Raw genomic sequence first — 43630 nt, 5'->3', positions numbered from 1 at the left:
TTGTTGTACATCGCAATGTATTGCGCGGTTGCATCCAAGTACTTTTGCGCCAGCGGTTGATCGGTGCTACGCAAATACACCAGCGCATTCACCGCGCCGGCGGATTGTGTGTAACGTTGGTACCGCCCCGCGACGAGATAGATATCATCCTGTGGTTGTTTTTCCTCCCAAACCACGTGTTGCATCGTGTCGGTTCTGTTTTCGTGCAACAACGTGCCCTGACTCACCACATCCCAATCGGGCGGCACTTGAATATCGAGCTGGAACGATACCAACGCATTGCCAAACTGCGGGTACCACACACTGGAATTAGCCAAGAACACGCCTTCCGGTGAAATCGTCCCCGGCGTTGAACCAAAGCTGCGCGAATACTCTTGACCCGGTCCCTGTACTGCGTGATGGATCTTGCCACTGAATTGCAGCGTGATTGCTTGCTGGTCGGGCGGCAACGTCACCGTGTAGCGCCGGATCGAAATCGGCCTGGATTTTAACCCAACTTCATTCTCATCGCTCTGGATTGTGGCGCCTTCCACATGCGTAATCGCTAAACCGGCGTGCAGAAAGAACTCAAGTTGCACGGGCTCTTTTGCATTACGTACCCAATCAGGAACTTGAATCCGATCCTTGACTTGGATCTCTGAGGTATCCGGTGATAGCTGAATTTGCATCTGGTGATGGAAAGTTGCGGTGCTGGCGGATGCATTCGTACTGTAAAGTATGTGAGCGACAATAAATATACATGTCACACCGAGGTTAACTAATTTTTGCATTCTTTATTAAAATCTATTGGATAGGTTATAAATTTGGCCATTCGGATAAAGACGTTGCGTGATCGCCTGCTGCATTCTATAACATTGAGTGTTTACTTTCCTTTTGTGCCTATGTTTAAATGTTTTTTATTTAATCGGTAACAAGGTATTTTTAATTCTATGAGAAATTTTATACAAATAACATCGTGTGGTTTCTTGCTGCCACTGGTGTTTCTGGCCACAGCCAATGCCAGCACAATTGACTTTATCTCCGACGAACATCAATTGTCCGTCAAAGAAAAAAGAGCCGGAGAGGCATATTACCGTGCAGATGCGAAATGGATGATTTATCAGGCGGAAGTAGCGGACGATAATCCGTTCTATCAGATTTTCCTGAAGAATATTAACAGTGGTGCGGTGCAACAAGTATCACCGGGTACTGGTAAAACCACGTGCGCGTGGGTGCATCCGGCACAGGAAAAAGTCCTGTTTTCGTCGACCCATGAAGATGCGCAAGCCAAAGCCAAGATGGTTGCAGAGATTGAGCGTCGTAAATCCGGTGAGCAGAAATCCTATGCGTGGGATTATGATGAATTTTATGATATTTACGAGACCGATTTTTCCGGTGGGAATATTAAGAATCTGACTAAAACATTGGGGTATGACGCCGAAGCTTCATGGTCTCCTGATGGCAAATTGATCGCATTTGCATCCAATCGTCGTGCGTATAGCGATCAATTATCCGATGAAGAAGCTGCATTGTTCAAAACCAATCCGGCTTCGATGATCGATATTTATATCATGAACGCCGATGGCTCCAATGTCAAAAGGCTGACGCGCACACAAAGCTACGATGGCGGCCCATTCTTCAGTCCTGACGGGAAACGGATCGTATGGCGGCGTTTTTCGGATAGTGGTCGCGAAGCGGAAATATTCACCATGAACATTGATGGCAGCGATCAAATGCAAATCACGCGTCTGAACGTCATGTCGTGGGCGCCTTTTTATCATCCTTCCGGCAAGTACATTATTTTTGCGACCAATTTACAAGGGCATCGCAATTTTGAATTGTATATTGTCGATGTCGACGGACAAAAAGAACCGGTTCGTGTGACCGATAAAGAAGGTTTTGACGGCTTGCCGGTATTTACGCCGAATGGCAACCATATTACCTGGACCAGTGATCGCACCCCGGAGAAGAAGGGGCTGTTGTTTCATGGCAACTGGAATCACGCAAAAGCACTGGAAAGTCTTTCGTTGAAATAGTCAGCGTAAAAAAGACATTGACGGCTTCGAATACAGTGAGAAGTCTATGGAATGGTTATCATAGGTCTTCTCATTGTGTCTTTTACCTGTTTTTGCTTTAATCAACTGCTTCGCGTTTTTCAATGACTTATTAAAATACAGTCATTCAGAAGCTTGTTAACTGGCTTCTGATGTGTCAGAAAAGAACTTTTCTCTGCGTTTTTGCGCATCAAAATAAAGCGATTCATTGGGTTCAAGCCGATATCCTAGGCTTTGAATTTGCCGCCATATATCAGGAAACGTTTTCATTCGTTTAAAACGCCGAGCATTCTTTTTGAAATCCCGCTTATTGTTTGATTTGTATAGTAATTCGAATAGCATCAACCATGTGGGTATATGATGTTGATGAGTCGCTAATTGTTTTTGGAGTAATTCAATAGCGGCATCAGGTTTTTCCTGTTCGATTAATGCACGTGCTGCGGACGTTGTCTGTTCAGGTGGTGTAAAGGGATTTTCTTCGGTATGGGCGATTTTTTCAGTGTGTTGCAGTAAAACTGCAGCATAGCGATGCCGCGCAGTCGTGAATGATTCATCCGAGGATGGCATAAGTTTTTGTTTCATCTTTTTATGGTTGCGTAGCATCATAAAGATGATCAGTAAAGTCAGTAAAATTCCAATTAGAAAAGTAGTATCCGACAATAAATCCAAGTCTATTGGAACAGCATTGAACTCATCCGGATTTGCTGAATTCTCAATCGGCTGTACGATGTTGTTCGAGATGGCAATAACGTCATCTAGCGGCTGTGTATTGTCTTCGGGTTGTATCATTGGATCGACGTGAGACTCGATCTCAGTGTCCATAGTAAACGCAATGCTCTCAATTTGTTGTTCTTGCGCCTTCGCGGCTTCGGATAACAATAATGATTGTATTGTGGCAATTTGTGTTTCCATCGACTCTATGTGCTGGGTGAGCAGATTGAGTTGATTAGCTTCGCTATCAGCAGTTTGTTCTAATTGTGCAATCAGATTGAGTGTCAGTTGATGATTTTCTGATTCGGATTTAGCTGATTCTATGGCTGTTTCTTGCGTTTTGTATTCAGATGGGTTTTTTGTAGGTTTGCTTTGTCGTGATTGAGCCGCAGGTTTTGCATAGGCACTAATTGTTCTTAAATCCGGAATATGGAGCGTTGTGCCAACGGGTATGGGTTGATAAATGCCACTCGGAAAATGTTTCGAGTTAATTTGAATAATGGCACGGACGAGATTATCCCGTGCAGCAGCATTTTCAGGATATATCAGACGTGCAATCTGCAATATATCTTCGCCAGGTCGAATTTCCCATGGCATTCCAGGTCTTGAACTTTCTTGCTTGGAAGCACCTGTCTGGCTGGACGAATGACTATCCAGTTCAGAATATGAAACAGGTACTTCAGCCAGAACTGAAGTACCTGTTAGAAAGAAAAGAAAAAGGGTAATTAATTTACCAGTAATTGCAACCATTTAATTTAAGAAAATTGATTATTTACAGAATTTTGCTATTGCTTTATTCGCGTCATCAATTCTTCTTTGCCGCAGATCATCGTCTACATAGACCATTCCACCAGCACCGTCGGGAATCGTTAAACGGGGCGAATCGGAGTACATTCTGAGCTGAGTTTGAGCCTCGGTACATTTTTTTTGGTTTGTTTCAGCTTGTGCCTGATCTTTGGCTTCGTTTTCTTGCCGTTGTTTTCTGCGTTTTTCAAATTCATCCCGTGCATCTGATGGATTGTTTGCTGGACTGCCTTGGTGACTGCCGGTAGTCGGCGCTGCGTTGATATTTAACTGTTGTCCTTGTGTATTTACATCAGGAGGGGGTGGTTGATCGGTGTAGTGTATTTTGCCGGTTTCATCCACCCATTTGTAAATTTGCGCACTGACGGAAGTGCTAAACAGCAAGGCGATTACAGTCAATACAAAAATTCTCATTGCATGCTCCAGAAAAATGATCGATCTGAAATACATCGGTCTCGTATTTAGGCAACCTAAAGATTTCGTGCATTAAAACATATTAACTGGAAATATGCTGTATTCTTGGTTGAATTGGCACGAAAATTGTTGGATTTTAGCTATAATGTCGCTTTGCAAAGGATTGTCATTATGCAATTGACTCAAAAAGCGCTCACCTTTGATGATGTTCTCTTGATTCCGGCCCATTCGACGGTTTTGCCGCGCGATGTCAGTTTGGCGACACAATTGACACGCACCATTAGCTTGAATATCCCACTCATATCGGCAGCCATGGATACCGTGACGGAGGCACCACTGGCCATTGCTCTGGCGCAAGAGGGCGGTATCGGTATCATCCACAAAAATATGACCATTGAAGCCCAGGCTGCGCATGTGGCTCAAGTCAAGCGGTTTGAAAGCGGTGTAGTCAAAGACCCTGTCACGATCCATCAGAACATGACCGTGCGCGAAGTGCTTGAACTGATACGCCGGCACAAAATATCCGGATTGCCGGTAGTGAATGGCAAGAAAGTCGTCGGTATTGTTACCAATCGGGATCTGCGCTTTGAAACCAATCTCGATCAAGCCATCAAACACATTATGACACCGAAAGGCCGCCTGGTGACCGTCAAGGAAGATACGACGCGCGAAGCCGTGCTGGAATTGCTGCATAAACACCGCCTGGAACGCGTTTTAGTCGTCAATGACAAATTTGAATTATGCGGGCTGATTACGGTTAAGGATATTATTAAAACTTCGGAGTATCCTCTTGCCAGCAAGGATGAGGATGAGCAGTTGCGTGTTGGCGCTGCCATAGGGGTAGGAGAAGGCAGTGAAGAACGTGCATTGGCCTTAGCGGAAGCTGGTGTCGATGTAATTGTCGTTGATACCGCGCATGGCCATTCGCAAAGTGTTCTGGATCGCATTGCCTGGGTTAAAAAGAATTTGCCGTCGATTCAGGTGATTGGTGGAAATGTAGCGACAGCAGAGGCTGCCAGAGCGATGGTCGATCATGGTGCGGATGCGGTGAAAGTGGGTATCGGTCCTGGTTCTATTTGTACCACGCGTATCGTCGCGGGGGTTGGCATTCCGCAAATAACCGCTATTCATGACGTATCCGAAGCTTTGAGGGGATGTGGTGTGCCGATGATTGCCGATGGGGGTATTCGCTATTCGGGCGATATTGCCAAGGCGCTGGCAGCCGGAGCAAATTCAGTGATGCTCGGCGGATTGTTTGCCGGAACTGCGGAGGCACCGGGCGAAATTGAATTGTTTCAAGGTCGCTCTTATAAAAGCTATCGTGGCATGGGTTCACTTTCGGCGATGCAACAGGGCTCCAGTGATCGTTACTTCCAGGATCAGGAACATAAAAATAACGACAAACTGGTTCCTGAAGGCGTGGAAGGGCGCGTTCCATTTAAAGGAAGTATTTCTGCGGTTATCCACCAGTTAATGGGAGGGGTGCGCTCGAGCATGGGGTATCTGGGGTGTGAAACGATCGCGGTGATGCACGACAAGGCGGAATTTGTTGAAATTACCTCAGCCGGTATCCATGAATCGCATGTGCACGATGTCCAGATTACCAAAGAAGCACCCAATTATCACGTCAAATAACGACACACCATAATGCATCAAAAAATCCTGATTCTGGACTTTGGTTCTCAATACACACAACTGATTGCTCGTCGTGTTCGCGAAACAAATGTGTATTGCGAATTGCATCCGTATGACGTTGATGCGAAATTTATCAAGGCTTTTGCACCCAACGGCATTATTCTTTCCGGCGGCCCCGCTTCGGTTATCGAAGACGAAACACCGCGTGCGCCGCAAATCGTATTTGAATTGGGCGTTCCGGTACTGGGTATCTGTTATGGCATGCAAGCCATGGCGGCACAGTTAGGTGGTTCGGTAGAAAATGTCCCAGTTCGTGAATTTGGTTATGCGGAAATTCAAACGACGCAAAGTGGCGCATTGTTTCAGGAGATTAAAGACCGCGCTAGTGTGGGTGGAAGTAACATTCTGGATGTCTGGATGAGTCATGGCGATGCCGTGATTGCATTACCGCAAGGATTTGAGGTTATGGCGTATAACGCCGCTACGCCTATTGCCGCCATGGCGGACGACAGGCGCCGATTCTACGGTATCCAATTTCATCCCGAAGTTACGCATACGCTGCAAGGAAAAGCGATAATCGACCGATTTGTGCACGATATTTGCGGCCTGGGGCGCGATTGGAACATGCCGGACTATGTCGAGGAAGTGATTAGCAGAATACGTGCTGCCGTTGGCAGTGATCAGGTCATTTTGGGGTTGTCCGGTGGTGTCGATTCATCGGTGGCAGCAGCGTTGATTCATCGCGCCATTGGCGATCAATTGACCTGTGTATTCGTCGACAATGGCTTGTTGCGTGCCAATGAAGCCAGGCAGGTGAAGGATACTTTCGCGGTTAATCTGGCGGTTAAAGTGATTCATGTTGATGCCAGTCGTGACTTCTATCGCAGCCTCATTGGTATTAGTGATCCGGAAGCCAAGCGCAAGATTATCGGGCGCGAATTTGTCGAGGTATTTCAACGTGAATCGGAAAAAATCAACGATGCCAAGTGGCTCGCACAAGGCACGATTTATCCCGATGTGATCGAATCTGCCGGTGGTAAAACCAAGAAAGCGCACACGATCAAATCACATCATAATGTCGGCGGATTGCCGGAAACATTGCATCTCAAACTGCTCGAACCATTACGGGAATTGTTTAAAGACGAAGTGCGCGAGCTCGGATTGGTATTGGGTTTGCCGCGCGAAATGGTATTTCGTCATCCGTTCCCAGGTCCTGGATTGGGCGTGCGGATTTTGGGTGAAGTCAAATATGAGTATGCTGAACTGCTCAGACACGCTGATCAAATTTTTATCGAAGAATTGCAACGCTCCGGTTGGTATGAGAAAACCTCGCAAGCCTTTGCGGTCTTTCTGCCGGTCAAATCTGTTGGTGTGATGGGGGATGGGCGCACTTACGAATATGTTATTGCGCTTCGAGCTGTACAAACCTTGGATTTTATGACCGCCAACTGGGCCGAGCTTCCGTATTCGTTACTCAGTAAGGTTTCTAACCGTATCATCAATGAAATTCGCGGCATCAACCGCGTCGTTTATGATATTTCCGGGAAGCCACCGGCGACGATTGAATGGGAGTGATGTTAAGTATTTAACCTGTTGATTTATAGTTAATATAAGGTTGCAAATAGTTTGCGATCTTATTCTGAATTGTGTAAACTTAGCTGCTTATATCAGTTTAGTTACTCAATTTAGAAATCATTCTGTAGAATAGTTTGATTGCGAAAGAGCTGCTCACCTAGCGGTAAATACTACGATGTATACCGGCTTTTAAAGCCTGAATAGCATCTTCTGTGCTAGTTACAATTTGCCGATGTGGACAAAAAATATTTTTAGCCAGTTCGCGCTGTGCGTTAAATTGCTGCACCAATTCAATTTTTTGCCATTCCGATGTACGAGGTTGTATCCAGGTTTTATCATCTCTTCCGAGCGCATACAGTTTTCGTTCACTGGTGGCGCAGCGGATACCTTCGTAGCTGACATTGAGAGCGTCTGTGGAAGATTTGACGACTAAAGTAAAGCGGATAACGCCATCTTCACCAATATTAATGGAAGTTGTATCAATCAAATAATGATTACTGGAGACAACACCCGCATCGAATTCCATCAAGTTTGTGGTATCCGGATAAGCGGGGAGTTGTGTTAATTGCTCGATCCATGGCTTGTCGCTTTCGAATTGATCCTTGAAAGGTGGTTTGGCACAGGCAAAAAACAAAATACAGAGTAAAACGCAAATTCGTTTCATGCGCCGGATAAGTCTTGCAACAATGAGGTGCGGATATTGCTGTCGACGGGATCAATCGCTGCTTGATAAGCGGGATGATCAACACCGATACTTAAGGCTGCGCCTTGATGAAGTGATTGAATCATTTCAGGGGTGAGCTCAAAGCGAAGAAAATGAACCGCTGAAGTTTTTTCGCTATTTTCCCGTTCCAAATCTTCGTCAGCAATAGCATATACGGGTGGATGCGCTGCGATTCTGACCCATACTTTATCTTCTACGCCGATCAAACCGGCCAGTTTAACGGCGCGTATCGCAGGGTCTGGGTATTCAATCAACATCGTAGCTTTCCAGTTATGTCCATCCGGAATCAACGGTGTATATGTTTCAAGTTCGTGCATGATTTCATCTTCGTGAAAGATGCGTTCGACATACAACATTTCCTGAATTTGATAGCGAATGGTAATAGCGTCTTCGAAAATAAGTGTGATATTTTCTCCCAAGGGAATTTTGCGCGTTTTTTTATGCGCCATCACTTGGGTGCGAAAATCCTTGCGGATTTTGGCATAGGCTTCCAGTGTCAACAAATTATCACGAGTAATTTTAACCATGTGTTTCTCATTATAGATGGACTTAGGCAATTGGTTTAACGTCGTCAATCGGTTGATGCTCGGCGTCAACATCGTACGCCATGCGCAATAGAGTAAGTGGGTGCAGCTTTTGCGCCTTACTTGCACCGATACCTTGTTCTATATGTCGCGCAGCAATGGCGCAATCCGAACTGATGTAATCCGGATCGGAAGCAGCCATTTGTTTGAAAACGGGACGACCTATTTTCATGGAATCTGTAAAGTGCTCGCTTTTCACACCCCAAGTTCCGTCATGACCTGAGCATCGCTCGACAGTATTAATGGTCGTTTCTGGAATAAGCTGCAGTATATCGCGCGTCTTTTTTCCAATGTTCTGCACACGTTGATGGCAGGGGACATGATAAGCCACAGTGCCAAGGGGTTTCTTGAAATCTGTTTTAAGTAATTTATCCTGATTTCTTAATGCCAAGTACTCAAATGGATCAAACATCGCAGCAGCGACGGCTTGAACTGCTTCATCCTGTGGAAATAATAGTGGCAATTCCTGCTTGTACATTAACGTGCAAGAAGGCACTGCGGTGAGAAGCGCATATCCCTCTTGTGCTAATTTTAGTAAATGCGGGATATTCTCGTTTTTAAGTTTTTCTACCGTCTCCAAATCGCCCAATTCCAGTTTGGGCATTCCGCAACATACTTCTTTTTCTGCCAGGCAAGTCGGGATTTCATTATGCTGCAAGATTTTTAACAAATCGTGCCCAATGCCAGGCTCGTTATAGTTGATGTAACAAGTTGCGTAAATAGCAACTTTTCCAGGCGTACGCGCACCGTTAATAACGGGGAAAGTGCTACTGGGCTCAGCATTTGAGCGGAATGTTTGGGTTGCATATTCGGGCAATTTTCTATCGGCATGAATGCCCAACATGCCATCCATTAACTTGCGAGTAATGGGTGTTTTGTTCACGGCATTGACGGTTTGAACCACGACAGGAATCGTGGCCAACTTACCCATCAAATCGGTATTTGAGAGCAATCTGTCACGAAACCCTGCGCCTTGGTATTTATATTTGACTGCTTTTGCACGCAGCATTAAATGCGGGAAATCAATGTTCCATTCATGTGGCGGCACATAAGGACATTTGGTCATAAAACACATGTCGCACAGATAACAGCGCTCAACCACTTCCCAGAACTGGTTTTTATTGACGCTATCCAATTCGCCTGTGGTGCTTTCATCAATCAAATCAAACAGGCGTGGAAAGGCCGTGCATAAATTAACGCAGCGCCGACATCCGTGGCAAATATCGAAAACCCGTTCCAGTTCCTGGTTCAAGCTGGCTTCATTATAAAAATCGGGATTCTTCCAATCGATTGGATGACGCTTAGGTGCTTCGAGACTTCCTTCGCTGATGGTCATGATGAATTTGGCGTATCAAAAAATTCGAATAAAGCAACACAGGGGCTTATTCAGATCGAGCTTGATTAAACCCCTGTTGACTCAAACTAAAGCAACGAATTAGTCAGCTAAGCTATCTAATGCGCGTTGAAAGCGATTCGCATGAGAACGCTCAGCCTTGGCTAGTGTTTCAAACCAGTCGGCGACTTCATCAAATCCTTCATCACGTGCTGTTTTGGCCATGCCGGGATACATGTCCGTGTATTCATGTGTTTCACCTGCAATGGCCGTTTTCAGATTGTCACGAGAAGCGCCGAATGGCATGCCAGTAGCTGGATCACCGCAATTTTCCAGATATTCCAAATGACCATGGGCATGACCGGTTTCGCCTTCCGCAGTAGAACGAAATACAGCAGCCACATCATTTTGCCCTTCTACATCCGCTTTAGCTGCGAAATATAAGTAGCGTCGATTGGCTTGAGATTCTCCGGCAAAAGCGGCTTTCAGATTGCCTTCAGTTTTAGATCCTTTAAGTTCCATCATTTTCTCCTTTTTAAATTAACATGTAGTTATATTTGATCTCGATGAAAAGAATGTATTTATGTAATGCACAAAACCGAGACTAGCTGATAAAGGAAGGTATGAGGTAATAATTGTGGCACCCTGCCAACACTTCTTTAAATTTATTCAGAACATGGTGAGTGTGCATAAATACAAAATCCGATCCGTTCACGGAGACTATCGAAGGGCTTGTGGATTGTCAACTATCTACTAACAGATCGGTTGTGAACAAATGAATTATCCAGCCGACTCTTGATTCAAATTTATGTTACGCATAATTTGCCTTCTTGAGTAAAAGCGCTGCAACAAAGTTTGCTGAATTTTTTTGCAGCGCTGTATTGTTGTAGAATCATTTGAAATTAATTGCAGCTCTTATTTAGCTGTTATTCTTATTCACTGGTTCAGTGAGTTTCACATTTTCACTTTTGCCGACAATTCCTTGTTTAATCACTGCATCAATTAATCTAGAGCATGCCATCATTTCCTTATTGGCGCCTTTCCGGCTTTTATTTTTTCTATTTTGCTTTTATTGGTGCTTTTGCGCCGTATTGGAGTTTGTATCTCCAGTCACTGTCATTTAGCGCATTGCAAATTGGTATTTTGATGTCCTTATTGTTAGTTACGCGTATTTTTTCTCCAGCTGTCTGGGGATGGTTGGCGGATCATACAGGTAAGCGAGTTTGGGTCGTGCAGATCGCAGCAATAAGCGGTTTTGTGAGTTTCTGCGGTTTCTTTGCAGGAGAGTCATTTGCTTGGATTTTTGTTGTCATGCTGATGATGAGTTTCTTCTGGAGTGCTTCATTGCCGTTGATGGAAGCGATTACATTGTCTCATCTGGGAGATTATACCGATAAGTATGGACGGATTCGTTCCTGGGGATCGGTTGGGTTCGTTGTGGCAGTGGTTGGCATTGGTCATCTATTGGAAATAATAGAGATTATTTGGCTACTTTGGATTCTATTGGGACTTAAATTGGGTATTGTCATTTTTTCTTATCAAATTCCTGAGAAAGAAATCATGCACTATGCCACAGGATTACTTTCGATACGACAGATATGTCTGCGTCCGGAGGTTATGGCATTTTTGATATCCAGTTTATTGATGCTGCTTGCACATGGTGCTTATTATACGTTTTTCTCCATTTATCTGGTTGAGCATGGCTATGACAAAGGGTTTGTCGGATGGTTATGGGCGATTGGCGTGATTTGTGAAATTGGAATTTTCTTTATCATGCCGTGGTTAATGCAACGATTTCGATTGAAGCATATCCTGATTTTCAGTTTTGCTTGTGCCATACTACGCTTTGTGTTGATAGGTCAATATGTCGAATGGCCGGTGATTATTGTCATAGCGCAAGTTTTACATGCAGCGACCTATGGAACGCATCATGTTGCAGCTATGATGGTGATCCATCAATTTTTTCGGGGGCGTCATCAAGCCAAAGGTCAAGCGATTTATACCAGTGTCGCCTACGGAGTGGGTGGAGCTTTGGGAGCGGTATTCAGCGGTTATACCTGGGATTGGCTGGGTGCAGGTAACACTTTCTTTATGAGTGCAGCAGCAGCGCTAGCGGGCTTGATGCTAATTGCATGGAAAATGAAGTCATTTGATCATTAATAAGCGATGGTGTGGTTAGTTTGTTGAATTGGTAAACTTTATGGGATAATTGTACGTTACGTTCGATTTTATTTTTTACTGATGCAAACATTATACGACAAACTTTGGAATCAACATCTGGTACATACTGAATCTGATGATCCGGGTAGTATGGCATTGATTTATATTGATCGTCATTTAGTGCATGAAGTGACTAGTCCGCAAGCGTTTGAAAGTCTGAAACTGGCTGGGCGGAGACCTTGGCGTCTTAATTCTATACTTGCGGTTGCAGACCACAATGTTCCGACTACCGACCGCAGTCAAGGTATTCAGGATCCCATTTCTCGCTTGCAAGTCGATACACTAGATCAGAATTGCGATGAACTGGGAATTACTGAGTTCAAGATGAATGACTTGCGTCAAGGTATTGTGCATGTGATTGGTCCTGAGCAAGGCGCTACGTTGCCAGGCATGACAGTAGTTTGTGGTGACTCGCATACCAGCACGCATGGTGCATTTGGGTGTTTGGCTTTTGGGATTGGCACCTCAGAGGTTGAGCATGTATTAGCTACACAATGTCTGTTGATGAAGAAATCTAAAACCATGCGCGTCTCGGTGGAAGGCAATTTGGGCCCAGGCATTACTGCCAAAGATATTGCTTTAGCGATTATCGGTGATATTGGTACTGCAGGTGGAACTGGTTATGCAATTGAATTTACTGGCAGTGCTATCCGCGCGTTATCGATGGAAGGAAGAATGACGCTGTGCAATATGGCGATTGAAGCGGGTGCACGTGCGGGGATGGTAGCTGTGGATGATACAACCATTGATTACATCAAAGGACGACCGTTTGCACCAAAAAACGAATTATGGGATAGCGCTGTTGCATTCTGGCGCACACTGCGTAGCGATGCTGATGCGGTGTTTGATCGAACAGTGACATTAGACGCTGCGCAGATCAAACCTCAGGTGACTTGGGGCACATCTCCCGAAATGGTGACAACAATCGATGGAATCGTGCCTGATCCTGCCCGTGTTGCCGATGAAGTGAAGCGACACGATATGCAACAAGCACTAAACTACATGGGGCTAAATGCCAATACTCCGATTCAGCAAATTAACCTGGACAAGATTTTTATCGGTTCCTGCACCAATTCACGTATTGAAGATCTGCGCGCGGCGGCTCAGATTGTCAAAGGGAAGCATATTGCGGCTAATATTAAGCTGGCGCTGGTAGTTCCAGGATCAGGTTTGGTCAAGAAACAAGCAGAGCAGGAGGGGCTGGATCAAATTTTTCGCTCAGCCGGGTTCGAATGGCGTGAACCAGGTTGTTCTATGTGTTTAGCAATGAATGACGACCGATTGATCGCTGGTGAACGCTGTGCTTCAACCTCAAATCGAAATTTCGAAGGCCGTCAAGGCCCGGGTGGCAGAACGCATTTGGTTAGTCCTGCAATGGCTGCTGCTGCAGCAATTGCAGGACATTTTGTTGATGTACGTAAACTGACTAACTAATAATGAAAAGCAGTTTTTTGCTGTGCATGAACAGCAAGTACACTTGGTCAGATAAGATATAAATTAATGGAAAAATTTGAAACAATTACAGCGCTAGTGGCACCTATGGATCGAGCTAATATTGATACTGATGCCATCATCCCGAAGCAGTTTCTCAAATCAATTAAACGCACCGGTTTTGGTCAAAACCTATTTGATGAATGGCGATATCTGGATCATGGCGAGCCAGGCATGGATTCATCGCAACGTAAACTGAATCCGGCGTTTGTGTTAAACCTACCCCGTTACCAAGGTGTGCAGATATTGCTGGCACGTGCAAATTTTGGCTGCGGATCAAGTCGTGAACACGCTCCTTGGTCGCTCCAAGATTACGGTTTTCGCGTCATTGTCGCCCCTAGTTTTGCGGACATCTTCTTTAATAATTGTTATAAGATTGGTTTGTTGCCAGTTGTTCTGGACGCGGCGATATTGGACTACCTATTTGAGGAAGTAAAATCAACAGAAGGGTACCGATTGACGGTAGACCTTCAGAATCAAAAGGTCATTTCTCCAAAAAGAGAAGAATTTACATTCGAGATTGATATTTTCCGTAAACAGTGCTTGCTCAATGGCTTGGATGATATTGGCTTAACCCTGCAGCACGCTGAAAAGATTAATCAATTTGAGCAGAAACGACGCAATGAACAGCCTTGGTTGTTTATGTAAGTGACCGTGTGAAAGTGGGATAAAATGAAAATTGCTGTATTAGGGGGCGATGGTATCGGGCCGGAAATTGTTGCTCAGGCCGTGCGTGTATTAGATGCTTTGAAAACTGATGGTCTGGGTATTGAATTGGAATACGGATTGATCGGAGGCTGTGCAGTTGACGCCATTGGAGAGCCGTACCCTGATGCGACCCATCAATTAGCCAGTCAGGCAGATGCAGTTCTCTTGGGCGCTGTTGGAGGCCCGCAATATGATGCTTTGCCGCGCGAGCAACGTCCTGAGCGTGGTTTACTTGCGATTCGCAAGAAGCTTAATTTATTTGCTAATTTGCGTCCCGCGATGCTTTATCCGGAACTCGCCAATGCCTCTAGTTTAAAGTACGATGTGGTTGCCGGTCTCGATATCATGATCGTGCGTGAATTGACCGGCGATATTTATTTTGGTGAGCCGCGCGGGATTGAGACCCGTCATGGAGAGCGTGTCGGTTTTAATACCATGATCTACAGTGAAGCGGAAATACGACGCATCGCACATGTTGCGTTCCAAACGGCTGCTAAGCGTCAAGGTAAATTGTGTTCCGTAGATAAAATGAATGTGTTGGAATGTACACAATTATGGCGTGACGTTGTCACTGAGGTTGCTAAGGAATACCCGCAAGTGACTTTGTCGCATATGTTGGTTGATAATGCTGCTATGCAATTGGTTCGTAATCCAAAACAATTTGACGTCATGGTCACCGGGAATATGTTTGGTGACATATTGTCTGACGAAGCCTCCATGTTAACAGGATCCATTGGCATGTTGCCTTCAGCTTCCTTAGATGAGAATAACAAAGGATTATATGAACCCATTCACGGTTCAGCACCCGATATCGCTGGAAAGGATATCGCTAATCCACTTGCGACAATATTGTCAGTAGCCATGATGCTGCGCTACACATTCAATCAGGAAGAGGCGGCAAAGCGCATAGAAAATGCGGTTAAAAAAGTTTTAGCGGCGAGCTACAGGACAAAAGATATTGATGAGGCCGGCATGAAATCTGTAGGCACAAAAGTCATGGGGGATATGGTTTTGGCAATGCTGTAATTATATTTAATGACAAATTAATGCATGATTAGGAAATAAAGGTGTAATTAATGTATTAATCATTTTGTATCATTTTATAAAGTAAGTTAATATTTATGCAGTTTTTTTATTTGATTAACGGATTGTCAATTTTAGAAAAAGAGATAAGCAATGAAGCAAGTTGGTTTTGTGGGTTGGCGTGGGATGGTTGGATCTGTGCTAATGCAGAGAATGCGAGAAGAAGAAGATTTTTCTCTGATTGATCCTGTTTTTTTTACAACTTCACAAAAAGGTGGCGTAAGTCCTGAAATTGGCAAGGAGACGCCTCCGTTAAAAGATGCCTTTGATATTGGTCAACTGAGCGCGATGGATATCATCATTTCATGTCAAGGTGGGGATTATACGCATCAGATTTTTAAACTGTTGCGTCAATCGGGTTGGCAAGGATATTGGGTTGATGCCGCTTCAGCATTGCGCATGGAAAAAGATGCCGTGATCATATTGGATCCGGTCAATAAACCTGTGATTGAGCAGGCTCTTCATAACGGAGTAAAAAATTATATTGGTGGCAATTGTACAGTTAGCTTGATGTTAATGGCGGTTGGCGGTCTTTTTGAAAAAGGCATGGTGGACTGGATGAGCGCCATGACTTATCAAGCAGCATCGGGTGCTGGAGCCAAAAATATGCGTGAACTGTTGCAGCAAATGGGTGAGGCACATCGAGTGGCGAAAGATTTGTTGGATAATCCTGCTTCCAGTATTTTGGATATTGATCGCGAAGTTGCTGGCACATTACGTGATAAAAAATTTCCAACTGAAAATTTTGGCGTTCCGTTAGCGGGCAGTTTGATTCCCTGGATTGACAAAGAAGTTGCTAATGGACAAAGTCGAGAAGAATGGAAGGGACAAGCCGAAACCAATAAAATTCTTGGAACAAGCGACCGGGAAATTCCTGTTGATGGTATTTGTGTACGTGTTGGTGCAATGAGGTGCCATAGTCAAGCGTTAACCATTAAGCTAAAACAAGATGTGCCATTAGATGAAATTGAAGAAATTGTTGCAAATTCAAATGATTGGGTTAAAGTTGTTCCCAATGAGAGAGAGGCAACTACCTCACAACTAACGCCAACGGCAGTAACGGGTACTTTATCAATACCGGTAGGGCGATTACGCAAACTGACAATGGGCGGAGAATACTTATCTGTTTTTACCGTAGGCGATCAATTACTTTGGGGTGCCGCAGAGCCATTGCGTAGAATGCTGCGCATACTGATTGCACACTAAATATCTTTATATCGATATCCTGAATACAATAGTCGAATGTAGTATTTTAAATTTCGAGTTTAATCTTTCGTTACATTAGCGAATATTGGTAGATAGAACCAGCAACTTGAAGAGCATATATTTCACACCTTACATGTATTGTGAGGTGCTTTAATTGATTATGGGTTTGTTTAATTCGCTTGTAATTTGAGGCGTAATCGCAACTAACTAGTGTGATTATGTTGCAATACTAGCCTTTCGATATTTATTTCCAAAAAACTAGAGAGGGTACTTCGGTGTATAAAACATCTTTTAAAGTAAGCTTGTTTGCAATTATTCTGATGTTGCCATGGGTTGCTGTTCAAGCAGCTGGACTCGGTAAATTGACGCTTAACTCTGCGCTGGGGCAGCCTTTTAGCGCTGAAATCGATATCGTATCGACCGATACTGATGAAATACCATCTCTAAATGCTAGTGTGGCTACTCGTGAAGCATTCGCACAAGCCGGCATAAGCTATGAATCTGTTTTGTCAGCTTTCAAAGTTTCAATCGAAACGAGAGCAAATGGTAACCCTTTCATCAAATTGACTTCGCCGCAAGCGGTTAATGATCCGTTTTTAATGTTATTGATGGAGTTAAATTGGTCTTCAGGGCGCATTTTACGGGAATATACCGTTCTGCTCGATCCTGTTGAGTCGCCAGCACAAAATCTGGTAGCAGCCAATACAAACCCTCCACCTATAGTTGGTGCATCAGGATTTGATGTAGAAAGATCACCGCGCATCGAAAATGATAATCCAATTACAAATTCGGTTCCATCAACTGCTGATACATCCAGTCTATCCAATAAGACCTATGGCCCAGTTAACCGAGGTGATACCTTATCATCGATTGCGAGTCAGGTATTGCCCGCTGGTGTCGATCTTAATCAAATGCTGGTGGCGCTTTATCGCGCTAATCGCGAGGCTTTTATCGCGAATAACATGAATTTACTCAGGACAGGCGTGATTTTGAAAGTGCCTGAGATGAATGAAGTAACAGCAATTGATTCATCAGCCGCGAGAACCGAAATAAAAACACAAATAGCAGATTGGCGTAATTATAGGGAGCGGTTGGCAGCAATTAGCCAGGAATCTGTAGCACCTCATACAATCAGTCAATCAGATCAAGGTCAGATTACAACCAGCATTGATAAAAAGTCGACATCAACTCCCGATGCACCCAAAGAGGTTCTGAAACTATCCAGCGGAGCACAGTTACTTGACACAGATGGTCAGATTGCTGAATCTACATTGGTTGATCGTCTTCGTATGATGGAAGAGGATGCGATTGCGCGAAATCTTGCATTAAAGGAAGCGAATGAACGTGTAGCTATGCTGGAAAAGAGTGTTGAGAACTTGAAACAATTACTAGAGCTGAAGGATTCGGTGTTAGCGCAGGCACAAATTAAGGCGGAATCAGTTCCAACATCAATTAATAAACCGGAATCACAAGTTCCGGCAGACGAGGTTTCGGTTACCGAGAACGCAGCTTTGGATTCTGTGTCTGTACAAGAGGAGACACCGATAATTCAACCAGTTACAGAAGCGCCGGAAGTCAATGCGCCTTCTGCAATATCTGATGAAGAAGCTGGTCAATCACTGCTTGATCAGGCATATGATTATATCGAATACATCGGTGCTGCTTTAATTCTGCTGTTGTTACTTATCTTACTGATTCTTAAAAGACGCAAAAATCAATCATACGACGATGACGAAGTAGAAGAAAATAATGAAGAAGATTATTCTTCAGCAATGCGTTCCCGAATAGCCTCAATGGCTGCTGCTAAAGCTGCGTCTGTTACGGCGGAAGATCAATCATCATCTGAGAATTTGGATCATAACCAATCTTTTCAAGATGCAGACCCTTATTCTCAAGCCGATGAGTCAGAGGAATTTAATAGAGATCCTGATTTGTCTTACGAAGACAATGCCGAACATGCTTTGCAATCTGAGCCTGAAACTGAGTCGATTACAGAGTCTCAGGTTGGCGATGAGACATTCCCGGAAGATTCACAGATTATCAATAGAAACTTAAAAAAGGATTCTGAAGAAGAATTTATTCAATCAATTGATTCTACTGAAGATAAGGATCCTGTTGAATTTGCAAATCAAATTGATTTTAATTTGAATGATGAAGCAGATGAAATTGCAACGAAAGGAAAAACTGAATTAAAGGATGCCGAGCAAATAAAAGAAGCTGAAAATGTTTCTGATTCTGATTATGCGGTCGAGATTGACTTTGATGAGCCAGAACAACCGCCTGCTGTTGTCAATTCAAGTGATAAAACTGCAGAAAAGAATAAGGACGATTTTGAGTTTTCTCCTTCAGAAATTGATTTGACAGATAAACAAAACCTAAACGAAATTGAGATTCCAACACTCAGTGAAGGTAGCAGCACTGATTCAGGAAAGCCTGCACTCGATAATGATCCTCTGGAGTTCGATCAATCTCCAGATATTACACAAAATGATAAAGAATCAAATTCTTCAGCGATAGTTCCTGAGATTGATTTGGCAGCTATTAATTTGGATCTAGAAGATTCTGGCGCAAGCGATGACAAAGTTAAAAAGGAAGATTTAAGCACTCAAAGTGAAGCATGGCAAGAAGTTGAGACAAAATTAGATTTGGCAAAAGCATATCAAGAGATGGATGATAAAGAGGGTGCCAAAGAAATGCTTGAAGAAGTCATCCGAGACGGTGATGCAAAGCAAAAAAGAGCTGCAAAGAAAATGTTAAAAGATCTGTAATGATTTTTATCTAGTTTGTTACAGCTTATTTAGAAAGGCAGCTTCTATTTGTGCGAATAATTTTGATTCTAGAATATGACGGCAGTCGTTATTGTGGCTGGCAAAGTCAACCGGAAAATTGTTCAATACAGGATGCACTGGAAACTGCCTTATCCCAAATAGCTCAGGAGAAAATACGCGTAATCACTGCTGGGAGGACTGATACAGGTGTTCACGCACTCTATCAGGTCGTGCATTTTGATACTTCCGTGCAACGTCCTGTCACTGCATGGGTGCGCGGTGTAAACGCGTTTTTGCCTGACGATATTGCTGTTTTGTGGGCATCTGAAACGTCCGACAAGTTTCATGCGAGATATAGTGCAGTTGAGCGACGTTATTTATATTTATTACTAAATCAGCCTGTGCGCCCAGGAATTAATCATAAAAAAATTGGATGGTTTCATCAACCGCTGCGATTGGACATAATGCAGCGTGCCGCTAATATCCTGATTGGAGAACATGATTTTTCTTCGTTTAGAGCAACTGGGTGTCAAGCAAAATCTCCCATACGCACAATGACACAGTTGAAGATTCTTCGTCATGGAAATTTGTTTGTTTTTGATTTACGTGCTAATGCATTCTTGCAGCATATGGTAAGAAATATCGTTGGTTGCCTGGTTTATGTTGGTAAAGGCAAATATTCTTCCGAATGGATGCTTGAGTTGCTGGAAGGTTGCGATCGTGCATACGCTGCCCCCACTTTTTCTGCTGCGGGCTTATATTTAGCGGACGTGAAATATGATTCCTGCTGGTGCATGCCAAGATTAGCTGAAACGCCTCTTATCCCCAGCATGTTCTTATATAATTAAGCATTCAAAGTTTATTATTTATATGTCAGTGCGTGTAAAAGTGTGTGGAATTACTCGATGCGAAGATGCTGCGGTAGCAATTCGCTCAGGCGTTGATGCTATTGGTTTTGTTTTTTGGCCCCAGAGCGCACGTTATATTGATCCAAATGTTGCACGCTTCATTTCCGCCAATATCCCACCTTTCATTTGCACGGTAGGTGTTTATGTTGATCCTGACATTGCTTGGGTTGAAGAAACTGCTCGAGTAGCTAAGTTAAATCTGCTTCAATTTCATGGTAATGAGACACCTGAGTTCTGTAATCAATTTTCCCAGCCTTATATCAAAGCAATTAGAGTCAAACAAGACACAGATTTGCTACAATATGCTGAGCGATATAGCACCGCAAAAGGCTTATTGCTTGATACTTATGTGGCCGATATGCCAGGAGGTACTGGGCATGTGTTTGAGTGGGATCTTATACCTAAATTTTTGTCTCTGCCACTTATTCTGTCTGGTGGTTTAAATCCGGCCAATGTGTCTATGGCAATTCAGAGAACTCAGCCATGGGCAGTCGATGTTTCGAGTGGTGTAGAAGCCTCGAAAGGAATTAAAGATGAAAAAAAGATTTTTGCCTTTATGCAAGGAGTAAAACAATTGTGAGTGCCTATGATCTTCCAAATAAAAACGGTCACTTCGGACCGTACGGAGGTATTTTTGTTGCTGAAACATTAATTTCGGCGCTGGAGGATTTGCGTGAGCAATATGAATTTTATCGTCACGATGCGAATTTTCAGTCAGAATTTGCTGAAGAATTAAAACATTACGTAGGACGCCCTAGCCCCATCTACCATGCTAAAAGATGGTCTGAACATTTAGGAGGTGCACAGATACTGTTAAAACGTGAAGACCTGAATCATACCGGCGCACATAAAATAAACAATACGATTGGACAAGCTTTATTGGCCCGGCGTATGGGAAAGAAACGCGTTATTGCTGAAACCGGTGCTGGTCAGCATGGTGTGGCCAGTGCTACGGTTGCAGCACGTTATGGCATGGAATGTGTCGTTTATATGGGGTCTGAAGATGTTAAACGTCAGGCAACCAATGTTTATCGTATGAAGCTCCTGGGAGCAACGGTGGTGCCGGTCGAGTCGGGGTCGCGAACATTGAAAGATGCATTAAACGAGGCGATGCGTGACTGGGTTACTAATGTCGAAAATACTTTTTATATTATTGGTACAGTAGCCGGGCCTCATCCGTATCCGATGATGGTGAGGGATTTTCAAGTAGTAATAGGGAATGAAGCTAAAATACAAATGCAAGAGGATTTTACGCGGCAACCGGATGCACTAATTGCATGCGTTGGCGGAGGATCGAATGCCATTGGTTTATTTTATCCCTATATTGATGATGTCAATGTTCAACTGATAGGTGTTGAAGCTGCAGGGAAAGGAATTGATACCGATCAACACGCGGCGACTTTATCAATGGGCCGGCCTGGGGTGCTGCATGGCAATCGCACTTATCTGATTCAAGATGAAAATGGTCAAATTGTTGAAACACACTCAATTTCTGCCGGTCTCGATTATCCTGGTGTAGGTCCAGAACATGCCTGGCTTAAAGATTGCGGACGTGCTGAATATGTCGCGATTACCGACGATGAAGCGCTGGAAGCGTTCCATACACTGTGCCGATACGAAGGTATTATGCCAGCACTGGAATCAAGCCATGCGCTGGCTTACGCGGCCAAATATGCGCCTACCCTACCTAAAGACAAATTGTTGCTGGTTAATTTATCGGGTCGTGGCGACAAGGATATGGCAACAGTTGCGCAAATGTCCGGTTTAACACTGTAGTAAACTTATAATCAGTGCTGTTTTGTTGAATTTCTGATAAGAATCGAGAGCGAATTGAGCCGATGAACCTAGATAGCATTAAAAATTTACTCAGCTTTTTTAGCGGGCAAAGTGATATTAACAGAACCCATCGCATTGCTAAAACATTTGCCGAATTAAAAGAACAAAATCGGAAAGCCTTGATTCCCTTTATTACGGCAGGTGATCCTCATCCTAAATATACCGTTCAATTAATGCATCAACTGGTTCAGTCAGGTGCTGATATTATTGAACTGGGCGTTCCTTTTTCCGATCCCATGGCGGATGGGCCTACCATCCAAAGATCCTCAGAACGTGCGTTAAAATATCATGTCAGCCTAGATGATGTTTTGAAGTTAGTGGCTGAATTCAGAAAAACAAATACAAATACACCGATTGTTTTGATGGGGTATGCAAATCCTGTTGAGGCCTTGGGTCATGTGTCATTTGCTGCCAAAGCGAGAGATTGCGGGGTTGATGGTGTTCTTATTGTTGATTATCCTCCGGAAGAGTCGAGTGAATGGGTGCAGTGCTTGGAGCAGCATCAAATTGATGCAATTTTTCTATTATCCCCCACTACGCATCAACAACGCATCGAGCAAGTAGCAAAGATGGCGAAAGGCTATATTTATTATGTTTCTCTTAAAGGGGTTACCGGCGCATCGCACCTGGATCTGCAAGATGTCAGTACTATGCTGAAACAATTGCGTCAGTATATTTCGTTGCCGATCGGTGTTGGGTTTGGCATACGCGATGGCGTAACAGCTAAGGCGGTGGCAGAACTATCAGATGCCGTGGTGGTAGGTAGTAGAATAATCGAGGAAATTGAGAAGTCTTCGGAATCGGACTTATTCAGTAATGTAGGAAGTCTGGTAAAAGCATTACGTGATGCTATCGATAAGAATTAGAGTAATGCTAACAATACATTCTAGGGAACAGTTTTCATGAGTTGGTTTCAGAATATAATTCCACCTAAAATTAAACGCAAAGAAGCCGGCGAAAAGAAAATAGTGCCAGAAGGTTTGTGGAGTAAATGTATCACTTGCGAAGCGGTCTTGTATTATACCGATCTAGCCAGAAATCTAAGTGTTTGCCCAAAATGTGATTTTCATAATCGCATTTCTGCCAGAGACCGTATTGATCAATTACTGGATCCCGAAGGTCGATTTGAAATTGGTGTGGAAGTGGTTGCGACCGATGCGTTGAAATTCAAGGATAGTAAACGTTATGTTGATCGACTGGCGCAGGCCAAGGAAAATACTGACGAAGATGACTCTCTAGTGGTCATGCAAGGGACTATCAAAACGATACCCGTTGTTGTCGCTGTGTTTGAGTTTGGTTTTATGGGCGGGTCGATGGGCTCTGTGGTGGGCGAACGATTTGTTCGTGGTGTCAAAGCTTGTATTGATAACCATGTCCCGTTTATTTGCTTCAGTGCGAGTGGTGGGGCACGCATGCAAGAAGGTTTATTTTCTCTAATGCAAATGGCTAAAACTACAGCCGCATTAACGCGGCTGAGTCGTAATAAACTCCCCTATATTTCTGTTTTGACAGATCCTACCATGGGCGGTGTATCTGCAAGCTTTGCTTTTATTGGCGATGTTGTAATTGCGGAACCAGGAGCACTTATCGGCTTTGCTGGTCCACGAGTAATTGAGCAAACTGTGCGCCAGACACTGCCAGAAGGTTTTCAGCGCGCTGAGTTCTTATTGCAACATGGTGCGATTGATATGATTATCGATCGGAGGCAAATGCGTGACAAAATTGTAAATATTTGTACACAATTGATGCATGTTTCTATGCCGATAGCTTAAATTCTGGATTGATAAAGGGCAATGAATGTGCCGGATAAGCTTCCTGTTTCAGTTGCAGATTGGTTAAGTTATCTCGAGGCGTTTCATCCTCAAACGATTGAACTGGGACTGGAGCGAGTCAATCACATTCGAGCAGAGCTTGCGTTGCAGCCTCAGTTCCCTATCATCATTGTTGGTGGAACAAATGGTAAAGGATCTGTCTGTGCAATGCTTGAATCCATATTGCATTGTGCGGGCTATGCAGTGGGCTGTTACACTTCTCCTCATTTGCTGCACTATAATGAACGGATCCGCATCGGTAAAAAAGACATTGATGATAAGAGTCTTTGCAACGCCTTTACGCAAATATATTCAGCTTGTAGGGTTCGAGGCATTTCATTAACTTATTTTGAATTTGGTACATTGGCCGCTATGTATTGTTTTGTCCAGGCAAACGTCAATGCAGCGATCCTGGAAGTTGGCTTAGGAGGGCGTCTTGACGCAGTTAATATCTTTGATGCTGATTGTTCAATTCTAACCAGTATCGATCTTGATCATGTCGAATACCTTGGCGATACGCGAGAAAAAATAGGTTTTGAAAAAGCTGCTATCTTTAGAAAAAACAAACCGGCAATTTGTGCGGAAATTGGTGTGCCACAGTCAGTCATCCAGCAAGCTGAAAAGAGCGGCGCAATCTTATATCAGATTAATAAGCAATTCGGATTCTCAAAGCAAGATATGCATTGGGATTTTTGGGGTCCGGAAAGTAGACGCTATTCTCTTCCATTTCCAGCTTTAAGAGGAGAAAAACAGCTACAAAATGCAAGCACCTGTCTGGCTGCTTTGGATGCGCTGAGCGAAGTGCTGCCCGTCAGTATGAATAATGTGCGTCAGGGTTTAATGGAGGCGATTATTCCGGGACGATTTCAAGTGATTTCAACACAACCGCTGATTATTCTGGATGTCGCGCATAATCCCAGTGCTGCGATGGTGCTGTCACAAAACCTACGTGCAACAAGACCGACAGGACAAACCTATGCAATTGTAGCTATGTTACAAGATAAGGATATTTGTGGCGTTATTCAAGCTTTAAAAAATGATATTGATTATTGGCTCGTATCTTCTGTCGATTCTTCCCGCGCTGTGACTGCGGATAATTTGATTAATGAAATCCATGAAGCTGAAGCCTCCGATGATGATCATATTCGGAAATTTTCCGATACTGCTTCTGCTTTTGTTTTTGCCTGTGAACAAGCAAGTAAAAATGATAGAATCTGCGTATTTGGATCTTTCTATACGGTGAGTGACGTGTTGCAATACTTAAACACACATCGGAGCAAGTAATCATTGGGTCTGCTTATGACTAAAAATATCACTGAAGAAGAATTATTACTTCGGAAACGTGCCAGGAGGCGCTTGGTCGGTGCGATAATTCTGGTTCTTGTTTCCATCATTGTTTTGCCAGCCATATTCGATGAACCTAAAACAGATGATGAAACGCATGAAATTGCTATTAATTTACCAGGAATTGATAAAAATACTATTGTTTCGAGTGCAGAACAAATGACTCCGGTACCTTTCAGTGAAATGAATGCAGCTAATGAATTACAGAATGAACCTGAAATTTATAGTCAGAATATAGAAGAGATCATTGAAGCGCATACGTATAAACAAAACGGTATTCCGATTCCCGGTATTAAACCAAAGTTTGATAAGCGATCCACTGAAATATTAAGTGCAAACAATGCAAATTCTATGCATACTGCTACAAATGCACCTGCTGCAGCGATTAGCGCGACTGGAACAACCAAAGCTCCCCAAACCTCATCTGATGTAGCAAAAGGATTTGTTATACAGTTAGGAGCATTTTCAGATCAATCAAAAGCTAAGCAACAACATACAAATTTAGAGTCAAGTGGTTTTAATGCTTATACCGAAACACTTAGAGTTGGTAATAATGAAGTAACGCGTGTGCGAGTTGGGCCTTTTATGACGCAAGGCGCAGCTGACAATGAATTAAAAAAATTAAAAAATATTGGGTTGGACGGAGTGATAATTCCCAGGTAGCACAGTAGTCCAATCAAATAAGATGATTCAGGAAAAATTTATTAATTTTGATCAATGACTGTTTTTGACTATGTTGTTCTCAGCATTTTTCTTGTATCTATAGTTTTAAGTGTTTTTCGTGGATTTGTTCGAGAATCATTAGCTATTGCGGGTTGGGTGGTTGCGTTTATAGTGGCTAGTGCGTATACGACCTTCTTTGAGCAATTTTTGCCGGTTGAAATAACTGGAGTCACGTTAAGATTTTCCATTACATTTGTTTTGACTTTTCTGGCTGTTTTGCTAGTTACGGCATTGATAACCATGTTATTGGCCGCTTTTATTAAAGGTATTGGGCTAGGATTTATTGACCGATTTTTGGGTTCAGTATTTGGTTTTTTGCGTGCTTTAATTATTGTCATGCTTTTGGTTCTGATCGCCGGATTAACGACGATTCCTAACCAGGTTTTTTGGCAGCAGGCTGTTTTGAGTAAGCCGTTGGAAGCAATAGCATTACAAATATTGCCTTGGTTACCCAATGACGTATCTAAGCATATCAATTATGAAAGGCAGGAAAATTCTTAAAATGATCCTGCATCAGTAAAATTTACTATGCTTCAAATGATTGCTTCATTAAGCAAATTTATATCTATTTTTTAAGCCGATTAAAGCAAAGTTTACGGAGTGTTTCTATGTGCGGAATTCTCGGCATTGTTGCAAAGTCACCAGCTAATCAATTACTTTATGATGGCCTGTTAATGTTGCAGCATCGTGGACAAGATGCGAGTGGTATTGTAACAGCGCAGGGTAATACCTTTCACATGCATAAAGGGCTTGGTCTGGTAAGGGATGTATTTCGCACCAGAAACATGAGAGCTCTGACTGGGAATATGGGCATCGGCCATGCGCGTTATCCTACTGCAGGGTCTGCACGCTCTCCAGCTGAGGCTCAACCTTTTTATGTGAATTCACCGTTTGGTATCGTGCTGAGTCATAACGGAAATCTGACAAATGCTGATCAGCTGAATCAGGAGTTGTTTAAAGCCGATCTAAGACATGTCAATACTAATTCCGATTCGGAAGTACTTTTGAATGTTCTTGCACACGAATTACAGGAGAGTACGCGCAATTGTCAACTTGATCCCGCAGCCATTTTTGCTGCAGTAGCTGGCGTACATAAACGTTGTAAAGGCGCGTATGCGGTCGTGGCTATGATTGCCGGGTATGGGTTACTCGCTTTTCGTGATCCTTGCGGAATACGTCCTTTGGTATTTGGAACTGCAGAAAATGAAATGGGCGATGAATATCTAGTTGCTTCCGAAAGTGTTGCTTTGGATACCCTCGGATTTAAGCTGATACGTGATGTAGAGCCTGGAGAGGCTATTTTTATTGACGAAGATGGTAACTTTTATAATAAACAGTGTGCTAACAATGCTTCATTAAACCCCTGTATTTTTGAGTATGTATATTTAGCCAGACCTGATTCTGTAATTGATGGCATCTCTGTTTATGAAACACGGTTAAATATGGGAGAGTATTTGGCTGAAAAAATTAAAAGATCAATGTCTCACTTAAATATTGACGTGGTTATTCCAATACCAGATTCAGGTCGTCCTTGTGCTCTACAGTTAGCTAATTGCTTGGGGGTTAATTTTCGTGAAGGCTTTGTTAAAAATCGGTATGTTGGCCGGACTTTTATTATGCCAGGACAACAACAACGACGTAAATCGGTGCGGCAAAAATTAAATGCAATGGGTATAGAGTTTCGTGGTAAAAATGTTTTATTGGTCGATGATTCCATTGTGCGTGGCACTACAAGTCGTGAGATTGTACAGATGGCACGCGAAGCTGGCGCAAACAAGATATATTTTGCTTCAGCAGCACCTCCGGTAAGACATCCCAATGTGTATGGTATCGATATGCCAACGCGCCAAGAATTAATCGCAACGGATCGTGATACGGATGAGATTTGTACTGAAATTGGTGCTGACTATCTGATTTTCCAGGAACTGGATGCGCTCAATCAAGCCGTTTCAGTAGTCTCACCTGCGGTCAAAAAATTTGAGACTTCGTGTTTTGATGGAATTTATATTACTGGTGATATAACGCCAGATTATTTAAATTCCCTCGAATTTCAAAGAAACTCCAGTCAACTATCACATCACACTAGATACAAGACTCAATTGGACTTGAGTTTGGTCTTCTCTGAATAGTTTCTTGAAAAAACAAATCGAGTTATCTAACCGATTGATCCAAAACCGACCAGCGCTGAATCGCTATAAATTTTGAAAAATATAATTACTGCTTGAGGTTCCAATTATATGTCCGATCAATTACAGCCAGAAACACTTGCACTGCATACTGGTATTCATCGTAGCCAGTTTAATGAGCACTCTGAAGCGATGTATTTAACTTCAAGCTTTGTATTTGATAGTGCCGCGCAAGCTGCTGCCCGTTTTTCCGGGAACGAGCCTGGTAATATATATTCCCGATTTACTAATCCTACCGTAACCGCATTTGAAGAACGGCTTGCTGCGTTGGAAAACGCCGAGGCATGTATTGCAACATCTTCCGGTATGTCAGCCATACTTGCATGCGTCATGGGTTTGTTATCTGCCGGCGATCATATCGTTGCATCACGGAGTTTGTTTGGCGCGACCGTAAATTTATTCAATAACATACTTAAGAAATTTAATATTGAGACGACTTTCGTATCGGCAACGGATACACATTCATGGCAAGCTGCCATAAAAACAAACACCAAGCTATTCTTTCTCGAAACACCCTCCAATCCATTAACAGAAGTATCGGATATCCCTGCTTTAGCTGAGGTTGCGAAGAAATCTGGTATTTGGCTAGTGGTTGATAACTGCTTCTGTACTCCTGTTTTGCAAAAACCGCTTGAGCTTGGCGCAGATATTGTGATTCACTCAGCTACCAAATATTTGGATGGACAAGGAAGAGTGTTAGGGGGTGCTGTCTTAGGTAAGCGCGACGTGCTAATGGATGGTGGTATCTATGGATTCTTACGTACGGCCGGGCCGACGCTAAGTGCATTCAATGCATGGGTTATCCTCAAAGGTTTGGAAACACTTAAAATTCGTGTGGAAACGCATTCGAGAAATGCGCTGCAACTAGCCCAGTGGCTTGAGTCCCATCCCAATGTGACGCGTATATTTTATCCTGGCTTAATGTCTCATCCGCAATATGAATTGGCAAAACAACAACAAAGATCTGGCGGAGGTATTGTTACTTTTGAGGTTAGAGGGGGTAAAGAAGCCGCTTGGCGCGTTATTGACTCGACGCGTTTAATATCAATTACTGCCAATTTAGGCGATACGAAGAGTACGCTGACACATCCTGCAACGACAACCCACGCACGAATCAGTCAAGAGGCGCGAGACGCTGCGGGGATATCCGACGGGTTATTGCGTATTGCAGTGGGACTAGAGTCAGTGCAGGATCTTCAGACCGATTTAGCTCGAGGCCTAGCGCTATAGCTAATGAATTTAGCAGATCGATGAGTCAAAATTACTGAACCCCATTCGCAATTAAATGACTTCAGCTTTTTGGATAATTACATCCTCAACGGGAACATTCTGGTGCCCAGCTTGATTCCCAGTTTTAACTTTCTTTATTGTGTCGACCACATCCTGACCCATGATTACTTTACCAAACACGCAGTAACCAAAGCCGTGCGATGAGGGATCCTTATAATTTAGAAATCCGTTATTGGCCACATTGATAAAAAATTGCGCTGTCGCAGAGTGTACATCAGTCGTACGAGCCATTGCTATGGTATAAGTATCATTTTTGAGCTCGTTAGCGGCTTCATTTTGGATAGGCGCGCGAGGTGTTTTTTGTTTCATTCCAGGTTCAAATCCACCCCCTTGAATCATGAAATCATCGATAACACGATGAAACAGTGTATTGTCATAGAATCCACTGGTTACATAGTCTAAAAAATTTTGTACAGTTTCAGGCGCCCTTTCGCTATCCAGTTCAATTGTTATTTCACCTAAATTGGTTTGTAATCTAACCATTATTTATCCTTTGTTAATTTGTGATTCTTGTCATTGAATATTAACGGGTAGTTTAATAATCTTTTCTATAATAACATTGCTCTTCGGTACATCGCTTGGAAAAGGGCCTTTTGAGCCGGTTGGCATTGATGCAATTTTATTAACAATATCCATGCCGGAAATTACCTTGCCAAACACCGCATAACCATAACCAGTTTGATCAGATGCTTTAAAATTAAGAAATTTGTTATCAGCAACGTTAATAAAAAACTGGGCTGATGCGGAATGAGGATCCGATGTTCGTGCCATTGCGATCGTTCCGGTCTCATTCTTCAAATCATTAGCAGCTTCATTTCGAATAGGCGCTCGTGTCGGTTTTTGGTTGAGTGCGACATCGAAGCCGCCACCTTGAATCATAAAGCCGTCTATGACTCTGTGGAATATCGTATTTGTGAAAAAACCATCGTCAACATATTGCAGAAAATTCTCAACGGTTTTAGGTGCCTTGTCAGGATAAAGCTCAAGAACAATGCTTCCAACATTCGTTTTCATTTCAACCTTAATATTTTCTGCGTTAGCATACAGAGGAAATGAAAATAAAAAAAGGAAAAACAAAATTTGGCGAAAATACATAGTCAGGGGTCCTCATTGTTAGTGGTAAACAGAGATTCAAATCTACATTATGTTATACTCATCGTCCATTCCGGTTGTACCCAGGAAGGTTCTGGATTCTATCAAAAAGACAAGTAATTTCACAATTTTATCCATTGGCTTTATGCTCAAAATATATAACTCAATCGCCCGTGAAAAACAAGGTTTTGTTCCGATTGTGCCTGGGAAAGTTAAATTATATGTGTGCGGGATGACCGTTTATGATTACTGTCATTTGGGTCATGCGAGGGTGCTGGTTGTATTTGATATGGTTGTTCGTTGGTTTGAAACGAATGATTTTGCTGTCAATTATGTACGAAATATTACCGATATCGACGATAAAATCATTAAACGTGCGCAAGAAAGTAATGAATCAATTGAAACACTAACACAGCGCTTTATTCAAGCCATGAATGAAGACTCAGCGGCATTGGGTGTTTCATCTCCGACTCATGAGCCATGTGCAACTCACCATATTGAAAGTATGATTCGGATGATTAGTACACTTGTTGAGAAGAATCTTGCTTACCAAGCCCATAATGGTGATGTCTATTATTCTGTACATAACTTTCCTGGTTATGGCAAGCTTTCTGGTAAATCTCTGAGCGATCTGCGCGCAGGTGAGCGTGTTGATATTGATTCAAGTAAAAAGGATCCATTGGATTTTGTGTTGTGGAAATCAGCAAAACCTGGCGAACCATTCTGGGAGTCTCCGTGGGGGCAAGGACGACCGGGCTGGCACATTGAGTGCTCAGCTATGTGTGAGCAATTTCTTGGTGAACATTTTGATATTCATGGGGGAGGTCAAGATCTACAGTTTCCGCATCATGAGAATGAGATTGCGCAAAGTGAAGGAGCGCACGATCATCCATTCGTTAACTACTGGATGCACAATGGATTTGTCCGGGTTGACAATGAGAAAATGTCAAAGTCTCTAGGTAATTTCTTTACTGTCCGTGAAATATTGAAATTATATCAACCTGAAGTGGTACGTTTTTTTATTTTACGTGCACACTATCGCAGCCCACTCAATTATTCTGATCAACATCTTAGAGATACAAAACTGGCATTGGATCGGCTCTATATTGCATTAAAAGAAGTTGAGCCCATTCAGGATGCAACGATAGATTGGAATAACGCTTATGCGCAGAAATTTAAACAGGCAATGGATGATGACTTTAATACACCGGATGGAATTGCTCTATTGTTTGATCTTGCCAGTGATATCAACAAAACAGGTTCAAAAGAACACGCCGGATTACTTAAGGCGCTGGGTGGCTTGCTAGGGATTTTGCAGCAAAATCCCCAGGAGTATTTGCAAAATAAGGCAGCTAACAGTGAATTAAACGCCTCAATCCATCATGAAATCGAGCAATTGATTCAGGAACGTATAAACGCACGAAAAGAAGGGCGTTATTCCGATGCCGATGTAATCCGGAAACAGTTGCAAGAACGGGGCATCATTCTTGAAGATAGCTCGCAAGGGACTACCTGGCGTCGTACATAGGGTATTGCAATCTGGATGTTATATTTTCCAGAGATATAACGTAGAGTTTGAGAAGTCATCAAGCTTGATACTTTTATCAGGCGGTATATCAGGAATAATAAAACTATTGCTGATTAAAAAGCTACCCGGGCGCATTTCTTGCGTGGCTTTCTGCCAGAGCGAAGCCATCGGAACCGGAGATAAATAAGCATAAACAACGTCATAGCTTGAGAAGTCATGTTTCCAGAAATCGCCCCATACTATTTTGCTGGTTGGAGTAGAAAACATACTTCTTAATTTACTGATCAGGAAAGGTAAGGGTGCGTATTCGATGCCATAAAACAAACCGTTCTTATGAGTATTTGCCAGATTGCTAACTAACCCCCCGCATCCGCTTCCAATATCAATAAAGGAAAACTGGCTCTGCTTGGGCAATAATGTAGCCAATGCCTGGTTTACGCTTTTGCTTGAAAGATACAGCGGTACCTGGGTTTTATAAGTTTTACCGTAGGTGAATAGTAAGCAAAGAAAAAGTATTAAGAACCATGTTGATGAAATATTTAGTGCTAGTATAACAATGGCTAGAGGCATAAAAACCAAATGAATCGGAATCCACCACTTCGGCATTCTAAGGTAATAGCTCACAAACCCAGCCAGAAATCCCTGTACCATAGCCCACGCGAAAATGTTTAAAACTATTACCGATTGGAACCCAATAAAGGAACCAACACCTATTAAGGTAATGACCTGAATGAGCAGGGCGATGATAACCGGGTGCCGAAATTTCAACATAATGAATATTGACTATTAGTTTATAAAGAGCTTGTCTCTGGATTTTGTAACAATTCCTTAGTGGGTTCTTTCTGCATATCTATGTCGACGGTGGGATTATCCATAGTGATCGCTTTTTCAGCTTTTTCATTCATAACAACGATGCTGATCCGACGATTAATTGGGTTAAGCGGTTCGTTCTTGTCGAATAATACTGCCGAAGACAATCCAACAACTTGCAGCATTTTACTGGCATCCATGCCACCTACAATTAATTCTCGTCGTGAAGCATTGGCGCGATCAGCCGAAAGCTCCCAATTACTGTAACCTTTGTCACCAGTCGGAAACGGCTTTGCATCCGTATGCCCGGAAAGACTGATTTTGTTAGTTACTTCGTTAAGCATTTTGCCAATTTCACGTAGAATAGTTCGGGTATAGGGTTGTAATTCGGCTCTTCCAAGAGCAAACATAGGCCGGTTTTGCTCATCTACGATCTGGATTCTCAATCCATCCGTTGTAATGTCCAGTAACAATTGGTTTGCAAACCTTTGCAATTGGGGATTGGCTTCAATGGCTTCCTCGATTTTCTTTTTTAACCCTTCGAGCTTCTCCAATTCAATCCGCTCCTTGATAATCTTTACGGCTTGCTTGTTGGCAGGGTCATCTATAACAATTTCTCCTTTCTTTACTTGGCCGTGCTGACGTGTGAGATCAGTGCCGCCTCCTTTAATTATACTATTACTTTCCCCAATGCTGGAGCCGCCCATGAAGGCAATTCTTAATGGCGTTTGAAAATAGTCCGAGATGCCCTCTAATTGACTCTGGGTTGACGATCCCAGTAGCCACATCAGTAAAAAAAAGGCCATCATGGCAGTTACGAAATCTGCATAGGCAATTTTCCAGGCACCACCATGGTGACCGCCAGCCACCTTTTTAATCCGCTTGATAACTATTGGGCGCTGTGAAAGATCATCAGCCATAAATATTCTCGCAAATTAAATTGAATGTTATTTTGAAAAAATTACGCATTACTTGGATTTGCTTTGTTTAACATGCTCTTCCAATTCTAAGAAAGAAGGTCTCTCGGTGGTAAATAAGACTTTCCGGCCGAATTCCACCGCCAGCACAGGTGAATAGCCGTTTAAATTGGCTAATAATGTAATTTTGATGCACTCAAACATTTTGCTGGATTCATGCAGATTGTGCTCGAGCTTACCGGCCAGCGGGCTGACAAATCCGTAAGCCAACAAAATTCCTAAGAATGTACCTACTAATGCTGCAGCGATCAAAATACCTAATTCTGCAGGTGGCAGGTGAACGGATTCCATTGTATGTACTACACCCATAACCGCTGCCACGATACCGAAGGCTGGCAGCCCATCACCTAGTTTTGCTACACAATGAACAGGTACTTCTCCTTCCTGATGATGCGTTTCCAATTCGCTGTCCATGAGACTCTCGATTTCCAGAGAGTTAAGATTGCCACCGACCATTAACCGTAAATAATCGGTAATAAATTCAGTGATATGATGATCAGCCAAAATATCCGGGTATTTGGTAAAAATGGGGCTATTCGACGGATCGTCCACATCCCCTTCAATAGACATCAACCCTTCTTTGCGAATTTTTCCTAGTACTTCATAGAGTAATGTCATCAGATCCATATAAAGCGTTTTGGTATATTTGGAACCTTTGAATACGGTAGGCAAAGCCTTCATCGTTGCCTTAAGCGCTTTATTGGAATTGCCGACTACAAATGCACCAATGGCGCCACCGCCGATCATGAGAATTTCCACAGGTTGCCATAAGGAAGCCAAATGACCGCCCGCTAATGCAAAACCGCCAAACACAGAAATAATAATAATGATGTAACCAACCGATACGAGCATTGCGATGACTCCCTAGAATGTAATTACGCAATTGTTTGATGGCAAATTCTGAAGTGAGAAGTTAGCACATCACTACATTAATCATTCTTGAAGAAAAGGTTGGTTTTCCCCGTGTGTTTCGATTTTTATTTGTAACTTTTTGAACTTGTTATTTTCCGTGGTCTTGTCGCGCTCAATCTTCTTAATCTTAGCCGCCATCAAGTATCGGGTCGACTATTATCGGGATCTGAGGCATGGAGTCTTTGTGTGTTGAAAAAAAGTTGCATCAGCATAAAAGCAATAATGTCGCTTACATTGGGTACTCTTAGAGAGTTGACTTATACCTCAAGTTTTTAAGATTTACTGTATCAATTTATATTCAGTAATGACAGTTTAATATATCTATAGGTGTCATTTAATATTATTTATAGTTGTATTATGGTTGTTTTATTACCTATATTTATATAATTTTATATAAAAGTTAACCAGCTATTTTGACAATTATGTATAGGTTAGTTAGTATATGACTATATTAGTCATATTAATATTTAACGAGAGGATGTACTGGTGTTATCAAAAAATGACAATCAAGCACTGATGACGATTGCAGATGCAGCTACTTTTTTGAATGTCAGCAAGGCTACGATAAGACGATGGACTAACACTGGACTACTGCCCTGTTCACGTATCGGTAAGCGAGGGGAGCGACGATTTCTTAAGGCCGATTTGATGAAGTTCGTAACTGAGACCACAAACGTCAAGGAGAGCGAGGTATCGGTTTCTCAGCATAAAACTGTGTCACATTGCTGCTTTGTCAGCAACACTGTTGATGAAGAATGGGTTGCGCTGAGTCGTGAGATTTTGCAGCACATTGGAGAGGGAGCGCAAATCGTTTTAATAGAGGGGGCTGACCGAAAAAATAGGCTGGCAAAATTGTTGAAAGCAATAGGATTGCATATGCAAGATTTGTTGGATACCCATGCACTCCGATGTTTGTTTGTTAATGAATCTTATCTTCTGAGTGGAACATTTAAGGCAGATAGAGTAATCGCTTTTGTTGAATCTACGATTCTAGAAGCTAAAGCTAGGGGATTCGAGAGAGTATTATTTGTTGGATATGGGGGTTGGCTATTTAAAGATACGAAGTCTCAAGACAATGCCATTTTAGAAGAAGTAATGAGTTATGAGTCTGGTTTGAACGAGATGTTATCCAGGTATCCAAATTCAACAGTTATTTGCCCTTATTTATTAAATGACGTCAGTTCAAGGATGGTGGTTGATTTATTTTGCGTTCATCCAACATTGCAAGTTAAATCTACTCGCGTGAAAGGCTTACTTGGTGAGTTGGCTGTTTAGCAGCACAGAGTAGCTATGAAATAACGGATTAATTAGACCTGTTACGAAATACACACGATGAATTAGAGTCTATTTTATGCAATCAATTGTGTCCTAATTCGTTGAATCAGTGCTGTCGCTGGATGTTTGCTAAACAAAGAATCTAATTTTGGTTATATGTGTTGGGCATGAATAAAGAAGTTTCTTTAATATTTATTTAATAATCTGGTCTTAGCGGACCCAAGATGTGGAGTGAAGTCCATGACGATGTCAGGAATTACAGTGAGATTTCTAGAATTTGATTTTGAAGGCAACAAGGTCGGATTTGTTATGAATCTAATGGAGATGGCATGATACAGTCGAATTATAAATACCAGGCCAAGGAAGTTGATGAAATAGTGGTAAGAGACTTTGCTTTTGAATTTCCATCCGATATGGACCCGGTCTGGGTTCCCGGTAACCCGGTTCGGTCACACATGTTTAATGGGTTTTCTCTGACCATGCCATATCTCGAACCTTTTCTGATACGTTCAATATTAAAAGCGAGAGAGCATGTAAGCGACCCAGAATTATTGAAGGACATGTCGGGATTCAATCATCAGGAGGCAAATCACTTTAAGTGCCATCGGCGATATAACGAGTTATTGAAGGCCAATGGTTATCCGGAGTTGGAACGGGTCGAAGAACATATGGCCAAGGCATATGCTCGGCTTGAGAGTAAAAGTTTACACATCCGGTTGGCGTATTCTGCCGGGTTTGAATCTATGACAAATGGTTTTACACATTGGCTTATTACCAAGCGCGTGGCACTTTTTAAAGAAGCGAACCCGCATGTCAGCTCATTTTGGATAATGCATATGATAGAGGAGGCGGAACACAAAACTGTCGCTTTTGACACTTATATGGCGTATTCCGGCCAGTACCTGGCGAGATTTCTGGGTGTATTCCACGGTAGCGGGCATGTCCTTGGGTTGGGTCTATGGGCCATGTTTATTTCGCTGAAGAAGGACAAAATACTGTATCGCCCGAAAACCATATTACAGCTCATTAAGGAGCTGACATTGCTGTGTGTTAATGTTGGCCCATTTATGCTGAGATCTCTTCTGCCAGGCTTCAATCCGAGGCAGGAAAAGGACCCGCAATGGATGAAAGATTGGGTAAGGGAATATGCCACGTTGCCAAAGGGCGCGCTTATTCCCTTGGTCGATACCAGTAACCCCGAGATGCCAGTACCCTTTAAATCATCTCACACCACAAAAATAGTGGCGTCTCATTTGCATTGAGGCTGTAATACTGTTATTTGGTTCGGCTTTCGCAACGCAAGAATTGGACAACTGACAATTATTTAATATCTGATGGAGAAAATTATCGTGTCTGGTATGGTTCGAACCGGTTCAACGCGAGCTGGCGGAATTCAGTTTAGCTATCTTGAAGTGGGCGAAGGACCGTTGGTGCTGTGTTTGCATGGATTTCCTGATTGTGCTAACACCTTTTGTCATTTATTACCTGCACTTGCCGATGTGGGTTTTCGTGCAATCGCCCCGTATATGCGCGGTTACGCTCCAACTGATGTGCCGGACGATTCGTATCAAGCAGCGGTATTGGCCATTGATGTCGTGGAGCTGATCGATGCACTGGGCGTTTCGTCGGCCGCCGTCATTGGCCACGACTGGGGTGCGGTGGCCGCGTACGGTGCAGCCAAGCTTGCACCACAGAAAATAACAAAATTAATTACGCTCGCTGTACCACATCCAGTATTGCTTTTCAGCTCTCTCATCACCAATCCAGAACAACAGCGCCGCAGTTGGTATATGTTCTTTTTTCAGATGTCGTTTGCTGAAGATGCGATGGCATTGAATGATTTTGAGTTCATTGATCGAATTTGGCAAGAATGGTCACCCCTGTGGCGATGTCCTTTCAATATAATGAATGCAGTCAAAAATACGTTTCGCCAGCCGGGTGTGGCCAAGGCCACGTTAGATTATTATCGTTGTTTGTTCAATCCCCAACTGCATGACGCCTCACTTTTCGATGTTCAGGCATTACTCTTCGATTCACCGATCGAAGTTCCCACGATGTATTTTCACGGCGAACGCGATGGCTGCATTGGTTTGGAGTTAACAGAAGGGATGGAGCAGTTCTTTACCAAAGGATTTGAAAAATTCGTAGTGTCAGATGCTGGGCACTGGGCACATTTAGAGCAGCCGGATGAAGTGAATCGAAGACTTATGGAATTCCTCACAGCATGATTCTAGGTTTGATCGCAAATTATCAATGGGGTCTTAAACTTATAGCAATTTTGTTTTGTAGATAACAGACATCGTGTTTGGACTGTATTAAAGTTCTAGGCAATGGTGAGCCATCGGGTTGGCATACTTACTGATTATAAAGATGCGGTAAAACCCCAATGATGATGGAGGAATAGGCACTTAGTAATGGGCTTTTTTCAGATGATCATTAAAGCAAGTAAATCAGAAAATGTATTTATTTCACTTCAAAAAATGTATTACAGGAGATTATTATGAGAACGATTAGTCAGATTGTGGATGACGGTGCAGTGACACCTGAAATGGATGAAAGCTTTATCCAGATAAAAAAGGCATTAAAAGCACCCTTTACACCCAATTTTTTCCGAGTTTGGGCCACTTCGTCCGAGTCGTTAAAAGGAATATGGCCGGTAATGAACCATATACTGACTAGTGGCCGGGTAGGCCGTCGGCTCAAGGAGATGATTTTTGTTGCTATCTCATCATTAAAGGGCTGCCATTACTGTGAAGCAGCACATCATGCATTTTGTTTGCATATCGGTGTTACACCTGAGCAAATAGACAGCCTAATTAAGAACTACACTGCAGAAACGTCGGATCCCAAAGAGAAAGCGGCTATCGATTTTGCTGTCAGGCTGGCAAAAGATTCTCATTCTTCCAGTGAACAGGATTTTCAGGCGCTAAGAGAACTGGGGTTTGATGATGAAGAAATTATGGAAATTATTGCCATGTCGGGTATGAGTGTTTTTTATAATCATCTGGCCAATGCAACAAAAATAAACATTGACGAAGGATTTACTAAAATGTTATCTAGGAAATAAATCTATATTTTGGGGACTGATTCAGTTAACCAGCCCCTAAATTCTATTAATCTTCAATGACTCATATAATGGAAATCCTTCCGGTTAACTACGTCAAGAGAGGTGAACTTTATATCGCCTATCAAGTATTTGGTGAAGGAAAGATCGACCTGATACTGCTGCCCGGTTGGATCAGCCACCTCGATGTGGCTTGGGAATAGCCAAGATTGGCTAACTCGTTTCGCCGACAAAGTCCATTCTGCCGTCTCGATGCTGATCGATAAGTGCTGAACCGGATTATCACTCCGGGTTTCGCCAGACAATTGTCAGAAGGCTTTGTTTATAGAAATTCAGCCAAAAAAAGACTGATAAATATTGGCTATCTGGAATGCCTTGAAAGGCAATTAACGGGTTGTTAAAATTTGTTGCAAGTTTTGATCGGTTTCTTCTTGTCGTTGTAGTTCCCACATACGCGCATACTGACTGTTTATTGCTAGCAACTGCTGATGTGTGCCACGCTCAATGATGCGCCCATGATCCATGACTAGAATCTGGTCAGCATCAGCAATGGTGGATAATCGATGCGCGATGGTCAATGTTGTACGGTTCTTTGCAATGCGTTTTAATTCGGCCTGAATACGTTTTTCCGAGTTTGAATCCAGCGCCGATGTGGCCTCGTCAAAAATCAGAATAGCCGGGTTCTTTAAAATAGTGCGGGCAATGGCCACGCGCTGTTTTTCACCTCCCGATAGTTTTAAGCCGCGCTCACCGACAATGGTTTCATATTTCTCAGGAAGGCTCTCAATAAAGTCATGGATATGTGCTGATTGGGCTGCTGCATAAACTTCATTCGCAGTTGCATCCGGGCGTCCATAAGCAATGTTGTAAAAAATACTGTCGTTAAATAATACCGTATCTTGCGGTACGATGCCCATGGTGGTACGCAGGCTTTGCTGAGTGACATCACGGATGTCTTGATCATTGATCTGAATGCGGCCCGACTGCACATCATAAAAACGGAACAACAAGCGGGCCAGTGTGGATTTCCCTGAACCACTGTGGCCTACGACAGCGACATTGTGCCCGGCAGGGATATCAAAGCTGACATTAAACAAAATCTGACGATTGGGTTCATAGCTAAAATTAACCTGATCAAAATGGATAGCTGCATTTTTAATATTGAGTATCTCGGCATCTGGTTTGTCCTGAATTTCCTTGTTTTCCTCCAGCAAAGTAAACATACGTTCCATGTCTGCGAGCGAATGCTTGATTTCCCGGTACACAAAACCGAGGAAATGTAGTGGCATATAAAGCTGCAGCATAAAAGCATTGATCAGCACTAGATCCCCCAAGGTCATATGACCGTCAACTACCTGATCAGCAGCCAATAGCATGAGCAGCGTGACCCCAACGGCAATAATTGCGCTTTGTCCTGCATTCAGTGTTGCCAGCGAAGTCTGGTTGCGTATAGCGGCTTTTTCCCATGATTGTAGATGCTCATCATAACGCCGGGCTTCCCAAGCTTCATTACCAAAATATTTGACTGTTTCGTAGTTCAGTAAACTGTCGATGGCTTGCGTATTGGCTTTTGAGTCCATGTTATTCATGGTGCGGCGGAAAATCATGCGCCATTCGGTGACGATCAGTGTCAATGAGATATATGCCAGCAAAGTCGAGACAATGATGATGGCGAACCAGATGTCGTACTTACTAATGAGTATGGCCAATACCAAGCCAATCTCAAGTAATGTCGGCAGAATATTAAACAGCATAAAATTCAGCAGGAATGAAATGCCACGCGTGCCGCGCTCAATATCGCGTGAAACACCGCCAGTTTGCCGTTCCAAATGAAAACGCAATGACAATGAATGCAGATGACTAAATACTTTGTTGGCTACGCGCCGGATTGCTCGTTGCGTCACTTTGGCGAAGATGGCATCGCGCAATTCGCCAAATAAAGTACTGCACAGGCGTAACACGCCATAACTCATCAGCAAAAAAACGGGTAGTACCAGCTCAGCACGTGGCTGATCCAGAGCATCGACAATTTCCTTCAGAACCAATGGGACAGAAACATTGGCCAATTTGGCCAATACTAACAGGCTGAGCGCTAAAACAACTCTGACTTTAAACTCCAGCAGATAAGGTAAAAGTGAAGCAATTGTTTTAAGATTGCTGCGGGTAGCCGCTGGCTTCTCAAGGCGGGTAGGGCGCATCAAATGTTATTTTGCTGGTAAATTAAAGTAATAATAAATAGGTAATCGAGCACCCGGATAAAGTGACAACACCGAGCCAGCACCAAATCCACATCAATTTTCCTGGACGATACTGATCGGGCATATTTTTACTAAATACGGCCTGCATATTTAATACGGCGAAAATGGGAGCTGCTACGAAAGATACTACGGTGGCGATTTTGACCAGGTCGCGCATTGAAGCGAGATAGAAGAACAGGATGAATAACGTTCCTGTAATAATAATCAATAGCCAGATCAGATAGGTTTTTTCATTATTCAGCAGCGATTTTTGGGGAAATATTAATGCTGATGCAGCGCTGATTGAGCGTGGGAAAGCGTCAAGTACGGTTAATGTGGTGCTGAACATGGTTGCCAATGCTGCGATGGCAACAATTGGATAAGCCCATTGACCTAACGCCTGTTGGTACATATCAATCAATTGCCCTGCAAAGGCCGCACCTCCGGCCGCAAAAGGAATATTGCTGCCGTACATCACCAGCGCACCCAATAATAGAAAGCAGATCGCTAAAAAAGCTGTTCCAATATAACCCACTCTAAAATCGAATAGGGTATCTTGCATGCTGGTTAACTTACCCTCACTTTCATTTTTGCTTTTAGCCCAAATGGAATGCCATACAGAAAGATCAAGAGGCGCGGGCATCCAGCCAAGAAATGTCGCCAGAAAAATTAAATGTACGGTATCAGAAAATGAGAAGAATACAGTTGCAGATTTGTGGTGTCCGGGATTGTCAAATAACAACATAATCACAGCAGCAATCGAAGTTACCGCAAGCACCAGGATAATAATTTTCATTAATTTATCCAGAAGCTTATAGCGACCACTGACTAGCAAGATCAAGGCAAACAGCAGCAAGATACTGCTGATAATGAATGCAACTATTTGTGGATCATGTCCACCCAGTCCTTCAAGGCCGAAAATATTTGTTATTAAACCAGCCGTTACAACAGTAATGGCAGCTTGAACGATGAACATGGTTGATATCGACAGGAGTAAATAGAGCCATATGGCCCATTTCCCCAGTCTTAGATATCCGTGCAAAATATGCTGTCCTGTTGCTGCGGTATAGCGCGGGCCAAATTCAAAGAAAGGATACTTGATTAAATGGATAATAATAATCGCAATAATTAACTCAAATCCAAACATGCCGCCAGCTTGAGTGGATTGAACCAGATGAGAAACTCCCACAGCTGCGCCAGCATAGAGTAATCCAGGCCCTAGGCGTGAAATAAAATGACTAAAAAGTTTGTGCAGTGCCATCGCTCGTTATTTTGTAGGCAATAGAGATTATTCGCTCGATCAACAAAACATGCTTCCCGGTTTAGCTGATGAATAAAAATTATTGTTGATCATCTTGAGTTCCTTAATTATCGGCGGTAAGGTAACACATGTATGGATATTTTGCTTCGCAACTACGCAGTTGAAAGCATTGATGTCTATAGCAACAATCTAAACCTAAAATTCTTAGCTGGAGCAATTATGGAGATTACCTGTTATCGTGATCCTGAGATCCATCGAGAGGCTCGCAACTTGCCGGCAAATACGTATAATCTAGCCATCACCTTATTAGCGCGCTGCCCGACCCGGCATTTGTTTATACCTATCCGTGCGATGCAATATATGGCCATTGTTGATAACGATGAGTTTGTGTTTATAGATGGGGAGCGTAAATGCTGGATTGATATCGCTTGGTGCAATTTCAGGCGGGAAGATCGTGATGCGTTGAATCAGCCGGTCGTTTATGATGCAATCTATTATCGTGAGAACATGTCAGAAATTATGACCCGATTGCAAAGCGAATTGCCCCTTGCACTTCAGACCTTGGCCAGCAAAGCTAAGCTGGATGGTCCGGCACGGATCTTGCATTTTCCGGCGAACCGCTAATCATCTTCATCCAGCTCGGTATCCCAGCCTTTCTCTTTCGCGCTTGCAATGGCTTGTGCGTATAGTTGAGCATGTCGTTCACGTAACTCCTCGGGTAAGCGGCTTGGCAGATGTGCATAGGGCTCCCAGGCCGCGTAGACTTTTTCATATAAAGATTGCATCTGTGCGCCACTCCAGCCTGTGCAAGTTTCAGATTCAGGCAAAATTTCGAACACCCAAGCATCACGTACGATGCGACCCAGATGGGTGAGACCCCCATTTTTATCTTGATCAATACCTACATATATCTGTTCTATCATTGTGTTAATCTCATTATTGTCGGTGTTATATGCACAGTTTTTACTTAGCGTTTGACTGTGTCAGTCTTGGGTTTCGTATCAAAGCGTTGCAGTATATGATGAGTCATGTTTTTAGCAAGCTCCTCTTCGCTGAAAAATACGGTGCCAACATTATCCTTGCGTAG

General features: G+C 43.0%; 41 protein-coding genes and 1 pseudogene. 26 read left to right on the top strand and 16 right to left on the bottom strand.

What is annotated here, in order from left to right:
* Positions 1–770, bottom strand: a pseudogene (locus tag Q0C11_RS05260) (signal protein PDZ); the annotation flags it as partial.
* Between the two features lie 159 nt (positions 771–929).
* Here Q0C11_RS05260 and Q0C11_RS05255 point away from each other — a divergent pair.
* A complete protein-coding gene (locus tag Q0C11_RS05255; RefSeq protein ID WP_293006371.1) occupies positions 930–2015 on the top strand; it encodes a biopolymer transporter Tol in 1086 nt (361 codons plus the stop codon).
* A gap of 156 nt (positions 2016–2171) precedes the next feature.
* Here Q0C11_RS05255 and Q0C11_RS05250 read toward each other — a convergent pair whose 3' ends face one another.
* Together Q0C11_RS05250 and Q0C11_RS05245 are read right to left on the bottom strand one after the other, a co-directional pair.
* The gene (locus Q0C11_RS05250; protein ID WP_293006369.1) at positions 2172–3494 is read right to left on the bottom strand and encodes a hypothetical protein; all 1323 of its coding nucleotides are present in this window, start codon (positions 3492–3494) and stop codon (positions 2172–2174) included.
* A gap of 18 nt (positions 3495–3512) precedes the next feature.
* Positions 3513–3962: a DUF4124 domain-containing protein gene (locus Q0C11_RS05245; protein WP_293006367.1), complete on the bottom strand. Its 450-nt coding sequence runs from the start codon at positions 3960–3962 to the stop codon at positions 3513–3515.
* 171 nt (positions 3963–4133) lie between these two features.
* On the opposite strand from Q0C11_RS05245, the gene guaB reads away from it, so the two are divergent.
* Both guaB and guaA read left to right on the top strand, forming a co-directional pair.
* On the top strand, positions 4134–5597 hold the full coding sequence (guaB, locus tag Q0C11_RS05240; RefSeq protein WP_293006365.1) for an IMP dehydrogenase: 1464 nt from the start codon (positions 4134–4136) through the stop codon (positions 5595–5597).
* Between the two features lie 12 nt (positions 5598–5609).
* Complete coding sequence (gene guaA / locus Q0C11_RS05235; RefSeq protein ID WP_293006363.1) at positions 5610–7172, top strand: glutamine-hydrolyzing GMP synthase; 1563 nt, start codon at positions 5610–5612, stop codon at positions 7170–7172.
* A gap of 157 nt (positions 7173–7329) precedes the next feature.
* On the opposite strand, the gene Q0C11_RS05230 is transcribed toward guaA, so the two are convergent.
* The 4 genes from Q0C11_RS05230 to Q0C11_RS05215 all read right to left on the bottom strand — a co-directional run bounded on the left by Q0C11_RS05230 (position 7330) and on the right by Q0C11_RS05215 (position 10335).
* A complete protein-coding gene (locus tag Q0C11_RS05230; protein ID WP_293006361.1) occupies positions 7330–7836 on the bottom strand; it encodes a CNP1-like family protein in 507 nt (168 codons plus the stop codon).
* Positions 7833–8423: a DUF3501 family protein gene (locus Q0C11_RS05225; RefSeq protein ID WP_293006360.1), complete on the bottom strand. Its 591-nt coding sequence runs from the start codon at positions 8421–8423 to the stop codon at positions 7833–7835. Before Q0C11_RS05225 ends, Q0C11_RS05230 begins: the two co-directional genes overlap by 4 nt.
* A 22-nt stretch (positions 8424–8445) precedes the next feature.
* The gene (locus tag Q0C11_RS05220) at positions 8446–9816 is read right to left on the bottom strand and encodes a heterodisulfide reductase-related iron-sulfur binding cluster (RefSeq protein ID WP_293006359.1); all 1371 of its coding nucleotides are present in this window, start codon (positions 9814–9816) and stop codon (positions 8446–8448) included.
* 99 nt (positions 9817–9915) lie between these two features.
* Positions 9916–10335 carry a rubrerythrin family protein gene (locus tag Q0C11_RS05215; protein WP_292919862.1) on the bottom strand — a complete coding sequence of 140 codons (420 nt, stop codon included), beginning with the start codon at positions 10333–10335 and terminating at the stop codon, positions 9916–9918.
* Between the two features lie 492 nt (positions 10336–10827).
* Here Q0C11_RS05215 and Q0C11_RS05210 point away from each other — a divergent pair, with 492 nt between their 5' ends.
* The 5 genes from Q0C11_RS05210 to asd all read left to right on the top strand — a co-directional run bounded on the left by Q0C11_RS05210 (position 10828) and on the right by asd (position 16521).
* Positions 10828–11973: an MFS transporter gene (locus Q0C11_RS05210; RefSeq protein ID WP_293006358.1), complete on the top strand. Its 1146-nt coding sequence runs from the start codon at positions 10828–10830 to the stop codon at positions 11971–11973.
* Between the two features lie 81 nt (positions 11974–12054).
* Positions 12055–13467, top strand: a complete 1413-nt coding sequence (leuC, locus tag Q0C11_RS05205) for a 3-isopropylmalate dehydratase large subunit (protein WP_293006356.1) — start codon at positions 12055–12057, stop codon at positions 13465–13467.
* 66 nt (positions 13468–13533) lie between these two features.
* The gene (leuD, locus tag Q0C11_RS05200) at positions 13534–14172 is read left to right on the top strand and encodes a 3-isopropylmalate dehydratase small subunit (RefSeq protein ID WP_293006354.1); all 639 of its coding nucleotides are present in this window, start codon (positions 13534–13536) and stop codon (positions 14170–14172) included.
* Positions 14173–14196: 24 nt separating this feature from the next.
* Positions 14197–15258: a 3-isopropylmalate dehydrogenase gene (gene leuB, locus Q0C11_RS05195; RefSeq protein WP_293006352.1), complete on the top strand. Its 1062-nt coding sequence runs from the start codon at positions 14197–14199 to the stop codon at positions 15256–15258.
* A 150-nt stretch (positions 15259–15408) separates the two neighbouring features.
* Complete coding sequence (gene asd, locus Q0C11_RS05190) at positions 15409–16521, top strand: aspartate-semialdehyde dehydrogenase (RefSeq protein ID WP_293006350.1); 1113 nt, start codon at positions 15409–15411, stop codon at positions 16519–16521.
* A 493-nt stretch (positions 16522–17014) separates the two neighbouring features.
* Here the strand turns inward: asd and Q0C11_RS05185 are convergent, their stop codons facing one another.
* Positions 17015–17347: a hypothetical protein gene (locus Q0C11_RS05185; protein ID WP_293006378.1), complete on the bottom strand. Its 333-nt coding sequence runs from the start codon at positions 17345–17347 to the stop codon at positions 17015–17017.
* Here Q0C11_RS05185 and Q0C11_RS05180 point away from each other — a divergent pair.
* From Q0C11_RS05180 to Q0C11_RS05130, 11 genes are all read left to right on the top strand, one after another.
* Positions 17241–19289: a FimV/HubP family polar landmark protein gene (locus Q0C11_RS05180; RefSeq protein WP_293006376.1), complete on the top strand. Its 2049-nt coding sequence runs from the start codon at positions 17241–17243 to the stop codon at positions 19287–19289. The two genes, Q0C11_RS05185 and Q0C11_RS05180, sit on opposite strands and share 107 nt — an antisense overlap.
* A 50-nt stretch (positions 19290–19339) precedes the next feature.
* Positions 19340–20137: a tRNA pseudouridine(38-40) synthase TruA gene (gene truA / locus Q0C11_RS05175; RefSeq protein WP_293006348.1), complete on the top strand. Its 798-nt coding sequence runs from the start codon at positions 19340–19342 to the stop codon at positions 20135–20137.
* A gap of 22 nt (positions 20138–20159) precedes the next feature.
* Complete coding sequence (locus Q0C11_RS05170; protein ID WP_293006346.1) at positions 20160–20777, top strand: phosphoribosylanthranilate isomerase; 618 nt, start codon at positions 20160–20162, stop codon at positions 20775–20777.
* Positions 20774–21973, top strand: coding sequence for a tryptophan synthase subunit beta (gene trpB / locus Q0C11_RS05165; RefSeq protein WP_293006344.1), 1200 nt, complete (start codon positions 20774–20776; stop codon positions 21971–21973). Before Q0C11_RS05170 ends, trpB begins: the two co-directional genes overlap by 4 nt.
* A gap of 62 nt (positions 21974–22035) precedes the next feature.
* Entirely contained in the window at positions 22036–22899 is an 864-nt protein-coding gene (gene trpA, locus Q0C11_RS05160; RefSeq protein ID WP_293006342.1) for a tryptophan synthase subunit alpha, read from the top strand.
* A 36-nt stretch (positions 22900–22935) separates the two neighbouring features.
* Entirely contained in the window at positions 22936–23805 is an 870-nt protein-coding gene (accD, locus tag Q0C11_RS05155; protein ID WP_293006340.1) for an acetyl-CoA carboxylase, carboxyltransferase subunit beta, read from the top strand.
* Positions 23806–23826: 21 nt separating this feature from the next.
* Complete coding sequence (folC, locus tag Q0C11_RS05150; protein WP_293006338.1) at positions 23827–25128, top strand: bifunctional tetrahydrofolate synthase/dihydrofolate synthase; 1302 nt, start codon at positions 23827–23829, stop codon at positions 25126–25128.
* Positions 25129–25143: 15 nt separating this feature from the next.
* Positions 25144–25851: an SPOR domain-containing protein gene (locus Q0C11_RS05145; protein WP_293006336.1), complete on the top strand. Its 708-nt coding sequence runs from the start codon at positions 25144–25146 to the stop codon at positions 25849–25851.
* Positions 25852–25905: 54 nt separating this feature from the next.
* The gene (locus Q0C11_RS05140) at positions 25906–26412 is read left to right on the top strand and encodes a CvpA family protein (RefSeq protein ID WP_293006334.1); all 507 of its coding nucleotides are present in this window, start codon (positions 25906–25908) and stop codon (positions 26410–26412) included.
* Positions 26413–26519: 107 nt separating this feature from the next.
* Complete coding sequence (purF, locus tag Q0C11_RS05135; protein ID WP_293006333.1) at positions 26520–28040, top strand: amidophosphoribosyltransferase; 1521 nt, start codon at positions 26520–26522, stop codon at positions 28038–28040.
* A gap of 108 nt (positions 28041–28148) precedes the next feature.
* Positions 28149–29327, top strand: coding sequence for an O-succinylhomoserine sulfhydrylase (locus tag Q0C11_RS05130; RefSeq protein WP_293006331.1), 1179 nt, complete (start codon positions 28149–28151; stop codon positions 29325–29327).
* Between the two features lie 51 nt (positions 29328–29378).
* On the opposite strand, the gene Q0C11_RS05125 is transcribed toward Q0C11_RS05130, so the two are convergent.
* The gene (locus Q0C11_RS05125; RefSeq protein ID WP_293006330.1) at positions 29379–29870 is read right to left on the bottom strand and encodes a peptidylprolyl isomerase; all 492 of its coding nucleotides are present in this window, start codon (positions 29868–29870) and stop codon (positions 29379–29381) included.
* Between the two features lie 30 nt (positions 29871–29900).
* The gene (locus Q0C11_RS05120; RefSeq protein WP_293006329.1) at positions 29901–30482 is read right to left on the bottom strand and encodes a peptidylprolyl isomerase; all 582 of its coding nucleotides are present in this window, start codon (positions 30480–30482) and stop codon (positions 29901–29903) included.
* Positions 30483–30624: 142 nt separating this feature from the next.
* Between Q0C11_RS05120 and cysS the strand changes: the two genes are divergently transcribed.
* Positions 30625–32007, top strand: a complete 1383-nt coding sequence (gene cysS / locus Q0C11_RS05115; protein ID WP_293006327.1) for a cysteine--tRNA ligase — start codon at positions 30625–30627, stop codon at positions 32005–32007.
* Positions 32008–32025: 18 nt separating this feature from the next.
* Here cysS and Q0C11_RS05110 read toward each other — a convergent pair whose 3' ends face one another.
* From Q0C11_RS05110 to motA, 3 genes are read right to left on the bottom strand one after another with little or no spacing between them, the layout of a single operon-like run.
* Positions 32026–32778, bottom strand: coding sequence for a hypothetical protein (locus Q0C11_RS05110; RefSeq protein ID WP_293006325.1), 753 nt, complete (start codon positions 32776–32778; stop codon positions 32026–32028).
* A 20-nt stretch (positions 32779–32798) separates the two neighbouring features.
* On the bottom strand, positions 32799–33737 hold the full coding sequence (gene motB / locus Q0C11_RS05105) for a flagellar motor protein MotB (protein ID WP_293006323.1): 939 nt from the start codon (positions 33735–33737) through the stop codon (positions 32799–32801).
* Positions 33738–33785: 48 nt separating this feature from the next.
* Positions 33786–34646, bottom strand: coding sequence for a flagellar motor stator protein MotA (gene motA, locus Q0C11_RS05100; RefSeq protein ID WP_293006322.1), 861 nt, complete (start codon positions 34644–34646; stop codon positions 33786–33788).
* A 546-nt stretch (positions 34647–35192) separates the two neighbouring features.
* Between motA and Q0C11_RS05095 the strand changes: the two genes are divergently transcribed.
* The 5 genes from Q0C11_RS05095 (at position 35193) to Q0C11_RS05075 (ending at position 39248) form a co-directional block, all read left to right on the top strand.
* A complete protein-coding gene (locus Q0C11_RS05095) occupies positions 35193–35981 on the top strand; it encodes an MEDS domain-containing protein (RefSeq protein ID WP_293006321.1) in 789 nt (262 codons plus the stop codon).
* A gap of 329 nt (positions 35982–36310) precedes the next feature.
* A complete protein-coding gene (locus Q0C11_RS05090; protein WP_293006320.1) occupies positions 36311–37243 on the top strand; it encodes a metal-dependent hydrolase in 933 nt (310 codons plus the stop codon).
* A gap of 96 nt (positions 37244–37339) precedes the next feature.
* Entirely contained in the window at positions 37340–38209 is an 870-nt protein-coding gene (locus Q0C11_RS05085) for an alpha/beta hydrolase (RefSeq protein ID WP_293006375.1), read from the top strand.
* A 272-nt stretch (positions 38210–38481) separates the two neighbouring features.
* On the top strand, positions 38482–39048 hold the full coding sequence (locus Q0C11_RS05080; RefSeq protein WP_293006319.1) for a carboxymuconolactone decarboxylase family protein: 567 nt from the start codon (positions 38482–38484) through the stop codon (positions 39046–39048).
* 68 nt (positions 39049–39116) lie between these two features.
* Positions 39117–39248, top strand: coding sequence for a hypothetical protein (locus Q0C11_RS05075; RefSeq protein ID WP_293006317.1), 132 nt, complete (start codon positions 39117–39119; stop codon positions 39246–39248).
* Between the two features lie 183 nt (positions 39249–39431).
* Here the strand turns inward: Q0C11_RS05075 and Q0C11_RS05070 are convergent, their stop codons facing one another.
* A complete protein-coding gene (locus Q0C11_RS05070) occupies positions 39432–41243 on the bottom strand; it encodes an ABC transporter ATP-binding protein/permease (protein ID WP_293006315.1) in 1812 nt (603 codons plus the stop codon).
* Between the two features lie 22 nt (positions 41244–41265).
* A complete protein-coding gene (locus tag Q0C11_RS05065; RefSeq protein WP_293006313.1) occupies positions 41266–42543 on the bottom strand; it encodes a divalent metal cation transporter in 1278 nt (425 codons plus the stop codon).
* 132 nt (positions 42544–42675) lie between these two features.
* Between Q0C11_RS05065 and Q0C11_RS05060 the strand changes: the two genes are divergently transcribed.
* Positions 42676–43167 (top strand): hypothetical protein, encoded by a 492-nt coding sequence (locus tag Q0C11_RS05060; RefSeq protein ID WP_367273735.1) that lies wholly within the window; start codon positions 42676–42678, stop codon positions 43165–43167.
* Here the strand turns inward: Q0C11_RS05060 and Q0C11_RS05055 are convergent.
* Entirely contained in the window at positions 43164–43466 is a 303-nt protein-coding gene (locus Q0C11_RS05055) for a hypothetical protein (RefSeq protein WP_293006312.1), read from the bottom strand. The genes Q0C11_RS05060 and Q0C11_RS05055 overlap by 4 nt on opposite strands.
* Between the last annotated feature and the right edge of the window lie 164 nt (positions 43467–43630).

Origin of the sequence: Nitrosomonas sp., assembly GCF_022842015.1 — a bacterium.
Classification (GTDB): domain Bacteria; phylum Pseudomonadota; class Gammaproteobacteria; order Burkholderiales; family Nitrosomonadaceae; genus Nitrosomonas.
The sequence above is the reverse complement of the archived record's forward strand: the minus strand, read 5'-3'. Positions and strand labels throughout refer to the sequence as shown.

Excerpts from the sequence above, each read along its gene's own strand:
- Q0C11_RS05255 (WP_293006371.1), top strand. The coding sequence starts at position 930 with ATGAGAAATTTTATACAAATAACATCGTGTGGTTTCTTGCTGCCACTG.
- Q0C11_RS05250 (WP_293006369.1), bottom strand. The coding sequence starts at position 3,494 with ATGGTTGCAATTACTGGTAAATTAATTACCCTTTTTCTTTTCTTTCTA.
- Q0C11_RS05245 (WP_293006367.1), bottom strand. The coding sequence starts at position 3,962 with ATGAGAATTTTTGTATTGACTGTAATCGCCTTGCTGTTTAGCACTTCC.
- guaB (WP_293006365.1), top strand. The coding sequence starts at position 4,134 with ATGCAATTGACTCAAAAAGCGCTCACCTTTGATGATGTTCTCTTGATT.
- guaA (WP_293006363.1), top strand. The coding sequence starts at position 5,610 with ATGCATCAAAAAATCCTGATTCTGGACTTTGGTTCTCAATACACACAA.
- Q0C11_RS05230 (WP_293006361.1), bottom strand. The coding sequence starts at position 7,836 with ATGAAACGAATTTGCGTTTTACTCTGTATTTTGTTTTTTGCCTGTGCC.
- Q0C11_RS05225 (WP_293006360.1), bottom strand. The coding sequence starts at position 8,423 with ATGGTTAAAATTACTCGTGATAATTTGTTGACACTGGAAGCCTATGCC.
- Q0C11_RS05220 (WP_293006359.1), bottom strand. The coding sequence starts at position 9,816 with ATGACCATCAGCGAAGGAAGTCTCGAAGCACCTAAGCGTCATCCAATC.
- Q0C11_RS05215 (WP_292919862.1), bottom strand. The coding sequence starts at position 10,335 with ATGGAACTTAAAGGATCTAAAACTGAAGGCAATCTGAAAGCCGCTTTT.
- Q0C11_RS05210 (WP_293006358.1), top strand. The coding sequence starts at position 10,828 with ATGCCATCATTTCCTTATTGGCGCCTTTCCGGCTTTTATTTTTTCTAT.
- leuC (WP_293006356.1), top strand. The coding sequence starts at position 12,055 with ATGCAAACATTATACGACAAACTTTGGAATCAACATCTGGTACATACT.
- leuD (WP_293006354.1), top strand. The coding sequence starts at position 13,534 with ATGGAAAAATTTGAAACAATTACAGCGCTAGTGGCACCTATGGATCGA.
- leuB (WP_293006352.1), top strand. The coding sequence starts at position 14,197 with ATGAAAATTGCTGTATTAGGGGGCGATGGTATCGGGCCGGAAATTGTT.
- asd (WP_293006350.1), top strand. The coding sequence starts at position 15,409 with ATGAAGCAAGTTGGTTTTGTGGGTTGGCGTGGGATGGTTGGATCTGTG.
- Q0C11_RS05170 (WP_293006346.1), top strand. The coding sequence starts at position 20,160 with ATGTCAGTGCGTGTAAAAGTGTGTGGAATTACTCGATGCGAAGATGCT.
- trpA (WP_293006342.1), top strand. The coding sequence starts at position 22,036 with ATGAACCTAGATAGCATTAAAAATTTACTCAGCTTTTTTAGCGGGCAA.
- accD (WP_293006340.1), top strand. The coding sequence starts at position 22,936 with ATGAGTTGGTTTCAGAATATAATTCCACCTAAAATTAAACGCAAAGAA.
- folC (WP_293006338.1), top strand. The coding sequence starts at position 23,827 with ATGAATGTGCCGGATAAGCTTCCTGTTTCAGTTGCAGATTGGTTAAGT.
- Q0C11_RS05145 (WP_293006336.1), top strand. The coding sequence starts at position 25,144 with ATGACTAAAAATATCACTGAAGAAGAATTATTACTTCGGAAACGTGCC.
- Q0C11_RS05140 (WP_293006334.1), top strand. The coding sequence starts at position 25,906 with ATGACTGTTTTTGACTATGTTGTTCTCAGCATTTTTCTTGTATCTATA.
- purF (WP_293006333.1), top strand. The coding sequence starts at position 26,520 with ATGTGCGGAATTCTCGGCATTGTTGCAAAGTCACCAGCTAATCAATTA.
- Q0C11_RS05130 (WP_293006331.1), top strand. The coding sequence starts at position 28,149 with ATGTCCGATCAATTACAGCCAGAAACACTTGCACTGCATACTGGTATT.
- Q0C11_RS05125 (WP_293006330.1), bottom strand. The coding sequence starts at position 29,870 with ATGGTTAGATTACAAACCAATTTAGGTGAAATAACAATTGAACTGGAT.
- Q0C11_RS05120 (WP_293006329.1), bottom strand. The coding sequence starts at position 30,482 with ATGTATTTTCGCCAAATTTTGTTTTTCCTTTTTTTATTTTCATTTCCT.
- cysS (WP_293006327.1), top strand. The coding sequence starts at position 30,625 with ATGCTCAAAATATATAACTCAATCGCCCGTGAAAAACAAGGTTTTGTT.
- Q0C11_RS05110 (WP_293006325.1), bottom strand. The coding sequence starts at position 32,778 with ATGTTGAAATTTCGGCACCCGGTTATCATCGCCCTGCTCATTCAGGTC.
- motB (WP_293006323.1), bottom strand. The coding sequence starts at position 33,737 with ATGGCTGATGATCTTTCACAGCGCCCAATAGTTATCAAGCGGATTAAA.
- motA (WP_293006322.1), bottom strand. The coding sequence starts at position 34,646 with ATGCTCGTATCGGTTGGTTACATCATTATTATTATTTCTGTGTTTGGC.
- Q0C11_RS05090 (WP_293006320.1), top strand. The coding sequence starts at position 36,311 with ATGATACAGTCGAATTATAAATACCAGGCCAAGGAAGTTGATGAAATA.
- Q0C11_RS05085 (WP_293006375.1), top strand. The coding sequence starts at position 37,340 with ATGGTTCGAACCGGTTCAACGCGAGCTGGCGGAATTCAGTTTAGCTAT.
- Q0C11_RS05080 (WP_293006319.1), top strand. The coding sequence starts at position 38,482 with ATGAGAACGATTAGTCAGATTGTGGATGACGGTGCAGTGACACCTGAA.
- Q0C11_RS05075 (WP_293006317.1), top strand. The coding sequence starts at position 39,117 with ATGGAAATCCTTCCGGTTAACTACGTCAAGAGAGGTGAACTTTATATC.
- Q0C11_RS05070 (WP_293006315.1), bottom strand. The coding sequence starts at position 41,243 with ATGCGCCCTACCCGCCTTGAGAAGCCAGCGGCTACCCGCAGCAATCTT.
- Q0C11_RS05065 (WP_293006313.1), bottom strand. The coding sequence starts at position 42,543 with ATGGCACTGCACAAACTTTTTAGTCATTTTATTTCACGCCTAGGGCCT.
- Q0C11_RS05060 (WP_367273735.1), top strand. The coding sequence starts at position 42,676 with ATGGATATTTTGCTTCGCAACTACGCAGTTGAAAGCATTGATGTCTAT.
- Q0C11_RS05055 (WP_293006312.1), bottom strand. The coding sequence starts at position 43,466 with ATGATAGAACAGATATATGTAGGTATTGATCAAGATAAAAATGGGGGT.